The 57671-nt window shown below is 41.0% G+C and carries 56 protein-coding genes, 2 pseudogenes and 1 riboswitch (2 of these 59 cut by a window edge); of the genes and pseudogenes, 9 read left to right on the plus strand and 49 right to left on the minus strand.

The annotated features are described in order from the left end of the window. From scpA to NSS77_RS15370, 7 genes are all read right to left on the minus strand, one after another. Positions 1-282, minus strand: the start of a protein-coding gene (gene scpA / locus NSS77_RS15340; protein ID WP_342469518.1) for a methylmalonyl-CoA mutase. 1866 nt of this gene lie to the left of the window's left edge; 282 of the gene's 2148 nt are visible here — the first part of the coding sequence; it begins with the start codon at positions 280-282; the stop codon falls past the left edge of the window. Then, on the minus strand, positions 279-1970 hold the full coding sequence (locus tag NSS77_RS15345; RefSeq protein ID WP_342469519.1) for a methylmalonyl-CoA mutase family protein: 1692 nt from the start codon (positions 1968-1970) through the stop codon (positions 279-281). The genes scpA and NSS77_RS15345 overlap by 4 nt, the downstream gene beginning before the upstream one ends. A 132-nt stretch (positions 1971-2102) precedes the next feature. Then, positions 2103-3395, minus strand: a complete 1293-nt coding sequence (locus tag NSS77_RS15350; protein WP_342469520.1) for a dihydrolipoamide acetyltransferase family protein — start codon at positions 3393-3395, stop codon at positions 2103-2105. Between the two features lie 15 nt (positions 3396-3410). Beyond that, on the minus strand, positions 3411-4394 hold the full coding sequence (locus NSS77_RS15355) for an alpha-ketoacid dehydrogenase subunit beta (RefSeq protein ID WP_342469521.1): 984 nt from the start codon (positions 4392-4394) through the stop codon (positions 3411-3413). A gap of 2 nt (positions 4395-4396) precedes the next feature. Next, positions 4397-5392, minus strand: a complete 996-nt coding sequence (locus NSS77_RS15360; protein WP_342469522.1) for a thiamine pyrophosphate-dependent dehydrogenase E1 component subunit alpha — start codon at positions 5390-5392, stop codon at positions 4397-4399. A gap of 29 nt (positions 5393-5421) precedes the next feature. Then, entirely contained in the window at positions 5422-6849 is a 1428-nt protein-coding gene (gene lpdA / locus NSS77_RS15365) for a dihydrolipoyl dehydrogenase (protein WP_342469523.1), read from the minus strand. Positions 6850-6889: 40 nt separating this feature from the next. Continuing rightward, positions 6890-7990, minus strand: coding sequence for a Glu/Leu/Phe/Val dehydrogenase dimerization domain-containing protein (locus tag NSS77_RS15370; protein ID WP_342469524.1), 1101 nt, complete (start codon positions 7988-7990; stop codon positions 6890-6892). Positions 7991-8280: 290 nt separating this feature from the next. Here NSS77_RS15370 and NSS77_RS15375 point away from each other — a divergent pair, with 290 nt between their 5' ends. After that, complete coding sequence (locus tag NSS77_RS15375; RefSeq protein ID WP_342469525.1) at positions 8281-8541, plus strand: DUF2627 domain-containing protein; 261 nt, start codon at positions 8281-8283, stop codon at positions 8539-8541. Positions 8542-8605: 64 nt separating this feature from the next. Here the strand turns inward: NSS77_RS15375 and NSS77_RS15380 are convergent, their stop codons facing one another. The 28 genes from NSS77_RS15380 to NSS77_RS15515 form a co-directional block, all read right to left on the minus strand. Beyond that, positions 8606-10171 carry a FapA family protein gene (locus NSS77_RS15380; protein ID WP_342471306.1) on the minus strand — a complete coding sequence of 522 codons (1566 nt, stop codon included), beginning with the start codon at positions 10169-10171 and terminating at the stop codon, positions 8606-8608. Positions 10172-10388: 217 nt separating this feature from the next. Then, positions 10389-11180, minus strand: coding sequence for a sporulation transcription factor Spo0A (gene spo0A, locus NSS77_RS15385; protein ID WP_342469526.1), 792 nt, complete (start codon positions 11178-11180; stop codon positions 10389-10391). Between the two features lie 268 nt (positions 11181-11448). Further along, positions 11449-12399 (minus strand): SpoIVB peptidase S55 domain-containing protein, encoded by a 951-nt coding sequence (locus tag NSS77_RS15390; RefSeq protein ID WP_342469527.1) that lies wholly within the window; start codon positions 12397-12399, stop codon positions 11449-11451. Between the two features lie 128 nt (positions 12400-12527). Continuing rightward, positions 12528-14246 carry a DNA repair protein RecN gene (recN, locus tag NSS77_RS15395; RefSeq protein WP_342469528.1) on the minus strand — a complete coding sequence of 573 codons (1719 nt, stop codon included), beginning with the start codon at positions 14244-14246 and terminating at the stop codon, positions 12528-12530. Positions 14247-14261: 15 nt separating this feature from the next. Beyond that, positions 14262-14711, minus strand: coding sequence for a transcriptional regulator ArgR (gene argR, locus NSS77_RS15400; protein WP_342469529.1), 450 nt, complete (start codon positions 14709-14711; stop codon positions 14262-14264). A 105-nt stretch (positions 14712-14816) separates the two neighbouring features. Further along, positions 14817-15635 (minus strand): TlyA family RNA methyltransferase, encoded by an 819-nt coding sequence (locus NSS77_RS15405; protein ID WP_342469530.1) that lies wholly within the window; start codon positions 15633-15635, stop codon positions 14817-14819. Further along, positions 15632-17539 (minus strand): 1-deoxy-D-xylulose-5-phosphate synthase, encoded by a 1908-nt coding sequence (dxs, locus tag NSS77_RS15410; protein ID WP_342469531.1) that lies wholly within the window; start codon positions 17537-17539, stop codon positions 15632-15634. Before dxs ends, NSS77_RS15405 begins: the two co-directional genes overlap by 4 nt. Before the next feature lie 92 nt (positions 17540-17631). Continuing rightward, positions 17632-18516, minus strand: a complete 885-nt coding sequence (locus NSS77_RS15415) for a polyprenyl synthetase family protein (RefSeq protein ID WP_342469532.1) — start codon at positions 18514-18516, stop codon at positions 17632-17634. A gap of 4 nt (positions 18517-18520) precedes the next feature. Continuing rightward, entirely contained in the window at positions 18521-18748 is a 228-nt protein-coding gene (locus NSS77_RS15420) for an exodeoxyribonuclease VII small subunit (RefSeq protein WP_342469533.1), read from the minus strand. Then, the gene (gene xseA / locus NSS77_RS15425; protein WP_342469534.1) at positions 18741-20099 is read right to left on the minus strand and encodes an exodeoxyribonuclease VII large subunit; all 1359 of its coding nucleotides are present in this window, start codon (positions 20097-20099) and stop codon (positions 18741-18743) included. Before xseA ends, NSS77_RS15420 begins: the two co-directional genes overlap by 8 nt. A 102-nt stretch (positions 20100-20201) precedes the next feature. Further along, complete coding sequence (folD, locus tag NSS77_RS15430; protein ID WP_342469535.1) at positions 20202-21056, minus strand: bifunctional methylenetetrahydrofolate dehydrogenase/methenyltetrahydrofolate cyclohydrolase FolD; 855 nt, start codon at positions 21054-21056, stop codon at positions 20202-20204. A 66-nt stretch (positions 21057-21122) separates the two neighbouring features. Further along, positions 21123-21512 carry a transcription antitermination factor NusB gene (nusB, locus tag NSS77_RS15435; RefSeq protein WP_342469536.1) on the minus strand — a complete coding sequence of 130 codons (390 nt, stop codon included), beginning with the start codon at positions 21510-21512 and terminating at the stop codon, positions 21123-21125. Between the two features lie 204 nt (positions 21513-21716). Next, a complete protein-coding gene (locus NSS77_RS15440; protein WP_342469537.1) occupies positions 21717-21857 on the minus strand; it encodes a YfhE family protein in 141 nt (46 codons plus the stop codon). A gap of 56 nt (positions 21858-21913) precedes the next feature. Next, entirely contained in the window at positions 21914-23404 is a 1491-nt protein-coding gene (gene glpK, locus NSS77_RS15445) for a glycerol kinase GlpK (RefSeq protein ID WP_342469538.1), read from the minus strand. A gap of 179 nt (positions 23405-23583) precedes the next feature. Further along, complete coding sequence (locus tag NSS77_RS15450; RefSeq protein WP_342469539.1) at positions 23584-23997, minus strand: Asp23/Gls24 family envelope stress response protein; 414 nt, start codon at positions 23995-23997, stop codon at positions 23584-23586. 120 nt (positions 23998-24117) lie between these two features. Beyond that, positions 24118-25107 (minus strand): LLM class flavin-dependent oxidoreductase, encoded by a 990-nt coding sequence (locus NSS77_RS15455; RefSeq protein ID WP_342469540.1) that lies wholly within the window; start codon positions 25105-25107, stop codon positions 24118-24120. A 232-nt stretch (positions 25108-25339) separates the two neighbouring features. After that, entirely contained in the window at positions 25340-26716 is a 1377-nt protein-coding gene (gene accC, locus NSS77_RS15460; protein WP_342469541.1) for an acetyl-CoA carboxylase biotin carboxylase subunit, read from the minus strand. A gap of 11 nt (positions 26717-26727) precedes the next feature. After that, positions 26728-27252, minus strand: coding sequence for an acetyl-CoA carboxylase biotin carboxyl carrier protein (accB, locus tag NSS77_RS15465; protein ID WP_342469542.1), 525 nt, complete (start codon positions 27250-27252; stop codon positions 26728-26730). A 177-nt stretch (positions 27253-27429) separates the two neighbouring features. After that, positions 27430-27969 carry a SpoIIIAH-like family protein gene (locus NSS77_RS15470; protein ID WP_342469543.1) on the minus strand — a complete coding sequence of 180 codons (540 nt, stop codon included), beginning with the start codon at positions 27967-27969 and terminating at the stop codon, positions 27430-27432. Further along, positions 27966-28367 (minus strand): hypothetical protein, encoded by a 402-nt coding sequence (locus NSS77_RS15475; protein WP_342469544.1) that lies wholly within the window; start codon positions 28365-28367, stop codon positions 27966-27968. The genes NSS77_RS15470 and NSS77_RS15475 overlap by 4 nt, the downstream gene beginning before the upstream one ends. A 70-nt stretch (positions 28368-28437) precedes the next feature. Continuing rightward, positions 28438-28575, minus strand: a complete 138-nt coding sequence (locus tag NSS77_RS15480) for a hypothetical protein (RefSeq protein WP_342469545.1) — start codon at positions 28573-28575, stop codon at positions 28438-28440. Then, positions 28572-29483, minus strand: coding sequence for a stage III sporulation protein AE (locus NSS77_RS15485; protein WP_342469546.1), 912 nt, complete (start codon positions 29481-29483; stop codon positions 28572-28574). Before NSS77_RS15485 ends, NSS77_RS15480 begins: the two co-directional genes overlap by 4 nt. An 11-nt stretch (positions 29484-29494) precedes the next feature. Continuing rightward, positions 29495-29872: a hypothetical protein gene (locus NSS77_RS15490; RefSeq protein WP_342469547.1), complete on the minus strand. Its 378-nt coding sequence runs from the start codon at positions 29870-29872 to the stop codon at positions 29495-29497. Between the two features lie 3 nt (positions 29873-29875). Beyond that, entirely contained in the window at positions 29876-30079 is a 204-nt protein-coding gene (locus NSS77_RS15495; RefSeq protein WP_016837737.1) for a hypothetical protein, read from the minus strand. A 157-nt stretch (positions 30080-30236) separates the two neighbouring features. Next, positions 30237-30797, minus strand: a complete 561-nt coding sequence (gene efp, locus NSS77_RS15500) for an elongation factor P (RefSeq protein ID WP_342469548.1) — start codon at positions 30795-30797, stop codon at positions 30237-30239. Positions 30798-30813: 16 nt separating this feature from the next. After that, positions 30814-31875, minus strand: coding sequence for a Xaa-Pro peptidase family protein (locus NSS77_RS15505; protein WP_342469549.1), 1062 nt, complete (start codon positions 31873-31875; stop codon positions 30814-30816). A 14-nt stretch (positions 31876-31889) separates the two neighbouring features. Further along, the gene (aroQ, locus tag NSS77_RS15510; protein ID WP_342469550.1) at positions 31890-32318 is read right to left on the minus strand and encodes a type II 3-dehydroquinate dehydratase; all 429 of its coding nucleotides are present in this window, start codon (positions 32316-32318) and stop codon (positions 31890-31892) included. Between the two features lie 35 nt (positions 32319-32353). Beyond that, entirely contained in the window at positions 32354-32806 is a 453-nt protein-coding gene (locus NSS77_RS15515) for a hypothetical protein (RefSeq protein WP_342469551.1), read from the minus strand. Positions 32807-32938: 132 nt separating this feature from the next. Here NSS77_RS15515 and NSS77_RS15520 point away from each other — a divergent pair, with 132 nt between their 5' ends. Then, entirely contained in the window at positions 32939-33871 is a 933-nt protein-coding gene (locus tag NSS77_RS15520; protein ID WP_342469552.1) for a DUF1385 domain-containing protein, read from the plus strand. An 84-nt stretch (positions 33872-33955) separates the two neighbouring features. On the opposite strand, the gene NSS77_RS15525 is transcribed toward NSS77_RS15520, so the two are convergent. After that, positions 33956-35326, minus strand: coding sequence for an FAD-linked oxidase C-terminal domain-containing protein (locus NSS77_RS15525; protein WP_342469553.1), 1371 nt, complete (start codon positions 35324-35326; stop codon positions 33956-33958). Positions 35327-36073: 747 nt separating this feature from the next. Here NSS77_RS15525 and NSS77_RS15530 point away from each other — a divergent pair. Next, positions 36074-37348, plus strand: a complete 1275-nt coding sequence (locus NSS77_RS15530) for an ISL3 family transposase (RefSeq protein WP_342469554.1) — start codon at positions 36074-36076, stop codon at positions 37346-37348. A gap of 127 nt (positions 37349-37475) precedes the next feature. Here NSS77_RS15530 and NSS77_RS15535 read toward each other — a convergent pair. From NSS77_RS15535 to NSS77_RS15545, 3 genes and pseudogenes are all read right to left on the minus strand, one after another. Then, a pseudogene (locus NSS77_RS15535) lies at positions 37476-39260 on the minus strand (vitamin B12-dependent ribonucleotide reductase); the annotation flags it as partial. A gap of 530 nt (positions 39261-39790) precedes the next feature. After that, positions 39791-40576, minus strand: a pseudogene (locus tag NSS77_RS15540) (ribonucleotide reductase N-terminal alpha domain-containing protein); the annotation flags it as partial. 254 nt (positions 40577-40830) lie between these two features. Next, on the minus strand, positions 40831-41661 hold the full coding sequence (locus tag NSS77_RS15545) for a biotin/lipoate A/B protein ligase family protein (RefSeq protein WP_342469555.1): 831 nt from the start codon (positions 41659-41661) through the stop codon (positions 40831-40833). Positions 41662-41763: 102 nt separating this feature from the next. Here NSS77_RS15545 and NSS77_RS15550 point away from each other — a divergent pair, with 102 nt between their 5' ends. Together NSS77_RS15550 and NSS77_RS15555 are read left to right on the plus strand one after the other, a co-directional pair. Then, on the plus strand, positions 41764-42150 hold the full coding sequence (locus tag NSS77_RS15550; protein WP_342469556.1) for a rhodanese-like domain-containing protein: 387 nt from the start codon (positions 41764-41766) through the stop codon (positions 42148-42150). Between the two features lie 418 nt (positions 42151-42568). Further along, on the plus strand, positions 42569-43849 hold the full coding sequence (locus NSS77_RS15555; protein WP_340715701.1) for an IS4 family transposase: 1281 nt from the start codon (positions 42569-42571) through the stop codon (positions 43847-43849). A gap of 622 nt (positions 43850-44471) precedes the next feature. Here NSS77_RS15555 and gcvPB read toward each other — a convergent pair. The 10 genes from gcvPB to comGA all read right to left on the minus strand — a co-directional run bounded on the left by gcvPB (position 44472) and on the right by comGA (position 53036). Beyond that, entirely contained in the window at positions 44472-45935 is a 1464-nt protein-coding gene (gene gcvPB / locus NSS77_RS15560) for an aminomethyl-transferring glycine dehydrogenase subunit GcvPB (RefSeq protein ID WP_342469557.1), read from the minus strand. Further along, complete coding sequence (gene gcvPA / locus NSS77_RS15565) at positions 45928-47274, minus strand: aminomethyl-transferring glycine dehydrogenase subunit GcvPA (RefSeq protein ID WP_342469558.1); 1347 nt, start codon at positions 47272-47274, stop codon at positions 45928-45930. Before gcvPA ends, gcvPB begins: the two co-directional genes overlap by 8 nt. A gap of 17 nt (positions 47275-47291) precedes the next feature. Further along, positions 47292-48395 (minus strand): glycine cleavage system aminomethyltransferase GcvT, encoded by a 1104-nt coding sequence (gene gcvT, locus NSS77_RS15570; RefSeq protein ID WP_342469559.1) that lies wholly within the window; start codon positions 48393-48395, stop codon positions 47292-47294. A 172-nt stretch (positions 48396-48567) separates the two neighbouring features. After that, positions 48568-48658: riboswitch (glycine riboswitch) on the minus strand. Positions 48659-48782: 124 nt separating this feature from the next. Further along, the gene (locus NSS77_RS15575) at positions 48783-49295 is read right to left on the minus strand and encodes a shikimate kinase (RefSeq protein ID WP_342469560.1); all 513 of its coding nucleotides are present in this window, start codon (positions 49293-49295) and stop codon (positions 48783-48785) included. Between the two features lie 184 nt (positions 49296-49479). Then, positions 49480-49929 (minus strand): competence type IV pilus minor pilin ComGF, encoded by a 450-nt coding sequence (gene comGF / locus NSS77_RS15580; protein ID WP_342469561.1) that lies wholly within the window; start codon positions 49927-49929, stop codon positions 49480-49482. After that, a complete protein-coding gene (locus NSS77_RS15585; protein ID WP_342469562.1) occupies positions 49878-50213 on the minus strand; it encodes a hypothetical protein in 336 nt (111 codons plus the stop codon). The genes comGF and NSS77_RS15585 overlap by 52 nt, the downstream gene beginning before the upstream one ends. After that, positions 50203-50631 (minus strand): competence type IV pilus minor pilin ComGD, encoded by a 429-nt coding sequence (comGD, locus tag NSS77_RS15590; RefSeq protein ID WP_342469563.1) that lies wholly within the window; start codon positions 50629-50631, stop codon positions 50203-50205. Before comGD ends, NSS77_RS15585 begins: the two co-directional genes overlap by 11 nt. A gap of 15 nt (positions 50632-50646) precedes the next feature. Next, a complete protein-coding gene (comGC, locus tag NSS77_RS15595; RefSeq protein WP_342469564.1) occupies positions 50647-50952 on the minus strand; it encodes a competence type IV pilus major pilin ComGC in 306 nt (101 codons plus the stop codon). 13 nt (positions 50953-50965) lie between these two features. Then, complete coding sequence (comGB, locus tag NSS77_RS15600) at positions 50966-52033, minus strand: competence type IV pilus assembly protein ComGB (RefSeq protein WP_342469565.1); 1068 nt, start codon at positions 52031-52033, stop codon at positions 50966-50968. Beyond that, entirely contained in the window at positions 52014-53036 is a 1023-nt protein-coding gene (gene comGA, locus NSS77_RS15605) for a competence type IV pilus ATPase ComGA (protein WP_342469566.1), read from the minus strand. The genes comGB and comGA overlap by 20 nt, the downstream gene beginning before the upstream one ends. A 265-nt stretch (positions 53037-53301) precedes the next feature. Between comGA and NSS77_RS15610 the strand changes: the two genes are divergently transcribed. From NSS77_RS15610 to NSS77_RS15625, 4 genes are all read left to right on the plus strand, one after another. Next, the gene (locus tag NSS77_RS15610) at positions 53302-54003 is read left to right on the plus strand and encodes a helix-turn-helix domain-containing protein (RefSeq protein WP_342469567.1); all 702 of its coding nucleotides are present in this window, start codon (positions 53302-53304) and stop codon (positions 54001-54003) included. A 114-nt stretch (positions 54004-54117) separates the two neighbouring features. After that, complete coding sequence (locus NSS77_RS15615; RefSeq protein ID WP_342469568.1) at positions 54118-54360, plus strand: DUF2626 family protein; 243 nt, start codon at positions 54118-54120, stop codon at positions 54358-54360. Positions 54361-54589: 229 nt separating this feature from the next. Beyond that, positions 54590-55864, plus strand: a complete 1275-nt coding sequence (locus NSS77_RS15620; protein ID WP_342469082.1) for an ISL3 family transposase — start codon at positions 54590-54592, stop codon at positions 55862-55864. A 171-nt stretch (positions 55865-56035) separates the two neighbouring features. Further along, positions 56036-57671: the 5' portion of an IS1182 family transposase gene (locus NSS77_RS15625; RefSeq protein ID WP_232019826.1), read on the plus strand. 17 nt of this gene lie beyond the right edge of the window; the window shows 1636 of its 1653 coding nt (coding positions 1-1636); the start codon lies at positions 56036-56038; the stop codon falls past the right edge of the window.

Raw genomic sequence — 57671 nt, forward strand, 5'->3', positions numbered from 1 at the left:
CGCCAGATTTCTGCGATAGAAAGCATTGGATTCTTCCGCTGTAGAGAATCCGGCATATTGGCGGACTGTCCAAGGACGGGCTACATACATTGTCGGATATGGTCCGCGCGTATTCGGAGCGATACCAGGGAAATCTTTCAAATGTTTCGCTTCTTTGATGTCATCATTAGAATAAAATTCTTTCACTTCAATTCCTTCGTTTGTTGTGAAGGTATGGGAAGGTTGAAGTTGTTCATTGTCCAATATTTCATGTATATTCACTGATTCAAAGTTGGCTTTCATCGTTGTACCTCCTTCAAGCTTTCAAGAAGTGCAGTGAGCTTCTCCACAATATTTTGGCCGAGATAGATAAATCCGTTTAATCCTTTAGATAGCCATTCTTGTTCCTCTTCAGGGAATTTGCCTGCAACATCCAAAATGACACTTTCTTTTTTGCCTTCCAATAAAGCAGGCACGATTTCTTTTGTTTGGTCATTTGTTGCGGCGATGACTACATAATCAGCATCCGTTTGTTGCAACCAATTTTTTGCTTCTTCAATGGATTCGATTTCTCCGGATTCCACTGGCACAACTCCGGCAGTCGCAAAGAATCCTTCCACAAAATCGGCACGCGGTTTGAAGTCTTTTAATTTTCCGAAAGTTAAGATGCCGATTTTTGGATTGGCTTTTGCGTATTGTTCACGGAGTGTTTCAAACGGCACAGCAAGTCGTTTAATGTCGGCATAAAGCGGATTTGTTTCCGTTTGCAGTTCATCCGCAGGGTTTGCATAAATGTTTGTACCAATTAATGAATGTTTTCTCGTTTCCACTTGTTGGATACGTGTTTTGTAAACTTCTTCTAATGCTGATTGAAGTTTTCCGGATTTTTCGAACTCGTCGATGCCGCCTGCTTCTTGAATTTGAAGGAATAATTCCCAAGCTTTTTCCACATATTCTCTTGTCAATGTTTCAATGAAATAAGAACCGCCTGCAGGATCCAATACATCATCCACAAAAGATTCTTCTTTTAACACCAATACAACGTTTCTGGCAATACGGATGGATTGATCCGTAGGTTTAGTCAATACATCATATGGGTAAACAGTAATTGCATCCGCACCGCCAATCAATGCGGCAAATGCCTCGTTGCCGGCACGCAATAAATTCACGTAAATATCGTATTTTGAGAAACTGCGTAGAGACGTTTCAGCAAGTACCGGAACCGGAACCGCCTCTGCGTTGTAAGCCTTTGCAAAAGCTTTCCATAAAACTTTAAATGCTCTCAATTTTGCGATTTCTTGGAAAAAGTGCGTATCAATGGCGAAATGAACGAAAAATTTATTGACAAAGGATTCAAAGGATTCAGACTTCTCCGCATACTTTGCAGCATGAGCTAAACTAAGAGCCAATTCCTGCACAACATGCGCGCCCTCATAATGGTATGGAACCGTGTCAGCCGCAAATGTGCGCACATTCGGATAACCTTCAAGTTCAACTGCATCTTTTGCAATAACATAACCTTTTACTTTTTCCCGATCCGCTTCAGGAATTTTTGAGAATACATCTAAAATGCGGTCACTTTCGACAAGCAATTTAAATGGAGTTTCCACCAAGTATTTCGCAAGTTCGTTTAAATTTTCATCATTCCACTCAAGCACTCTGCTATCGATTGTAATGATGCCGTTTCCTCTTTCGACACTGTCTTTCAAACGGTCAAAAAATTGTTCTTCATTATCCCCGTAAATAGTTTGAGCCGCTTGTACAGAATCGGATGCTTTTAAAGAACGGATTGTGGAAACTTGTTTTTCCAATTCATCCCTCAATTTTTCTATTAACATTTCTTGTGTATACAACGGTTGTAAAGTGATTCCCTCGATTGTCTTCGTGAAAAGTGATTCAAATGGCTTCCCCTTTAATGACTTTATTGCTGTTTCTTTCCACTCGTCATAACTAACAGTAGGAAATTCAATTTCATTCATGTTGTTTGACATAGTTGTCGCTAAACAGCTTCCCCCTTTTTTCTTTTATTATAATTTTTATAATTCTTATAATACATTAGAAACCTTGTCCAATAAAGTACAAAAATAAAAGAAAGCCTTGATTTGCAAGGCTTCCAAGAATTATTAATAAACTGTTTTTTCAAAATAATTCGTTTTTTCAAGAATATTTTTTACTCTATTAAGAAATTTGCCACAAACGTATCCATCTAAAATTCGATGGTCGATCGATAAGCATAAATTCACCATATCCCGGATGGCTATCATATTATCGATGATGACCGGCCTTTTTACAATGGCTTCCACTTGCAAAATGGCGGCTTGCGGATAGTTGATAATGCCCATGGATTGGACAGAACCGAAAGACCCTGTATTATTGACCGTAAAAGTTCCGCCTTGGATATGTTCGCTCTTTAATGTGCCATTCCGCACGTGTTGGGATAGTTCATGGATTTCCTTGGCAATTCCTTTGATGGATTTATCGTCCGCATTTTTAATGACCGGCACATAAAGGGCATCTTCAGTTGCAACGGCAATGGAAATATTAATATCCTTCTTCTGGATAATTTTATCTCCGGCCCAAACGGAATTGAGCATCGGAAACTCTTTTAACGCTTGTGCAACGGCATTGACAAAAAAGGCGAAATAAGTAAGATTGAAACCTTCTTTTTCTTTGAATTGCTGCTTGATGGAGTCACGGTACCGGACTAAATTTGTCACGTCCACTTCCATCATCAACCAGGCGTGTGGAATTTCCTGTTTGCTTCTCACCATGTTATTGGCAATGGAGCGTCGAATGGCTGAGACAGGAATTTCCACATCTCCGGCATTCTTTTCAATTTGAATTGGTTTTGATGCCGCTTCCGCTTTGGCCGGAATCGTTTTATGGGACTCTGCAGCTGCCGCTTCCGTTTCCTTTGCGACGGAAAATTGGCTTCCATCTTTCCGGGACTCGATAAACTTGAGTATATCTTTTCTCGTAATGCGGCCGTTTAATCCGGTTCCCGTCACTTGTTCCAAATCAATGTTATATTCGCCCGCCAGTTTCAATACTGCTGGAGAATAACGGTTTTTCTGCTTCGGAATGAGTTCGCCATAATCCGGCTCATTGATTTTCACTTTTGCATCGGAATTCGTCGCATTGCGAATGGCCTGGCTGATGTTTGATTGTTTTTCTTCCACAACTTCAATCGTACAGATGACGGTTCCGACAGGATATGTTTCCCCTTCGTTTCCGATCAGTTCTTTCACAATACCGGTGAATGAGGAAGGCACTTCCGCATTCACTTTATCTGTCAATACTTCCGCCAATGGGTCGTATTTTTTTACAAAATCTCCTGGCTTCACTAGCCATTTTTCAATTGTTCCTTCTGTAACACTTTCCCCCAATTGGGGCATGATGACTTTTTCTACAGACATATGGATTCCCCCCCTTTAAAAAGCGGCCAATTCCCGCATCGCCCGTTCGATTTTTTCAGGACTGATCATGAAATATCTTTCCATGGTTGGTGCATAAGGCATTGCTGGAACATCCGGCCCAGCGAGTCTCATAATAGGTGCATCCAAATCAAATAAACAATGTTCCGCAATGATGGCTGCCACTTCGCTCATGACGCTGCCTTCTTTATTGTCTTCCGTCACAAGGAGCACTTTCCCGGTTCTGGTTGCCGCTTCAATAATCGCTTCCTTATCTAAAGGATAGACAGTCCGCAAATCCAAAAGATGGACGCTGATTCCGTCATCCTGCAGTCGTTCGGCTGCCTGGAGGGCATAATTGACGCAAAGGCCATACGTTATAACGGTAATATCGTCCCCCTCCCTTTTTACATCCGCCTTCCCGATCGGAATCACGTAGTCATCGAGCGGCACTTCCCCTTTAATTAACCGGTAGGCCCGCTTATGTTCAAAGAATAAAACCGGATCTTCATCCCGGATGCTTGCTTTTAGCAATCCTTTTGCGTCATAAGGAGTCGAAGGGATGACAATTTTCAGACCGGGTGTATTGGCAAATAATGCTTCCACAGATTGGGAATGATATAATGCGCCGTGGATCCCTCCACCGTACGGGGCGCGAACGACAATCGGGCAATTCCAATCATTATTGGAACGATAACGGATTTTCGCCGCTTCCGATACAATCTGGTTTACCGCCGGAAGGATGAAATCGGCAAATTGCATTTCCGCAATCGGGCGCATTCCCACCATTGCAGCCCCAATCGCCACACCGGCGATGGCACTCTCAGAAAGGGGAGTATCCAACACCCGCCATTCACCAAATTGTTCGTACAATCCCTGGGTCGCTTTAAACACTCCGCCTTTTTTTCCGACATCTTCGCCCAAAATGAAAACTTTCTCATCTCTTTCCATTTCTTCCTTCATCGCCAAGTGTATCGCTTCAATGAAAGATAATACCGCCATCTTTATTCATCCCCTTCCCAATAAACATATTTCAACGCATGTTCCGGGGGAGCATACGGTGCTTTTTCCGCATATTCTGTGGCATCATTGACAATTTCCATCACCTTGCCGTTCATTTCCTCAAGGGTTTCTTTTGTCGCCACATTGGCATCCACTAAGTATTTCCCGAAGAGCAACAATGGATCATTCGCTTTTCCTTGGGCAACTTCTTCACTGGAACGATATTTGTCATCATCATCGGAGGAATGGCTCGTCAAGCGGTAAGTCACCGCTTCAATCAGGCTCGGACCTTCTCCCCGTAACGCCCTGTCCACTGCCTCCTTCATTACTTTATAAACGGCTAAAGGATTTTTTCCATCAACCGATTCTCCATGCATTCCGTAACCGAGGGCCCTGTCAGCCACATTTCCCCCCAACTGCTTATCGATCGGCACTGAAATGGCATATTGATTGTTTTCTACCATTATAATGACAGGCAATTTATGAACGCCGGCAAAGTTGGCTCCTTCATGGAAATCTCCCTGGTTGGTCGAACCTTCTCCCAAGGTCACAAAGGAAACATAATGTTGATTTTGCAATCGACCCGCAAGCGCCACCCCGACTGCATGGGGAACTTGGGTTGCAACCGGCGATGAACCCGTCAAAATCCGTTTCTTTTTATACCCAAAATGCCCCGGCATCTGTCTGCCGCCTGAATTCGGATCTTCAGCCTTTGCAAAGGCTGACAGCATCAATTCCCTCGGTGTCATGCCAAAGTGCAACACAACCCCCATATCCCGGTAATACGGGGCAATATAATCCCTTGTCGGATCTAATGCAAATGCCGCCCCAACCTGAGCCGCTTCGTGGCCCTGGCAAGAAATGACGAAGGGAATTTTTCCTGCGCGGTTTAATAGCCACATCCGCTCATCCAATCTTCTGGCAAGCAGCATTGTTTCGTACATTTTCAACACATCGCTGTCAGATAAGCCGAGCTCTGCATGATGTAAATCTGTCATTGAAACTCTCCCCTTTCTTAGAACACAAGTTAAAAGTGAATCGCTTTCCCATCCACCGCTAAGGCCGCTTCATATAAAACTTCACTTAAGGATGGATGCGGGTGAATCGTTTCCCCCATCTCCCATGGAGTTGCGTCTAACAAGAATGCCAATGAGGCTTCCGAAATCAAATTCGTCACTTGAGGTCCAATCATGTGCACGCCAAGCAAATCATCCGTTTGGCTGTCGGCAATGATTTTCACAAACCCTTCTGTTTCCCCATGAACAACAGCCTTTCCGATCCCTTTGAACGGAAAAGTCCCTATCTTCACATCGTAATCCATTGATTTTGCCTCTTCTTCCGTCAATCCAATGCTTGCGACTTCCGGGAAGGAATAGACACAGCGTGGAATGTTTCGATAATTCACCGTTTTCTTCTTCCCATTGGCGATATGTTCCACCGCTAAAAGCGCCTCGCTCGTGGCGACATGGGCAAGCTGCGCGCCACCAATACAATCCCCTATTGCGTAAATATGCTTTTCTTTTGTCTGATAAACATCGTTGACTTTGATGAAGGAAGATTCAATTTCAATTTCCGTATTTTCAATCCCCAGATTATCAATATTTCCCATCCGGCCGATTGAAATTAACATTTTCTCTCCTTCGTATTGCTTTTCTTCGCCATTTACTTTCGCTTTCAGCTTTACGGCCTTTTCATTCCTTTCAATTGTTGAAGGGAGTACCTCCGCATTCGTCACGATCTTAATGCCTCGTTTCTCCAGCTGCTTCGTCATTTCCCTCGATATGGAAACATCTTCTTGAGGCAAAATGCGTTCCCCATATTCCAACACTGTGACGTCCACGCCAAAATCGTTCAAACAGGATGCCCATTCAATGCCGATGAAGCCACCACCAACAATGAGGAAAGATTTTGGAAGATGTTCTATTTCCAGCATTTGATCGGAATTCAACACGGACTTGCCGTCAAATTCAATTCCTTGGAAAGGACGCGGCTTGGCTCCGGTTGCAAGGATGATATGTTTCGGCAATAACATTTCGTTTTCTGAGCCATCATTCATTTCTACAGAGACCGTCCCTCCTGCCATAGGAGAAAAAATGGATGGCCCCAATAGCCTCGCTGTTCCGTAATAACAATCGATTTTCCCCTTTTTCATCAACCCTTTGATTCCTTGATGCAGCTGCTCCACAACTTTTCTTTTCCGATCATGCAACTGCTGAAGATTGAAATGGATGTTTGAAATTTCCACTCCAAATTGACTTGCATTTTTCGCTTCCCGAAACATTTCCGCACTTCGTAAGAAAGTTTTTGTCGGGATACATCCTTTATGAAGGCATGTTCCTCCAAGATTTTCTTTTTCCACTACGGCCGTTTTTAAACCAAGCTGGGCCGCCCTTATCGCTGCGACATATCCCCCAGTTCCTCCACCGATAACGACTAAATCATATTCTCGAGCCAATGCCATCCCTCCAATGAAAGTAAGATTCATGAGTAATAGATTAAGATTGTTTTTTGCTTAAAATGTTTTTCTCTCTTTGCATAAATTGCTTTCTTGACTTAAATACGCTGTTGATGCGTTCTTCCGCCAGGCGGTTGGCGGCCAAATAAGTCGGGATGTTCTCCTCCTTCGACATTCTAAAAATTTTCGTCAGCGAATCATAGATCATTTCCACCCTTTTCATCGCCCGTTCCCTGTTATAACCGTATAATTCATCCGCAACATTGATGACACCACCGGCATTGATGACATAATCAGGAGCATAAACGATGCCCTTCTCATGGAGAATTTGGCCATGTCGGGATTCTTTCAGCTGATTGTTGGCTGAACCGGCAATGACTTTCACCTTCAATTGCGGAATGGTTTCGTCGTTGATGATGGCCCCAAGAGCGCATGGGGAGAAGATATCCACCTCTTGTTTATAGATGTCTTCCGGTTCCACCGCTTCCGCACCAAATTCATCGACCGCCCGTTTCACCCGATCTTGATTGATATCTGTCACAATCAACTTTGCCCCTTCTTCATGTAAGTGCTTACATAAATGATAGGCAACATTCCCCAAGCCTTGCACAGCAATGCGCTTTCCTGTCAAACTATCATCACCGAATGCTTCCTTCGCACTGGCTTTCATTCCTAAATAGACACCGTAAGCAGTTACAGGGGAAGGGTTTCCGGATGAACCATAAGTCGGTGAAATCCCAGTAACGTAGTCGGTTTCTTCATAAATGAGATCCATATCCTCCACCGTTGTTCCTACATCTTCCGCTGTAATATAGCGGCCGTTCAAACTTTGAATAAAACGGCCCAAAGCACGGAACATTTCTTCGTTTTTATCCTTTGCCGGATCCCCGATGATGACCGTTTTTCCGCCGCCAAGATTCAAGCCGCTGATCGCATTTTTATATGTCATGCCTCTTGCAAGGCGCAAAGCATCTTCAATCGCTTCTTCTTCTGATTTGTAAGGCCACATGCGTGCCCCGCCCAAAGCAGGACCCAATGTTGTATCATGAATGGCTATGATCGCTTTCAATCCTGAATTTTTATCATGGCAAAAAATCAATTGTTCATAATCGTATTTTTCCATGTACTTGAAGATTTCCATCGTTTTTCCCTCCTAATCGGAAATGAATAAATTCTCTCACTTAATTAAAAATTTTCTATTTAAAAACACTATTTTACTTTACAATACTTTTTATTTTTACATTTATCAACTAGAAACATTGAGAAAACTTGAATTCCCAATTTTCTGATTTTTCATTCTTTTCGAAAAAAATATATTATTAATATAATTTATATGAAAGTATTCCCTGAAATATTGGCATTTCTTTGTCGAATCTTGACATGTTTTTTTTACAATGTACAATTGAATTAATTGCGAAGGAGGTAAATGGTATGGCCCGAATAATTGCATTTATCGTATTACTGATCCCCGCATTGATTGCCGGCGCCGGAATCAAATTTATGAGGGATACGCTGTACGGGAATTTAATTTCCCCTTTTCCGTGGCTATGGCTTCAATTTTTGATAGGGCTTATTTTCAGCATCATAGGAATCGGCTTTTTCGCCGGCTATTTATTGCATAGAGATCGAAAAAGAGGAAGAGTGGCCCCAAGGTTTCAAAAAAATGGGGATACAAAGGAAATGAAACAATGAAATATTTATTATAGAAATTATAGAAAAAAGCGTTCAATGAAAGGATCATCCTTCAATGAACGCTTTATACATTCAGTTCGCCCAATTCCATGACAAACCGCCCTTTTGTCAAATTCGTTAACAATGATGATTTATTGCCGATTTGAATAAAAGTACCCGGATACGCTTCTTTCCTTACAATAATTTCCCCTTTGCCCATCGACTTCAGGTTTTCCATCAGTTCCTGGATTTCATGATCAATTTGGATCATCTGCTGCTTCTTGTCTTCCAACACTTCTTTCAATTCCTTGACGGATTGTAATTGGGCCGGGTTCATTCTGTCCCTGAGCGCCGAAAGCTTTTCGACTTTTTCCGTTAACTTTAAAATTTCTTCCTGCATCGATTTTAATAATGCCGCTTTTTGTTGGATGGTTTTATAGCCTTCTTGACGGTCGAGTGACTGTATGATCAACTCGGTACGCCGTTCAACCCGGTTTCCGGATATGGCCGTCACAATTTTGTTCCGCGCAATCGCTTTTCCTCCAATAATTTTCCCTTTGCGTTCGTCCAATAAAATTGAATCCGCTTGCAAAAAAGAGTTCAACGAATAAAACCCGATGACAATTTCCTTCTTTGCAAATAAATTGGCTTCATTGACATGCTTGACGTAGATGCTGCCACCCGCTTTTACCGTCGTTTGGCCTAAGCCGAAGATGCCTCCTTTGATATAAATATCTCCCTCTCGCGATTGGATGAGTTTTGCCCCCGTCACTCCTTCCAACCCCTCAATGGAAATGTCTCCGGTGGCAATGACCGTAAAACCTTTTTGGATGGTGCCGGAAATGGTGATCGAACCGTCAAAATCGATATTTCCCGTTTCCAATCCCACATCCCCATTGATCGGCAAATGATTATTAATAATCAATATGCCTTGCCTTTCTTCAACGACACCTTTGCTTAAAGCGCGAATGACGATCTTTCCGTCTTCTTCCCTTTCGTAAGCCGACTTTCGATCATATTTCAATGGCTTGTCCATTCCCGGTGGAGCAGGAACTTCTTCACCAAAAATATTTTTCCCGTCAATGCCGGGTTTTGGTGGAATTTTTTCCCCCAACCAATCATTTTCATTGATTTCAAAAATGAAATTCATATCAAAGTAATCGGCCCGCCCATCTTCACGGATTACCGGTTTCCTCTCAGGCAGTTGCAAATAGGTCACCTTGGCATCTTCGCCTTTGATCGGCGCCGTCCCTTCAGCTACAACTGTCGGTTTCCCGATTCTTATTGTATGTATATCAACCGGCTTGATCCCGTGAACGATTTTCTTTTTTTCCAATAAGTCTTTCAGTTCCTTATAAAAAAGAACCATATCTTCCAATATTGATGAATCGTGCACTATCAGTTGGGCCGTCATTTTATCTTTCGAAACATCGATTTCCATCGGGGGAAGCCAAAGGCCAATTTCGACCGGTACAGGAGTTTCTTCTTCCAGAGCATTCTTTAAATTTACAAAATTTGTTAGTTTTAGACGATTAATGGCCAGAACAATTTTATCAAGTTCCTTCAACGGGAATCCTTTTTTAAACGTTTTTATGAACACTTTTTCATTTTCCAAAATTAGTTCGAAATAATCATTGGAAAAAATTCGCACCAATATTCACCTCTATTCCTTGATTCTAGTATAATATAAATTTCTCATTTTTTCTTTATTATCCTTTGAAAAATAAAAAGTCACCCCATAAAGAGGTGACCCGTTAAAAAGGAATGATTCTATTATATAAATATAAAAAATTTACTATAAATCCGTTTATTGAAAATCTTTCTTTAGTCGGATGCAAAGACATCCAAAACCTTGATCAAAACTTTCGTTATGACGCCACAAGCTCAATACGGATTTTGTCCGCAATCATGGCGATGAATTCGCTGTTCGTCGGTTTTGATTTTAAATGATGCACTGTGTATCCGAACATTTGTGAAATCGATTCGTAATTTCCCCGGTTCCATGCCACTTCAATTGCATGGCGGATTGCCCTCTCCACCCGGGAAGGAGTAGTGCCAAACTTCTTCGCAATTTCAGGATACAAAATTTTTGTCACAGAACCGAGCAAATCTATATCGTGATATACCATTTGAATAGCTTCCCTCAAATATGCATACCCCTTGATATGTGCAGGAACTCCAATTTCCTTGATAATGGATGTGATGGTTGTATCCAATTGACGCTGATTGACTTTACTGCTTGTTTCAGGCTGCAGTACGCTATGTCTTTTGATGGATTCCCTTTTTTGACCTGCACAATGCATAATTTTCTGAACAAGTTGATCAAATTCGAACGGTTTTAACATGAAGTAGGAAGCTCCGTATGTAACGGCCTGTTTCATCACATCTTCTTGTCCAAATGCCGTCAACATGATGACTTGTGTATCGCGGAAACGATCGTCCTTATGCATCTCCTGAAGCACGCCCAACCCATCCAAATGAGGCATGATGATATCCAGCAACAATATATCCGGTTTGCATTCTTCTAACATATTCAGACACAATTTTCCATTAGAAGCAGTAGCAACTATTTCAATATCCGAATGATTTTCGAAGTATTGTTCCATTGTTTTCACTAAATCTCGATTATCATCGGCAATCGCCACTTTAATTTTTGACATTGAACCAATTCCCCCTTAATAACCTTTTCCCAAAAACCATTTTCCATTTTATATTACAATAAATATGTCATAGTTTTCGTTTACTTGACAATATTCTTTTCGACATTTTTTTAGAAAAACCTTTCATATCAAGAAAAATAAGCATGTGGTCGTAATGTTTCTATTGGATTTGACAAATTCTGAGCCAAGTAAAATTATCGGAATACAATTTATTAATTAAAAAATCAAAAAAAGACTACACCGACTCCATCGGCATAGTCTTTTCGTATCAGTCCGGCTTCTTTTTTAACATTTCAGATAGGGTGATGGCCGCACCACGGTCCGGTTGTTCGACAAACATATGCGTTACAGCGCCGACAAATTTGCCTTTCTGTATAATCGGGCTTCCGCTCATTCCTTGTAGAATGCCGCCGGTTTTTGATAACAGTTTCTCGTCCGTTATTTTAAATTGCAAAAAGTTGTCTTCGATTTTCACGATTTCAATTGCAAATGATTCGACTTTTGAACCTTCAATGGCCGTAAGAAGTTCCGCCTTCCCCAATTGAATTTCATCATCATGCATAATTTCAATCGGTTTACGCATATTTTGTTTTATGTCAGATTCCCAATGTCCAAAAATGCCGTATATGTCATTGGAGGAAATATCCCCCAACCGGATATCATCCGTATTGATGACAGATATTTTATATCCGGGATTCCCGGGACTGGACTTTTTTATTTGCTCAATGGAGGCTAAAAAAATAGAACCATCTGTAAATTCAGGTGGTCTGTTTAAAACCCCGTCAATGATTTGATGCCCCAATGCCCCATATTCTTTCGACTCGGGATCCAAAAAGGTCAATGTGCCAATGCCGTCCGTTTCATCCTTTAAAAAGGGGAGAATATTATTGGCCTGTTCATTGGTCAACGTAATGCTTCTTTTTTGATTCGACCCTTTTTCAATGGAAAGAGTGATTTCCCCTTCTGTAAACGATTCCTTCAACTCTTCGATGGAATCAACCGGCTTTCCATTGACTTCCGTTATCATATCCCCTTTTTTCAACCATTGACCATTCGGTAACAATACATCATGAGCGACATATATAAAAGGCAGCTCCAACTGAATTCCGATCGATTCGCCCATCGGTATCAATTTTTTCGCTTCGGCTACAGCAGAAGGTGATAAAAGGGCGATGATGAGCACAAGATACGCCAGCAAATTACGCAAACGGCATTTCATAATCCACCTCCTAAAATGTTTGTAACATTACTATGTGTAGCTGCCCTTTTAATAATGTGAGGTAAATATTTGTCGCATAGGTACTTTCAAAATTTGCAAATGCAGCATTCCCGCTTTTTTCGTCATTTTCAGGTGGATATTGGATTTTTTGATGCGGATTTACGGATTTCGTTTTTCTTTTCATTGGCCAATTTTAATAATTCCCGGGCATGTTGGAGGGTCAATTCGGTAATCTCTGCGCCGCTCATCATGCGGCTGATTTCTTCCACCCGTTTTTCATCTTCAATTTTTTTGACCGTTGTATAGGTCCGGTTTTTTTCCACTTGTTTCAATATTAAATAATGTTGGTCCGCCATTGCGGCGACTTGTGGCAAATGGGAAATACATAAAACTTGGGAATTCAATGAGATATTTGAAATTTTTTCAGCGATCGCTTGTGCTACCCGACCGCTCACACCAGTATCCACTTCATCAAAAATGATGGATGTAATTTGGGATTTCGACGAAAAAATGGTTTTTAATGCAAGCATGATTCTTGACAGCTCGCCGCCAGAAGCAATTTTTGGCAAAGATTTCGGCGGTTCGCCAACATTGGTGGATATATAGAATGATATATAGTCTTTCCCATTACTGTCGAAATTATTTAAACGCTCAAACTGAACGATAAATTTTGCCTTCTCCATATGTAAATCCCGAAGTTCGTTCATGATGGCTTCACTTAATGTGGCCGCACATTTTTTTCGCACTTTTGTCAATTCATTGCATAAATGTTCCAATTCCGCTTCCATTTTTCTCAACTGCTGCTCTTTTTGTTGGATGGCTTCATCCCGATTCAAAAGGGTGTTTAATTCTTCCTTAATTTTCTCATAATATGTAATAATCTCTTCCACTGTGCTTCCATATTTTCTTTTCAGCATTTGATATTGGGCAAGCCGCGATTCCACTTCATTCAAACGCTCGGGGTCAAATTCGAGCTCGTCGATGATATTTTTGATTTGGTAAGAAGCGTCTTGGAGCGAATAAAAGGAAGAGGATACAGCTTCAAAGGAATCATTGAATTGCTCGTCCAGCGGAACAATATCTTCCAATGCCCCCATCGCTTCACCGATGCAATCCAGTCCTTTCATTTCGCCTGAAATCGCTTCATAAGCTTGGACGGCATGTTCGTAAATTTTATGGAAGTTTTGCAATCGCTTTCGTTCTTCAAGCAATTCTTCTTCTTCCTTGACGGACAATTTGGCCTCTTCTAATTCCTGGATTTGGAATTGATATAAATCGATGCGTTGGGCGATTTGCTGTTCATTGATATTAATTGCATCCACTTCTCTTTTTAATGACCGGTATTTATCATACATTTGCTGATATTTTTGTTTGATCGGCCGCAATTGCTTTTCTGCAAATTGATCGAGCAAATCAATATGGCGCTTCTCGTCCATCAATTCCTGGTTTTCATGTTGGCCATGAATATCCACCAAAGTGGAACCGATCTCCCGCAAAACGGATAGAGGCACAAGTTTTCCGTTCACCCGGCAGATGCTTTTTCCATTTTCATTAATATCCCGACGCAAAATGATTATCCCGTCCTCTTGATCAATGCCCGCTTCCATCAATTTATCAAATGCGGGATGCCGGTCTGGTACAAAGAAGAGTCCCGTCAATTCCGCTTTCTTTGCGCCATGGCGGACAAATTCCTGGCTTGCCCGGCCGCCGCAGAGCAAATGGACGGCATCGATGATGATCGATTTCCCCGCACCTGTTTCACCAGTCAAGACTGTCAGCCCATTTTCGAAATTTACGGATAGTTCTTCGATAATGGCGAAATTTCGTATATTCAGCTCTTTTAACAAACGGACCACCTCGAATTACAGTAAATCTAAAATTCGTTTTTTAATTATTTCCCGATAACCCGTTTCCCGCACAATGATCAAAATCGTGTCATCCCCGGATAGTGTGCCCAATACTTCAGGCCATTCCAAATGATCGATCAATACTGCGACAGCATTCCCATTTCCCGGAAGTGTTTTCAGCATTAAAAAATGGTCCACTCCATCAATGCTGACAAAAGAGTCTGTCAGCGCTCTTTGCAGTTTTTGCAGCGGGTTGAAACGTTGATCTGCAGGTAAACTGTATTTATAACGTCCGTCCGGAAGTGGAACCTTCACCAAATGAAGTTCTTTAATATCTCTTGAAACCGTTGCCTGAGTCACATTGAAACCTGCTTCCTTTAAAGCGGCCACCAGTTCATCCTGTGTTTCGATTTCATTATTCGCAATGATTTCCCGAATTTTCATATGCCTTTGACCTTTACTCATGTATAGCACCTCTTAATGAATATAAATGTATATTTATACTATCATTATAAGTTATTATTCATCAAGTAAAAATAGGGAATGACCTTTGCCATTCCCTGATTTTTCTTAATCAAGTTCTTGATGGGCCGATTCCACAACCTTCTTAAAATCGGTAAATGGAGTCGCTTCCTGTCCTTCCTGCGGTTTATGCAGATGGAATAAAAATTCAATATTTCCTTCCCCACCGGTAATCGGAGAGTAGGTCGCATTTTTTACAATAAAACCGACCTCCGTTGCCATCTTCGCCGTGTTTTCCAACACTTCCAGATGGGTTTTCGGATCGCGGACAATCCCTTTCTTGCCCACTTTTTCTTTGCCTGCCTCAAATTGCGGTTTTACAAGGGCCACCACATCCCCATTTGGAATCAGAATATTAAATAAAACCGGCAAGATGAGTGAAAGGGAAATAAAGGATACGTCAATTGTCGCAAATTCCGGCAATCCTTTTGTAAAATCCTCAGGCTTGGAATAACGGAAATTCGTTTTTTCCATCACAATGACCCGTTCATCCTTGCGCAACTTCCAAGCCAACTGATTGGAACCGACATCCAACGCATAGCAATGTTTTGCCCCGTTTTGGAGGGCACAGTCGGTAAAGCCGCCGGTGGAAGCGCCGATGTCCAACACCAATTTCCCTTCCACGTTTAAATCGAATTCCTTTAAAGCTTTCTCCAATTTTAATCCGCCGCGGCTTACGTATTTTAGCTGTTCACCTTTGATTTCCAACGGCGCATCCACCGGGATTTTTTCCCCCGGCTTATCGATCCGCACTTCTTTTGAATAAACAATGCCCGCCATAATTGCCCTTTTTGCTTTTTCCCGGGTTTCGAACAATCCCCGTTCCACGAGCAGAACATCCGCCCGTTCTTTCGGCGTTTTCGTCATACGGTTTTTTTACCTAATCGTTTTTGATTTTTCACTAATGATTCAATGCGGGCAATTGTTTCTTCTTTCGTGATGTGCAATTCTTCCAACAATAAATCTACACTGCCGTGATCGACAAAACGATCCGGAATGCCCATCCGTTCGATTTCAATATGGTTATATTTATTGTCGCTGGCGAATTCCAAAATGGCGCTTCCAAAACCGCCTTTTAATACCCCTTCTTCAATGGTCAAGATTGGCATATTTTTGCTCATGATTTCATGCAACATTTCATCGTCCAACGGCTTAATGAAACGGGCATTGACCACTTTTACATGGATATTCCGTTTCGCAAGTTCCTCTGCCGCCTCCATTGCCATTGGAATCGTCGTACCGAAAGTTAAGATCGCCGCATCTTTTCCATCTCTGAGCACTTCCCATGTACCGATTGGAACCGAGTGCAGTTCTTCATCGAGCGGCACTCCAAGACCATTTCCGCGAGGGTAGCGAAGTACAATCGGACCGTCGTTATATTCAACCGCCGTTTTGACCATATGTTGTCCTTCATTTTCATCTTTCGGCATCATGATGACCAAATTCGGGATGTGGCGCAGGAAGGCAATATCAAAGACCCCTTGATGGGTATCCCCGTCCGCACCGACAAGCCCGGCACGGTCAATGCCGATGAAAACGTTCAATTTTTGTCTCGCAATATCGTGCAGTACTTGATCATAAGCCCTTTGCAAGAAAGTTGAATAAATCGCCAAAAACGGTTTCATATTTTGCGTTGCCAGTCCTGCCGCCATTGTTGCGGCATGCTGTTCCGCAATCCCTACATCGAAGAATCGTTCAGGGAAATCTTTTTGTATGCCTTCCATTTTTGAACCCACTGGCATTGCAGGTGTAATGGCAACAATCTGCTTATCCTCTTTCATTAATTTCCGGACCGTTTCGGAAACCAAGCTGGACCAGGAAGGACCTTTTGCATTGTTTTTTACAAAAGCTCCGGTTTCAATTTTATAAGGACCTGTACCATGCCAAGTTCCAATCCGGTCTTCTTCCGCCGGTTTATATCCTTTTCCTTTTTTTGTCACCACATGGACGAGAACCGGACGATCTTCCACTTTTTTTGCATACTCCAACGTTTTTTCCAAAGCGTCGAAGTCGTGGCCATCAATCGGTCCTAAATATTTAAAGCCCATTTCCTCAAAGAATACGCCGGAAATCACCAAATATTTTAAGCTGTCTTTCACGCGGTCAGCAGCTTGGGCCAGTTTTCCTCCAAACACCGGCACCCGTTTCATCAATGATTCCAATTCTTCTTTCGCTTTGGAATATTCCTTCGCCGTTCTCAGGCGGCCCAAAATATTGTGCAATGCACCTACATTGGGCGCGATGGACATTTCATTGTCATTCAGAATGACGATCATTCTTCTTTTTTCATGTCCAATATGGTTCAATGCCTCAAGCGCCATCCCGCCAGTCAAAGCACCGTCGCCGATGATCGGTACAATATAATTATTTTCCTTTTTTATATCCCGTGCGATGGCCATCCCCATTGCCGCGGAGAGGGAAGTGGAGCTATGGCCCGTTTCCCATTCATCGTGGACGCTTTCCGCCCGTTTCGGGAAACCGCTCAACCCTTTATATTGACGAAGGGTATCAAATTGACCGGCACGCCCTGTCAATATTTTGTGCACATAAGCCTGGTGCCCCACATCCCATAAAAATTTATCAAAAGGACTGTTAAAAGAACGATGCAAAGCAATGGTCAATTCTACAACACCTAAATTTGGTCCAATATGTCCACCGGTTTTTGAGCATTTTTCGATTAAAAAATCCCGGATATCTTGGGCAAGTTCTTCCAATTGCTGTTTATTCAGCTTTTTTAAAAAGGATGGACCGGTAATTTTCGTTAAATCCATCTCTCACACACCTTTTCTTCAGTTTATTCACTTTGGAAGTTTCCATCATTATAGCAAGGCAAATTCACAGGCAAAAGCAAATTGAATTTCTTCTAATTATTCCGTGAAACAATATAATTTGCGAATTCTTTAAGTAGAGTCGTATCTTCTGATAGGTTGTCCAAAGCCTTCAATGCGGACTGATAATGTTCCTGCAATTTCTGTTTCGCACCTTCCAATGTTAGCAATGCCGGATATGTGCTTTTGTTGCTTTCCTCATCCTTTCCGGCCGTTTTTCCCAACTGTTCGGATGTGCCTTCCACATCAAGAATATCATCCTGAATCTGGAAGGCGAGGCCGATATGATGTGCATATTCTATTAACGCTTTTCTCGCATCCATTGTTGCATCGGACAACACCGCTCCCGATTCGATGCTGAATCTCAGAATGGCACCCGTTTTATTCCGATGGACGTGTTCAAGTTCCGATAAATTCAGTCGGCGGTTCTCCCCGTCCAAATCCAAAACTTGTCCACCCACCATGCCTTCCGCACCGCTTGCAATGCTTAATAAATTGATCAGTTCCACCTTTTTCTCGGGAGAAACATTTTCCATCCGCGCCAAAACGCCAAATGCCAGCGTATTTAATGCATCTCCTGCTAGAGTGGCCATAGCTTCGCCAAATACGACATGATTTGTCGGTTTGCCGCGTCTTAATTCATCATTATCCATGCTTGGAAGATCGTCATGGATCAGGGAATATGTATGAATCATTTCCACGGCTGCCCCGACCGTATAGACTTCCTTCTGTTTGTTCTGAAACATTTCGGAAACCGCTACGACAAACAGGGGACGTATTCTTTTTCCTCCCGCTTTTAATGAGTATAACATAGAATCTTTCAAAGCTTGCGGTGCTTCGAGCCGCTCCACTTGATAGACGATCTCGCGGTTAATATTCTCCAGATGTTCATTGATAAAATCTTTTAATCGATTGCTCATCAGATTATTCCTCTCCATTTGTTGGTTCGAAAGGCTTTTTGTCACCGTTTTCATTCACAATTGAAATCAATTGTTCCTCCGCATTTTGCAATTTTTCATGACAAAATTTCGATAACTCCATGCCCTTTTTGTATAAATCAATCGCTTCTTCCAAAGGCACATCTCCCTGTTCTAATTTTCGCACAATCTCTTCTAATTCAGTCATTGCCTCGGCAAAAGTCTGTTTAGTCATTATTTTCACCAACTTTTTTTCGAATTTCCATCACTTTGGCTTCCACGAACCCGTCATGGAATTGAATTGAAACATGATCTTCCATCTTTACTTGAGAGATCGATTTAACGACCCTTCCGTCTTTGTATGTTACGCTAAACCCTCTCTCCATAATTGTCAATGGATTTAAAGCCTGAAGGGTTCTAACCGTAAATAAGAAATTGTCCTTTTTCCGGTTCAATACTTGAAAAACCGTCCGGGTCAGTATATTGGAAAGCTGTTCCACCTGCTTTTTATAATAGACGATGGAATTTTGCGGTGAATGGACTTTTAGCGCGCCTTCCATCTGGGATAATTCATTTTTCTTTTTCATCAAATACATTTGGCTGGCCCTTTGCAAATTCAGATCCGCCTGAATCAGCCGTTCCGTAAATGGCCGATATAATCTCTCCGGATGGGATAAAGGATAGGATTGTTGCAACTTCGTCAGCCGGTTCCGCTCATAAACGACTCTGCTTCTGACAATTTGATGCATTTGGGATTGATAGCTCAAAATCCTTTGATACAGCTCTTGAATGTTCGGAACAGCCAGCTCCGCAGCGGCTGTTGGTGTCGGGGCACGAAGATCCGCCACATAATCCGCAATCGTCGTATCCGTTTCATGGCCGACCGCACTGATGATCGGAATCCGGCTTTCAAAAATGGCCCTGGCGACAATCTCCTCATTAAAGGCCCATAAATCTTCGATGGAGCCTCCACCACGGCCGACAATCAAAACATCCGCAAATCCATGGCTGTTCGCCAGCTGAATATTCTTCGCAATGGATTCCGCCGCACCAATCCCCTGAACGAGGGTTGGATAAATGATGATTTCCGCCAGGGGATATCTTCTTTTGATCGTTGTACAAATATCGCGTATCGCTGCTCCCGATGTGGCTGTACAAACTCCGATGGTCTTTGGGAATTTCGGAATCGGCTGTTTGAATTTCGGGTCAAACAACCCTTCTTTATATAGTTTTTCTTTTAATTGGTTAAAGGCGATGAAAAGGCTTCCAATACCATCCGGTTCCATCGATTGCACGTACAATTGATAGGAACCCTGGGCTTCGTAAACATTGACATCTCCGCGTATAAACACTTGCATGCCATCTTCCGGTTTAAACTTTAATAGACTTGCCTGGGAACGAAACATGAGCGCGTTGATCCGTGCGGCATCATCTTTCAGCGTAAAATAAATATGTCCGGATGGATGTATTTTGACATTCGATAATTCGCCTTTCACATAAACATCCCGCAAATGCGGATCTGCATCGAATTTTCTTTTGATATATTTCGTTAAAGCTTTCACCGTCAAATAGGAAGATGGCATCAAGAATCTCTCCTCTGTCCAGCTGTTATAGTACAAACAATGCAACCATTAGAAAAGCTGTTTTCCTAGAAAAACAGCTTCACATTTATTGTACCTGTTTCGTCGTTATTTGTCGCCTAATGTTTTTTCAGCTGATTTTACAGTATTATACAATAACATTGTAATGGTCATTGGCCCTACTCCGCCAGGTACAGGCGTGATATAGGAACAAATCGGTTCCACCGCTTCAAAATCCACATCTCCAACCAATTTGTTGTTTTCATCGCGGTTGATTCCCACGTCGATCACCACTGTCCCTGGTTTCACATGGTCTTTCGTAATAAATTTTGGACGGCCGACAGCGGCAACCAAAATGTCCGCTTGTTTTGTTATAGAAGGCAAGTCTTTCGTTTTTGAATGGGTATAAGTAACCGTTGCATCTTTTTGCAAAAGCAATTGTCCCATCGGTTTGCCGACGATGTGGCTGCGTCCGACAACCACCGCATGTTTTCCGGCAATATCAATTCCTGAATATTCTAACAGCTTCATTACCCCAAAAGGCGTGCATGGCAAGAAAGTGTCTTGTCCCAACATCATTTTCCCAACACTGATCGGTGAAAAACCGTCCACATCCTTTTCCGGTGAAATTGCGGCGATGACATTGTCTTCATTGATATGTTTTGGCAATGGCAATTGCACTAAAATCCCGTGGATATCTTGACGTTCATTTAATGCATGGATTTTTTCCAACAATTCATCTTCCGTTGTACTTTCAGGCAATTTAATGACTTCAGAATAAATGCCGATCGCTTCACAAGAACGGTGTTTGTTGCGGACATAAGTTTGGGATGCAGGGTCTTCGCCGACCAAAATCACTGCCAATCCTGGTGTTACTCCCTTCTCTTTCAACTGAGACACCTGTTCTGCAATCTCTTTACGTATTTTTTCTCCGATTTCTTTCCCGTTGATTAGTTGAGCCATTCTATTTTCCTCCCCAAAATCGATATATGCTTTCGTCATTTCAGCAAGAAAATTTTTATGTTTATCTCATGATTGTTCTACAAATTTAGAGAGCACACCATTGACAAATTTGTTTGATTTTTCTTCCCCAAAGGTTTTCGCAAGTTCAATGGCTTCATCCAGCACAACCGCTGGAGGTGTTTCATCCATATATAACAATTCAAATAATGCCATCCGTAAAACGGTCCGTTCGATTTTTGGCAAACGATATAACGACCAATTCTCCAATTTTTCCTTCAGCTTTTCATCAAGTTCTCGCAGATTTTCATGAACCCCAAAAACCAGCTTTTTGAAAAAAGGATCCAATTCCTGATTTTCTTCAAAAACATGGCTGATGGCTTCTTCCAATGTCAAATCCGTATTATCCAATTGAAATAAAACTTGCAACGCTTTCTCACGAATTTCGTGCCGCTTCATAAAATAACTCCTTTATTTCTAACATTCGTACATATTATAACTATTGTTTGCAAAAAATACATTAGCAAATCGTAATTTCTTATAAATACAACATTTTCTATTATAACATTACTTCAAAAAAAGGGCTCAACAGGTTTTGAAATTTTATTATTTGGAAGTTTAAAGCTCCATCCGTCTCTAACGACAAATGGAGCTTCATCAACATTACATATTGACTTTGTTTTCATTTTCTATATTTTTCGCCGTCTCTTTTGCCTGTTTAAAATCCCTTCTGTAAAGCACTTCCTGGGTTTTCGTCAGCCCGTTGTTTTTCTCGGTGAGTCTTTCGTGGATCGGTTTTTTCATCGTCTCTCTCCTCTCAAATGTTTTCTTTCATAGTTTGAGCTTTATTCGGAGAGATATTATTTAAAACTTCTTGCTGCATTTACAGCTTTTTTCCATCCATCATACAACGCTTCCCGTTTTTCATCGCTCATATTGGGTTCAAATCTCTGTTCCAAATTCCAGTGATTGGAAATCCCTTCTTTGTTTTTCCAGAAACCGACAGCCAAACCGGCAAGATAAGCCGCGCCCAAAGCGGTTGTTTCATTCACGGACGGGCGTTCAACAGGCACATTTAAGATGTCGGACTGGAACTGCATGAGCAGGTTGTTTTTCACCGCTCCGCCATCCACCCGCAATGATTTTAACTGGATTTCCGAATCCGTTTCCATGGCACTGCAGACATCTTTCGTTTGATAGGCCAACGATTCAAGAGTGGCGCGAATAAAATGTTCCTTCGTCGTGCCCCGCGTCAAGCCAAAAATCGCCCCCCTCACTTCACTATCCCAATAAGGGGTTCCCAATCCGACAAATGCCGGGACAACATATACCCCTTCCGTGGAATCGACCTTTTCCGCATACCGTTCGCTTTCACTGGAATGCTGGAACATGCGGAGTCCATCCCTGAGCCACTGGATCGCCGAACCTGCAACGAAAACGCTGCCTTCCAATGCGTATTCCACTTTTCCATCGATGCCCCAAGCAATGGTTGTCAAAAGGCCATGCTTTGATTTGACAGCTTTTTCGCCGGTATTCATCAACATAAAGCAGCCTGTTCCATATGTATTTTTCACCATTCCCGGCATGAAACATGCTTGGCCAAAAAGTGCTGCCTGTTGGTCACCGGCAATGCCTGATATCGGCACCTCCACACCAAAGAAATTCTTTTTCGAAACATATCCATAGATTTCCGAAGACGGGCGGACCTCCGGAAGCATGGAGAGAGGAACATCCAATATGTCAAGCAATTGTTCATCCCATTTTAATTCGTAAATATTATACATCAATGTCCTGGAGGCATTGGAATAGTCCGTTACATGTACAAGGCCTTCCGTCAATTTCCAGATTACCCAAGTATCAATGGTTCCGAACAGCAATTCACCTTTTTCCGCCTTATCCCTTGCCCCATCCACATGATCCAATATCCATTTCACTTTCGTTCCTGAAAAATATGGATCAATCAATAATCCGGTTTTATCGCGGAACAACTCTCCATATCCTTTTTCATTCAACTCGTCGCAAATATCCGCCGTTTGTCTGGATTGCCAGACGATGGCGTTATAGATCGGATTTCCGCTTTTTTTATCCCAAACGACCGTCGTTTCCCGTTGATTGGTAATCCCGATGGATGCAATTTGCTCAGGCTGGATGTTTTTTTCCGTCAATACTTGTGCAATGACCGATAAAATGGAACTCCAGATTTCATTCGCATCATGTTCCACCCATCCAGGATTCGGAAAATATTGGTTAAATTCTTTTTGGGCAATATGGACAACTTCCCCATTTTGATTGAATAAAATGGCTCTTGTGCTGGTCGTTCCCTGGTCAAGAGCCAGTATATATTTCTCCATACAAGTCTACTCCTTCCGCATTTCCCTCTTTCATTTACTAATTTATTCTCGATGAACTTCCATAATCCTTTCAACAGCGGAAATTTTACTTCCATTGGCGAAAATCATTCAAAAAAGACAATAAAAAAACATCAAAGGATTCCAAAACCGGCCATCCTTGATGTTGTTTGATATTGATTCTATAAGGAAGATTCCTCATCGGCATTGCTTTCGAATTGAATGGCAGTGATGTGCACATTGACTTCGCTTGTTTCAATGGATGTCATATTATAAATTGCCTGGCGAATGGCTGTTTGAATATCTTTTGCCACTTTTGGAATCGAAAAGCCGAATTTCACCGAGCAATAGACGTCGATAATGATTTCACCTTCATCCGTAATCGTTGCTTTCACACCTTTGGAATGCACTTTTTTTCCAAAGCGTTCAGCGACTCCGGAAGCGAAATTTCCACGGGTTGATGCAACGCCTTCCACTTCATTTGTCGCAATACCTGCAATTACTTCGATCACTTCAGGGGCAACCTCAATCGTTCCAAGTTCCTCTTTTCCGGAAGGAGCTGGTTGTACAAACGCTTTTGCAGTCTTCTCAGCCATCTTCTTCATCCTCTCTTTTCATTTCAAAACTGTCCATGCAAGTTTCATAAACCGATGTATTTATTATTATACAAAATTTTTTTATTCTCCTGTACTTAAACAAAGGAATTCCGAAAGATTCTATGAATGTTCTTTGAAAATTTGGGCGAGCAGCTCATAAGATTTTCTTCTTTTTCCCTGGTCGTATATCGAACTGTTCACCATGATTTCGTCAACGGGTTTGTTCCGCTGGGATAAAAATTCCCCTATTTGACGAAATACGGTTTCTTTGGATCCGGCAAAGGTATACTTCAATGTTTGCATTACATGTTTTTTCTCATCCTCGCTCCATAAGCTTTCCATATCCGTTGGAGGCGGCGTTTTCCCTCTTTTCCCCCGGATCATGCCTAAAAATTGTTGATATAGGGTGCTTGCCAAAAATTCCCCTTCTTCATCAGATTCTCCTACAAATGCATTGATGCTGACCATGGTATATGGAGATTCCAAATGTTCGGAAGGTGTAAAGTGGCGATGATATGTATCGATGGCATCGTCCAATAGATCCGGGGCAAAGTGGCTGGCAAAGGCGAAAGGAAGACCTAAAATTCCTGCAAGTCTTGCACTGTACAAACTTGATCCCAATAGCCAAACAGGAATTTGTATTCCTTTGCCCGGAACGGCGATGACTGCACGATGTTCATCGTCGAAATAGCTCATGAGTTCATCGACCAACTGATCAAATTGGTAGGCACCCGCTTCATCCCTTCTTAATGCTCTTGCGGTCAACATGTCCGTTCCGGGTGCCCGGCCCAACCCCAAATCAATTCTTCCGGGAAACATGGATTCCAATGTTCCGAATTGTTCTGCAATGACTAACGGCGCATGGTTGGGTAACATGATCCCCCCGGCACCGACGCGTATTTTATTCGTTGCGCTTGCCAAATAACAGATCAGTACGGCCGTTGCAGAACTGGCAATCCCTTCCATATTATGATGCTCCGCAACCCAATAACGATGATATCCGCTTTTTTCCGCAACCTGAATCAAATCGCGACTATGGCGAAATGCATCGGCCGGCGTTTCCCCTTCCAATACGGGGGCCAAATCAAGGACAGATAGTTTTGGCAGCATGTTTCCACTCCTTTCTCACTAAACTAAGTATAGTACGAAAAAAAGGGAAAAACCTAATAGAAAATCTTGAACAAGGAATCGAAAATCATGCATGATGGCGAGGGAATCCAAATCATTTACGCGGGCGGAACCGGAATACTCGGGATTGTGGGGATAATAAACGAAGAATTTTGTCGAAATAATATTTCAAATAATAAAAAGAGCCTTCGCGATGGAAGGCTCCACTAATCAATTAATTTTTCACAGTTTCTTTTTTAGCATTCAATACATCGTTCTCTTCAAGGAATTTTGTATTGAATTTTCCTGATTTGAATACTTCGTTATCCATAAGTGCTAAATGGAAAGGAATTGTTGTGTTGATACCAGGACCTTCTACAACAAATTCGCTTAATGCGCGTTTCATGCGGGCAATCGCTTCTTCACGTGTATCCGCATGCACGATCAATTTTGCCACCATTGAATCATAATATGGCGGAATTGTATATCCAGGATAAACCGCAGAGTCAATGCGAACTCCAGGGCCGCCAGGAGTGATATAAGTTTCAACCGTCCCTGCAGATGGCATGAAGTTTTTATAAGCATTTTCCGCGTTGATGCGGCATTCAATTGCCCATCCTTTTAATTGAATATCCTCTTGTTTTAATGCCAATTTTTCGCCGGAAGCGATTTTTAATTGTTGTTGTACTAAATCGACGCCAGTAACCCATTCAGTAACCGGGTGTTCTACTTGGATACGCGTATTCATTTCCATGAAGTAGAACTTGTCCTCTTTATAATCGTAAATAAATTCGATTGTTCCGGCACCTTCATAGTTGCAGGCAATTGCCGCTTTTACAGCCGCTTCACCCATCTCAGCGCGTCTTTCCGCAGATAGGGCAGGTGATGGCGCTTCCTCAACCAATTTTTGCATGCGGCGTTGTACCGTACAGTCACGTTCACCAAGATGGATCACGTTTCCATAGGCATCCGCCAACACTTGGATTTCGCAGTGACGGAAGAACTCGATGTATTTTTCCAAATATACACCAGGGTTTCCGAAAGCTGCTTGCGCTTCTTTTTGAGTGATTTCAATACCTTTTACAAGCTCTTCTTCCGTACGGGCAACGCGGATACCTTTACCGCCACCGCCGGCAGTCGCTTTAATGATGACTGGATAGCCGATTTCAGCTGCCCATTTTTTACCTGTTTCAATATCAGGCACAATGCCTGTACCAGGAACGAGCGGCACTCCGGCTTTTTGCATTTCCGCACGGGCAACGTCTTTAATACCCATGATGCGGATGGATTTGGATGAAGGTCCGATGAATTTAATTCCCGCATTTTCACAGGCTTCCGCAAAGTCAGCGTTTTCAGCAAGGAATCCATAACCTGGGTGAATTCCATCGGCACCTGTTTTTTCAGCAACACTTAAAATGGCCGGGAAACTTAAATAAGAATCTTTTGATAGTTTTGGACCGATGCAATATGCTTCATCCGCAAGTTTTACGTGTAAAGCGTCACGATCGGCTTCGGAATAAACAGCTACTGTTTGAATCCCTAATTCTTTACAAGCGCGAATAACCCGAACCGCGATCTCACCACGGTTAGCGATTAATACTTTTTTTAACATTTGGGCACCCCTTACTTAGCAGGTTTCACTAGGAATAGTGGTTGACCGAATTCAACAAGTTGTTCGTTTTCCGCTAAAATTTCAACGATTTCACCTTTGATTTCGGCTTCGATTTCGTTGAATAGTTTCATGGCTTCAACGATACATACCACTGTATCCGGCTCTACTTTGTCACCTACTTGAACATATGGAGGTGAATCCGGAGATGGAGCGCGGTAGAATGTACCTACCATTGGAGATGTGATTTTAACAAGAGTTGGATCATCTAAATTGCTTGATTTTGCTGCTGGAGCAGAAGCTTTTTCTTCTTCTTTTTTAGGTTCCATTTTTGCTTCAGCTTTTGGTTCTTCTTTTGGTTGTGGTGCTGCTTGAGCTTGTTGTACAACAGCCGGCGCTTGTGGAGCGATGACTTCTGTCACAACACCTTTATTTTTCTTTAATTTCAATTTTGCACCATCTACTTCATAAGTGAATTCGTCAAGAGATGATGAGTCAACTAGTTTAATAATCTCACGAAGTTCTTGTACCTTAAACAAGATAGACACCCCTTCTTTTTTTTCAGTACAATAAACATTTTATATCCTTTCGACAAAATTTGAAACAATATTTTTAATTTTTCTATAAAATGCGCAAAAAACAGTGCTTTCGTTACGTAAACGAAGCACTGTGCGCCTTCTGTTATACAACATTAATTCTATTAACATTATTTTCTTTTAATAATAATTGGATTGGACACTTACGGAAACATTGTCAATATCATCCACTTTTTGTCGAACGAGATAAATAATTTCATCTGCTTGCGCTTTTGAGATTTCATCGGATAATACCGTCACTTGCACTTTATCGTCTTTTACATGCACCAATGCATCGGAATAGCCGAGGGATTCAATCAACATTTCAAGCATCGCTTCCGCGGATTCTTTTTTGATCAGTTCGTTCATTTCGTTAAAGGCTTCATTTTTCTCCTCCGCACTTAAATCATCAGAGGCGATTTTTTGTGTCAACTGCTCTCTTAATTGGCTCCGTTCATTGGCGATTTCCATTCTTAAATCTTCAAACAAATGACTTTCTGATACTGTAGGCGTTGTTAATTCTTCATCTACACTTGTTAATGTCGTTTCTTCAAGGGTGTCGTCAGTGAAGATTGTCAATAAATCCACATTACGATTTGGTTCAAATACGTAGTACACTGAAATCACAGCAGCTAAACTTAATAATGTCAATAGCCATACAGTTCTTCTTTTTACCTTCATTTTTCATCTCCTTTACTTTCCATCGGTACAATCATAATTCTGTGGGCAGGCATTTCCATGACTTTACTGATCGTTTCAAGAAGCTGCCTTTGGACCTTTGGATCCTTTGCTCCTTCCGAAACAATGAGCAATCCTGATACAGTATTGGTATTGTTACTTGAACGGAAATAGTTGCTTAATGTCTCCTCCGAATTTGAAGGGTTTTCATCGTAATGAAAATACACTTTTACTTTTCCAACGCCTTCTATCTCACTTAAAGCTTGTTCAAGTCTACCTTCTGCGGTTACAGTATCATATCGCTCGCTGGATGCATCACTCGTTACAGAAATGTACGCAATGAACGCCAGAACTGCAATGGGAATCAGTATGATGTTTAACTTTGTCCATTTCTTTTCCACCTCACGTTCTTAGCGCCCCCTTTCCCTAACGTCTCAAAACATTGTATGAACGAAGTACAAGCTCTATGCTTTACAGCTTCAGAAATTCCAACAAAGTTGTGATGACTATTAAGAAGGTTGCCAGTTTGACATAAACCATAAACTCACTTTCTTCAGCGAGTAACAGCAAACATTTTCCGATTAATATAATGGAGATTATTTTGATCAAAAGTTTTTACCCACCCCTAGCTGCAAGATGATCATTAAGATGAGCCACATGAAGACGAAAGCAATCCCCAACAGAATCGCTGTCGCGCACAAGACAAGCAGCGACTTTCCAATGTCATCGAGAAACCCGCTGATGGTGCCTCCTGAAAACGGCTCAACAATGGCAGCCAAAATTTTAAAAGTCATCGCGTGAATCAAAAGCTTCCCGGCAGGATAGAAAGCGGCGATCCAAAAGGCCGTCATGGCACTGAATCCAGCGAAAGTTGTAGCAGCAGATTGATATTTTTGGAATATCGAAAAACCTTCCACAATCAATGACCCGACAATTGGAATCGTCTGTTCTATGACTTTTTTCACAGGACTCGCAATCGCTTTATCCACTGTAAAAAAGGCAACTCCTGCAAAGGATAAAAAGGCGACCATCAACAATAACGATGCGGTGATCAATGTCATGACCGTGCCCCGGATTAAATCGGAAGCTTTGGAGAAAGACATTTCCCCGATAAATCTCGTACAAAAATCAAGCAGCATGGCGATGACGATTCCTGGAATCAACACTTTTTGACATAACACAATCAAAAAATCAAAAATCGCAACGACAATGGGACTCCAGGCTATGAAGGAAAAGACCGCATTCAACACAACGATGATGGACATAAGAATTGGAGTGATTGACAAAAAGAAGTCACTCGCAATATTCACAATATCTCCCATTAAACTGAACGCTTCCATCACAGTTTGTCCAAGTGTCAACACGAGGACGACAATGAATAATGTATCTCCCCATTTTTTAAATTGCGGTACAAAAGCTTCTAAAATCAGAAATAAGATGGTATAAGTGATGACAAGTATGATGGATTTACCTGCAATTTTTAATGGATCGATAAAAATATTTAATAGTTCATCCATGTGAAAGCCCCTTATTGAAGCTTATCTAATATTGAGGAAAAGCTTGACAACACTTTGGCAAATTCACTGACCCAATATGTGAGCAGTACGATCCGGACCGAAAACATCACAAATTCCCCCATCGTCTCATGCTCTTGTTCATCAAAGAGCATTTTAAAAAAGATCCCTAATTGATAAAACAAGGCGGAATAGACGAGTTGAGGAACGTAGGGCACTGAATTCACATATGACAGGATTTGTCCAATTAATGGAAGTACAGATTTGGATATTAGAAAATGCAAGATGATAAAAAAGAAAATGATGGCAACGAGCGAATGAAGTTTCGGAACCGTTTCTTTGATCAGTAGCAAAATCAGTAGCAGAATTACGGCATATATGAGAATCGTCATATGTCAATTTGTCAACCACTGGAAGAATAACATGATTTCGCCAAAGAAAAGCCGTAAGAATCTGATCAGTTCTGCAGCCATATATAAATATGCGATGAAAAATATATAGAATGTAAATTCCTTCTTCCCTACCTGGTCAAAAAAAACATGCAACAGTGCGATGATGAGTCCTACTCCTGCCACCCTTAATACATCCTGTAATTCCATTTGACTCCTCCTTGTGAAAGCAATATATGAGCTTGTTCAATCAAATAGACCAATGAACATAAAAAAATGGACGTGCATTTAACACGTCCAAAAATCGTTCACCCATTTATAAAAAAAGGACGCAAACAACGCGTCCATTCAGAAGATTGAATTCCAATTAGTTGGCACGGGATACATAAGAGCCATCAGAAGTGTTGATCACTAAAATATCGCCTTCGTTCACGAAGAATGGCACTTGCACCACAAGACCCGTTTCAAGAGTCGCAGGTTTAGAACCGCCTGAAGCAGTGTCGCCTTTGATGCCCGGTTCTGTTTCAACCACTTTTAATTCAACTGTATTTGGAAGTTCAACCCCAAGGACTTCACCTTGATAAGTCATAATGAACACTTCCATGTTTTCTTTCAAGAATTTTAATTCATAATCGATTTGTTTTGCATTTAATTCAATTTGCTCATAGGACTCCATATCCATGAATACATGGGCATCCCCATTGGCATATAGATATTGCATTTTGCGGTTTTCAATCATCGCTTTTTCCACTTTTTCACCAGCGCGGAATGTTTTTTCCACTACGTTACCATTACGTAAGTTGCGCAATTTGGAGCGAACAAAAGCGGCACCTTTACCAGGTTTTACGTGTTGGAAGTCAAGTACACGGTATAATTCTCCATCTACAATGATTGTTAATCCTGTACGAAAATCGTTCACTGAAATCATGAATATTCCTCCATCATTATAAAATAATTAGTTCTTTGTCCGAATGAGTCAATCTTTCATTACCAGTCCCGGTGATGACAATGTCGTCTTCAATTCTTACTCCACCAATTTCCGGCAAGTAAACGCCTGGTTCGACCGTCACTACCATATTCGGCTCTAAAACTTGCTCGGAACGATAAGACAAGTTCGGGCCTTCATGGACTTCTAAACCAATTCCATGGCCTGTAGAATGGCCGAAAGCCTCGACATAGCCTCTTTCTGCCAAATAATCCCTTGCAATTTTGTCCGCTTCAATTCCGGTCATACCCGGCCCAATTTTTTCCAGTGCCAGCAACTGTGCTTCCAATACAACATTATACATTTCTACTAATTTCGCACTTGGTTGACCAACGGCAATGGTCCGGGTGATGTCTGAAACATATCCATTATATACGGCACCGAAATCCAGCGTGACAAAATCACCTTTCTCAATGACTTTGTCCGTCGCTACTCCATGAGGCAAAGCGCTTCGAAGACCACTCGCCACGATGGTATCGAAAGAGGAAGATGTTGCACCCTGTTTGCGCATGAAAAATTCCAACTCATTCGATACTTCCAGCTCGGTTACGCCAGGTTTAATGAATGTTAAAATGTGTGAAAATGCGGCATCGGCAATTTCACATGCAACCTTTATAATCTTAATCTCTTCATCGGTCTTAATCAAGCGGATTTTTTCAATTAAACCGGATAATGGAACAAGTTCCACATTCAGCTGTTTTTGATATGCTTCATATTCTCCGTAAGTGACGTGATCTTTTTCAAAAGCTAATGTTTTGATTTTCCACTCATCCACAATTTTCGCTACTTCCTTTAGTATGGAAGCTTCCTGTTGAATAATGCGGAAATTTTTCACTTGTTTTTTTGCCTGTTCCGTATAGCGGAAATCCGTAATGAACACCGCATCATTTTTAGATACGATGGCTGCTCCGCTCGTTCCGGTAAACCCCGTCATATAACGCCGGTTGTACGGATTGGTGATAAGCAATGCATCCACTTGATGGTTTTCCAGTTCTTTTCTCAATTTTTCGAGCCTGTTCATAACATTATCCTTCCTTATCCTTGTAGAAACTTGCGCAATGCGAGTTCATATCCGAATGTTCCAAGTCCACAGATTTGGCCGACACATTCGGCCGCAAGCAGGGATTTGTGACGAAATTCTTCCCTTTTATGTATATTGGAAATATGAACTTCAATAACCGGAACCTTCACGCTTGCAATGGCATCCCGCAATGCGATGCTCGTATGGGTGTAAGCGCCCGGGTTAAACACGATTCCTTCGATGCCTGTATCTTCTGCTTCATGAATCCAATCAATCAGATCCCCTTCATGATTGGACTGTTTGAACTCAATCTCCGCATCAAATTCTTTTGCCAATTTCACACAACGCTCTTTTACATCATCCAATGTTTCAGTTCCGTATATTTCAGGCTCCCTTTTGCCCAAACGGTTCAGATTTGGTCCGTTTAACACTAATAGTTTCATGTACACTTCCCCTTTTTTAGAGAAAAATCCCACTTTTATTTTATCATAGACTCCTTGTACGGCAACCTATTTCGTTCCAATTGGGCTTGATGGTGGAAAGAAGCTGTTTCAAATAAAAACCTTGCTGTCATTACGACCATTACAATGAAAGGAATGGACAATTTTTTAAACGAATATAATTCAGCCGGCAAATCGTATATGATCCATTCCACAATGATGGCAAAAAGGCTGCCAATGACAAGGGAAGTGATAAACGGTGGCACATTATGAACATATTGCATAATCAAATACAGGATGAAATTGACGACGAAAATAACCACCGCCAGAAAAAGCCAGCTGATGAACGGGTGGCTTTCTTCAAAAAGTTGATACTTTTTCGAAAAACCGATCGGGTTCCATTCAATGAATTTGAATAAGGATAACATCTTTAAACTCAATGTCAGAAAGATCGATCCGAATAAACTTGTAATGAATGCTAAAAACAGCACGTTATCCACTCCTTTTTTTATACATTTTTGCCAATATGAAATTAACATATGCGTAACCGTAGTACATTTGCTGAAAATTTAGTACAATAAAAAAGTTAGTAGAAGAAATATTGTTAGAGAGTGGTGTCAGCATTGAGCAATCAAACACCTGTTTATGGAGGACAAGCACTCTTGGAGGGTGTCATGTTCGGGGGAAAAGAACATACCGTTTCCGCCATTCGCCGGAACGATCAATCCATTGAATATTATTATGCGAAAAAAGTGTCAAAACCTTGGATGCAAAAATTGAAAAAAATCCCGTTAATTCGGGGGAATATCGCCATCATTGAATCGGCAGGAATCGGTTCGAAACATTTGCAATTCTCCAGTGACCGTTATGATGTGGAACCGGGGGAAGAGCAGGAAGGCCAGGAATTTTCAAAACTGGAAATGATTTTTGGCGTAGCCATTGTCGGAGTTCTCTCATTTTTATTCGGCAAATTTGTTTTTACATTAGTTCCAGTATTTCTGGCTGAATTGTTTTCGCCATGGATTTCGGGAAAATATCCGCAAATCTTTTTGGAAACGGGCATTAAACTCGTTTTGCTTCTCCTTTATTTATATTTGATCTCATTAACGCCGATTATTCGCCGGGTGTTCCAATACCATGGAGCGGAACACAAAGTCATCAATTGTTATGAAAACGGGCTTGAATTGACGGTTGAAAACGTCCAAAAACAATCCAGACTGCATTACCGTTGCGGCTCCAGCTTCATTTTATTTACGGTCATTATCGGGATGTTCATTTATTTATTCTTCCCTGTCGACCCATTATGGTTCCGGGTGGTCATCCGAATCTTGTTGATCCCTGTCGTTTTGGGCGTTTCTTATGAAGTATTGCAATTTACGAATTCTTTAAGGGGAATTCCGGTATTGCGCTATTTGGGCTACCCTGGATTATGGTTGCAGTTATTGACGACGAAAGAACCGGAAGATGAAATGGTGGAAGTATCCATCGCTTCATTCAAAAAACTCCACGAAATAGAAAAAAATCCGGAAATCGCGATGCAGTTGCATCATGATTGATAAAAAAGGCTTAGAAGCTGAAATTCCTCCGCTTCTAAGCCTTTTAATATATCAAGTGATTTGCTGCTTATCAGATGAAAAACTTTATAAAAGTTTTCCTGGATTCAAAATGCCTTTCGGATCGAGCGCCTGTTTGATCGCGCGCATCACTTGCAACGCATTTTTATGTTCCATCTCCTGATAAATTTTTTTGCCAACCCCAACACCATGTTCCCCCGTGCATGTACCGCCGCGTTTGATGGCATCCGTTACAATCAATTCATTGAATTGTTTCGCCCGGGCTACTTCTTCTTCATCATCAAGATCAATCATAATGCATGCATGATAGTTGCCATCGCCCACATGGCCCAATAAACCGCCGTGAATGTTCAACTCTTTTAATAAAGAACGGGCGTAATCGATGCTGTTTGCGAGTTCATTGATCGGCACGCAAACGTCCGTCGTCATGAGCTTGCGGCCAGGAAAGGCATGTTTGTAAGCATAAGCCAAATTATGCCGTGCATGCCACAACGTGTTCCGTGCCGCCGTATCCTTTTCAAATTGAATCTCTTCGCAGTCATATTCTTTCAACACTTCTTTGGCAAATTCGATATCGCTTTGAAGGCCCGCTTCATTACCTTGGAACTCTAAAAATAGAGTCGGCGCTTCTACATAATTGGTTTCGCTGTGTTTATTCACCACTTGGATGGATTCCGCATCGACGAATTCCACCCGTCCAATTGGAATGCCTGCCTGTTTGAGAGCTGTCACTGCTTGCACCGCTTCATGAGTGGATTTGAACACCGCCCGTCCAGCCACTTCAAACTCAGGGATGCCGTACACTTTCAATGTAAGTTCCGTAATGCAACCCAAAGTTCCTTCCGAGCCCACAAAGAGACCATTCAAATGTAAGCCGGAAGAGGATTTTCTCGCTTTGCTGCCTGTGTGGATGATGTCGCCGTTTGCCAGCACCACCTCCAAATCCAAGACTTGGTCACGCATGACCCCGTATTTTACGGCCGTTGTTCCGCTGGCATTCGTTGCGGCCATTCCGCCCAATGTTGCATCCGCACCCGGATCCACGGAGAAAAATAAACCGTACTTTTTCAATTCCTTATTCAATTGCAAACGCCGAACACCTGGTTGCACCCGGATAATGAAGCTCTCCGGATCAATTTCAAGTATTTGGTTCATTTCATTGAAGTCGATGGAAATGCCGCCTTCATACGGAATCACATGTCCTTCCAAACTGGAACCTGCCCCAAAAGGTGTCACAGGCACCTCGTATGCATTGGCGATTTTTAAAATTTTGCTCACTTCTTCCGTCGTATGAGGAAACACGACAATGTCAGGCAAAGCCGGGGTGTGGTAAGACTCATCTTGACCATGGAGTTGCCGAACCGTTTCATTGGTCGTCACTTGTTCTTTCGATAAAAAGGTGAGCAGTTGCCGTTCGATTTCTTTATAATCTTTCATATTATTTCCTCCCTTGTAAACTAGTTTTATCACAAATAAACTTTTTGTGGAAATAAAATGATATGAAAAAATTAAAAACTTTTTTAAAAAAAATTTTTGCCGAAAAACCCCTTATGATCAGCAAATAATTGGAGGATAAGGAAGAAAAATATACTCAATCAGTACACTTGGATTCCTGCAAACGATAAACCAGGTAAAAGCTATTACAAAACCGGACCAAGTCGTGATGATTGGAGAAGTTTTCAATAAAAAAAGCAGAAAGAAGTTCTCTTCCTGCCTTTTTATATAGGAGTTGTTAATAACCACAAAACGGTTAAAACGGCCATTATTCCTAAAACAACAAATAAAATTTTTTTCACAACATCCCCTCCGGATTCACTGATTATTGTCATCTATTTCCATGATCAATTTTTACGATTAAAACGTACCAAAGTTTCATTTTGGGAATATTTTATTGTCATTTTTGATTTCTGAATTCAACACCACCATCTCTCCTATTCCGGAATCATTAAAGTTTAATCGCAAATCCTCTCTATAAGGAGTTGCATCTTTGCTTTTGTTTTTTAAACATAAAAATCCCCCTTTAGACCATTGAAATCTAAAGGGGGATTTATATCGGCTCTATAATATTTGGTGTTGGTGAGTATAAACCAGCACCAATTTTTTTGAACAAAAAAAAATGAGACAGTGACAAAACTCTGGTAAAATGTAATCGCCAAAACACATTTTCCAAAGGAGTTGTGTCACATGTCTCACCATCATTCTATACGAAACCTACTCAATATAAAAGACAAAAATATCACATTTGATGAAAATTTTTGTGCAGAAGAACTCATTAAAGGGGTCCAATCAAAAGTCTTTTATGGCCAATTAACTTACCAACCAAAAGCGTGCTATGCTTGTGGACATGTCTTTGATGATCAAATCATTAAACACGGTTTTAAAACGTCTCTCATTAAAATGCCTAGTGTTTCAGGTTTTCATACCTACTTAAAATTGCGTAAACAGCGTTATTTCTGTAAACATTGTCATTCCACGTTTACTTTAAAAACGAGCGTCGTGGCTAAAAACTGTTGTATTTCCAACAATACCAAAGTATCGATTGCTTTAAACGCCAAAGATAAAATCTCCGAAAAAGATATTGCCATCAAACACAATGTATCTCATGCCACTGTCAGTAGAGTCATTGACAGCTTTTATAGCTACTATCAACCAAATGTTCACTACCTTCCAAAGCATTTGTGTTTTGATGAGTTTAAATCAGTGAAATCCGCAGCTGGAGCGATGTCCTTTATTTTCTGTGACTCTGAAACGGGGGAGATGGTGGATATCGTGGAGGACCGGAGATTACATGTCCTCAAAGAGTATTTCTTACGGTATTCCAAGAAGGCGAGAGATGCGGTAAAAACGATTGTCATCGATATGTACAGCCCTTATATTTCCTTAATCCAAGAAGTTTTCCCTAAAGCGGAAATCATACTCGACAAATTCCATATCCTCCAACTATTTAGCAGAGCTTTAAACAAAACGCGCATCAACGTCATGAATCGGGATAAAAAGAATTACAATAAATTGAAAAAATACTGGAAGCTCCTTCTGAAAGATCAAACAAAACTTGATTATAAGAACTATAAATATCATCGTTGCTTTAAAAAGCATATGTGTGAGGTGGAGATTCTCCACTATCTCATTGATTTAGATTCTGAATTAAAAGCGTCCTATGAGTTATACCAATACGTTCGCCATTGCATCAAAACCAAAGACTTTGAGCTCCTAAAGAAAACATTAGAGAATAAACAAAATATCGTTTCCAGCTATATGAAAACCGCCATCAAGACAATCAACAAATACATCAATTACATGGAGAATACGTTGAAATATGATTATAGCAACGGCATTTTAGAGGGGATTAATAACAAAATCAAAGTGATTAAACGCATTTCTTTCGGTTATCGATCCTTCTATCACTTTAGAAACCGAATATTCATTACCCAAAACTTAGCGAAAATAAAAACAGCTTAGGGGAACCTCGAATTTCCCCTAAGCCATCCGATTACATATTACCAAATAATGTCACTAAAATTTATTCACCAACACCATTTGACAAAGAACCTTTATATCTTGGAGTTTTTTCTAATGATTCAAGTTATTACAATCCACATTTCAATTGGGCGCCACAAACGGTACATGTGTTGCATCCACCAATTTCTTCCACCGTACCTTGACGGCAGACAGGGCATGTATCGCCCACTTCCGAACCGATATTCACATTTGTTTGTTGAAGCGGCGCAATCGTTTCAACTAGCACAACCGGTTTTTCAATTTTTTCGTCTTCCAATTCCTCAAATGTTAACTGTTCTTCATGCGTCATTTCCGCTTTTAATGTCAATACTTGGGAATCACGGCTGCCATCCACGTAAACCGTTCCGCCTTTGGCTCCACCTTTGTATAGGCGTTCGTACACTTTTTGCACTTGTTCCACCGTATATCCTTTTGGCGCGTTCACCGTTTTGGAGATGGACGAATCCACCCAACGTTGGATGATGCATTGCACATCCGCGTGAGCTTCCGGTGTCAAATCCATTGCCGTCACAAACCAATGCGGCAAATTGTGTTCATCTACTTCAGGATGCGCTCTCAAGTATTCTTGGACGATTTCCGCCTTCACTTCGATGAATTTTCCTAAACGGCCGGAACGATAGTAAGTGAAGGAGAAGTAAGGTTCCAAACCGGTTGCCACTCCCACCATTGTACCTGTTGATCCGGTTGGCGCAACCGTAAGCAGGTGGGAATTGCGGATGCCGTGTTCGAGCACCCCTTGACGAATATGTTCAGGCATGCGTTTCATGTAGCCTGTATTGATGAAAGCTTCTCGTAAACGTTTTGTTTCTTCTTCCGTCTCTCCTACCAAGAATGGGAAGCTGCCACGTTCTTTTGCCAGTTCAATGGAGGTTTCATAAGCGGTTGTTGCAATCGTTTCGAACACTTTATCAACCAGCTCATTTCCTTCTTTTGAACCGTATTCTTTTTCACAGTAAATGAGCAAATCAGCGAGTCCCATTACACCCAGACCGACACGTCGCTCTCCAAGAGCCTGTTTGCGGTTTTCTTCAAGGAAATACGGCGTTGCATCGATGACGTTGTCTTGCATGCGGACGCCGATACGCACCGTTTCTTTCAACGCTTCAAAATCGACTGTTTTTTGGTCTTTCAATGCAAAGTTCGCCAAATTGATGGCCGCCAAGTTACATACGGAATATGGCGCCAGTGGCTGTTCACCGCATGGATTTGTTGCCACCACTTTTTGGCCGTAAGCGCGGGCATTCGTCATTTCATTTGCATTATCAATGAAGAAAATGCCAGGCTCAGCTGCATAAGTCGCACAAATGTTGATGAGTTTCCAAAGCTCTCTCGCGCGGATTTTCCGGTAAGTGCGCACCCGGTAACCGAGAGCTTCCCACTCTCTCACGTCCCCGATTTTATGCCATTTTTCATTGTAGATGGCCATTTCTTCCGGCGTATATGTTTCCACATCCGGGAATCGAAGCGGATATTCTTCGTCTTTTTCCACCGCTTCCATAAAATCATTGGTAATTGTGACGGAGATGTTCGCTCCTGTTAAGAAGTCCGGATTGTGTACGCTGTATGTTCCGCCATCGCGCAATTTCGCTTCCGCTTCTTTGATGACCGCCTCGCTGAATCCTCCCAAGCCGGGGATGTTTTTGTAGTTGACAATTCCTTGGTACATCGCTTCTTCAAGAGGAGTCAATGGCGTGAATTTCAATTTTTCTTTTGCATGGCGAATGATGGATTCATCTTCCATGTTTTCAATCAAATAACGCAAAATGCGCGGATTTTGCATTTTGGAAATGATGAATTCCACAATATCCGGATGCCAGTCGGCAAGCATAATCATTTGGGCTCCACGCTGGTTGTTACTCGTTCATCATGAACGGGGATGGTCATTTCTGCCATCCTCTCATGCTTTCGCATGAGATCAGACTATATCATCAAAGAGGAAAATTCTTCATATTTACGATAAAGTTTCAGGTCTCCATATTCATAAAGTTTTTTATAAATTGCTTTGAGATCCTTGATACTACTAATTCATAACAACCTTGTTTTGGTGTTATTGCATTGACATTTTTAGCATAGCCGTATGATTTTTTCCTCTTTGTCTCGTGCCCCATAACCACGTTGCCTTCGATTATGGTTTACTCTTTCCATAGCACCCGTTATAAGTACCACCTTGTATTAGATACTTTTTATTATTGTTTGGAGTGCCGTAGGAAATTTCAATAGTCGTTGAACGTTCATCTCCGTTTCCAGAGATGCTTCGCTGCTGATTGCCCAATCCTTGCCCTTTTCAAACCATCACGCTTGCCGTTGCCAGCTACGTTGTGGTGTGCAAGGCTCTAAGGGTGTTCCAGCAATTCACGAGATTTTAATCCCGCCATGGTCTTAACGGGATCCACCTTGTTCAACAAGATGGGTCAATTTCGCAATGTCATCAAGCCATGATACAGAACCGCTCGATCTTCCGTTAACCCCTCTTGCAAGTGTGTTGCGCGGTCTTAGTGTTGAACCGTTCGTACCGACACCGCCGCCCCGGCTCATAATTTCCATAACTTTTTTGCGATGTTCGCTGATTCCTTCACGGCTGTCAGGAACGAAAGGCATCACATAGCAGTTGAAATATGTAACTTGTTTTCCGGATCCTGCACCGTAAAGAACACGTCCAGCTGGCACAAATTTTAAAGAAGCCAATTGCTCATAAAATTTTTGGAACCATTCGCTGCGTTTTTCTTCTGTTTCCTCAACGGCAGCCAAACCGGTTGCGTTTCGTTTCGCGATTTGTTCATAAAAAATTTCAAGCGGTTTTTCTATGATATCAAGGGATCGAACAATGATGCCCGTTTCTTGTTCTTTCGGATCGTCGAGCACATTTCGGTACTCTTCTTCAATCAAAATTTCCGCTTTATTTTCTTTCCAATCGATTGATTGGATATAACCTAAACCGCGGGCTGGAAATTTTGGATCTTCCTTAATGGTTAATACAACAAAATCGCCTGGTTTTAACGTCTTTTTTTCCGTATCCTTGAAGGAATATCGGTCAATCATGACAAGTCTCGAAACACCTTTATGCGTCACATGCATGTCCGGCGTAATCGGGTGAACTTGCGGGAATTGTTCAATATCTTTGTTCAATTGATCAATGAGGATGGTCGTATACGAATCTATCATTACCATCTGCCAGCCTCCCTTAGCACATATATAATTTAACTATCATTACCCTATACAAAAACAATAAAACACAATATATTGTATGTCCAACAAAACGAACATACAATATATTGTTTCGTTCTGCTACTTAGAAAAGATTACCTCATAACCAAAATCGATTCAAGGGGTTGACAAATAATAATTTCTATGAATCCTAGAAATTTCTATGTTTGTAGCGGAATATTAAATTTTAGTCACATTTTTTGAAGGATAATTTTTGATTACTTTCTAAAATTCCATTCATCATTTGCATACTTTTCTTCTTCCAATTTTCTCACATATCCCTTTTGTTCTTCAGTCAGTTCATATGGGATCAATTCTATTTGCAAAGCTTCTTCAAAACCTTTTTTGAAGGCATGGATGCATTCCTCAATGGTGATGCGCCGTGTTGTTAAACGGTTGATTGCAACGGCTCTTTCCGGCAATTGTTTGCGCATCCGCTCTTTTGCCTCTTCGGAAGGGAAATTGAACAGAGACAACAGCTTGTCCTCATCGAGATCCAATAAAATCGCACCGTGCTGCAAAACGACGCCCTTTTGTCTAGTTTGCGCACTTCCAGCGACTTTTTTCCCTTCCACAACAAGTTCATACCAACTAGGCGCATCGAAACAAACGGCACTTTTCGGCTTTTTCAATGCATCTTGTTTTTCTTCCGTATCAGGGATGCTGAAATAAGCATCCAATCCCAAATTGTGGAACCCTTTCAACAAACCTTCGCTCAAAAAACGGTAAGCTTCTGTTACGGTTTCAGGCAGGTTCGGATATTGCTCCGTCACGATGATGCTGTACGTCAATTCGCTGTCGTGCAATACGGCCCGTCCGCCAGTCGGTCTTCGGACAAACCCGATATTCTGTTCTTCCAACGCTTCCAAATTGATGTCCTTCGCTTTTTGGAAATAACCGATGGAAAGTGTCGGCGGATTCCATTGATAAAACCGGATCACCGGCGGGATTTCATTTTTGCTGTGAAAATCAAGCAACGCTTCGTCCAATGCCATATTATAAGACGGACTGCATGGTCCTGAATTAATAAAATACCATTTCGTTTTCATTCGTTTCCCACCTCACAACTTTCTCATTGTATCAAACTGAATGGACGAATGCCACTTTCTTATTTATAATGTTCTATGTAAATAGAAAGGAGAAATTTTGAAGTGGCGACAGTATTATATACAATTGCAATCATTCTAGGAGTCATCATTATCTATGTGGTTGTCAGCTCATTCCGTTTGAAAAAGGCTGTCACAAATTTGACGCAGGAGGAATTCATCAAAGGATACCGCAAAGCCCAACTGATTGATGTTCGGGAAGCGAAGGAATTCGAATCGGGACATATCCTGGGAGCACGCAACATTCCTTTCACCCAATTGCGTCAACGTTACAAAGAAATTCGTCCGGATCTTCCTGTATATTTATATTGCCAAAATATGACGAGAAGTTCACGGGCAGCGCTTTTCCTGAAGAAAAAGGGCTATAACCAGCTTTATCAACTTCAAGGCGGTTTTAAAACTTGGACAGGAAAAGTGAAAACGAAAAATTAAAATTTTGTACTTAATTTCTATTTCGTTTAACTTTTAAAAATTTTTAATGATAACTTTTTGCCATTTTTATTTTTCAAAATCTCTCAATAAAAAGAGGCTGGGACATAACTAATAAAATGAACGAGCTGCAAAAAGATTTTTTGTAAAAAATTGATTGGAGTGACGGGGCGAGTTTCTGTCGCGCACGCTTAGTCGCAAAGCAAAAGCTTTCCTGCGACGAGCCCTCTCGAGACCCCGCAGGAGCGAAGGATTGAGCTCCGAGGAGGCTCGAGCCCAATGTCATCAACTTAACGTTACATTTAATGGAAAATAATATTTAATTTAACTTTTATAAAATTAGGTAATAAGCCTCTTGTAATTTTAAAAAGGCCACCAAAATCGTTTTAGAATCCAATTTTTGGTTAATAAAACGAGGATGGTGGTTTTTTTGAAAACAAAAAGTACTTTTTTAGGGGCAATTGAGATTACTCGAAAGTTGCTGAATGATGTGATGTTTATGCTTGAATCTCGGACAAAAGAAACGTATTTTACACGAAAAGAAAAGAAGTTAAATTTTAAAAATACTATTCTATTTAGCTTAAACTTTGTTAAAAAGAGCCTCCAAATTGAACTTGACGACTTTTTCGACAAATTTAATTTATCAGAAATTAGTATTTCCAAACAAGGCTATTCAGCCGCACGAAAAAAGATTTCTCCTCTCGCTTTTGTAAAACTTACAAAAGCGATTGTGAATTGGTATTATGAAGAAAATTCCTTTAAAACTTATCGTGGATTTAGACTTTGCGCAATCGATGGAAGTGTGCTCCAAATTCCTGATACTGAGGAGCTTCGAAATTATTTTGGGTATGGAAAAAATCATAAGACAAGTTATGCAAGAGCTAGTGCCTCTTGTATTTACGATCTTGAGAATGGAATCATTATTACTTCTAGAATCAATCCATATAAGGTAGCTGAGCGAGATAGTGCAAAGGATATGATTGAAGAACTCGTACAAATTGGATTAAAAAATGATCTTTTTTTATTTGATCGAGGGTATCCATCGAGAGATTTTATTGCCTATTTAGATGCCCTTGGTATCAAATATGTGATGCGATGTCAAAAAAATACGATAAAGGAAATTGTCGAAGCGAAAGATGCTGATCAAAACATTCATATAATACATAGGAAACAAGTGATTACTGCTCGTGTAGTTAGATTCCCACTGGATTCTGGCACGGAAGAAATACTTGTCACAAATTTAACCGAGGAAGAGTTTGATATCTCTGAGTTTAAATCTCTTTATTTTAAACGCTGGGGAATTGAAACAGAATATAATGATGTGAAAAATAAAATCGAAATAGAAAATTTCACGGGTAGTTCGAAAATCGCAATTGAACAAGATTTCTATGCATCAATATATTTATCGAATATGGTCAGTTTATTGAGAAATGATGCCAATGAAACAATTAATGAGGAGAGTAAGAAAAAAAGACGAAAACATGATTATCAAGTAAACACAAATATCTTAATAGGAAAATTAAAAGATAGGATGGTTCACTTATTATTAGAAGATTGTCCAATCAAAAGAGAGAGAATGTTTACAAAAATCATGAAAGTGATTATAAGAAATAAGACACCTATTCGGTTTGGGAGAAGCTACCCACGAAGGAATGGTCTGTCCTCAACAAAGTATCCCCTAAACCAAAAAAGGTGTCTATAAACAATACGTAGGATAAATATAACCTATTTGTTTATTAAATGTAAATAAATTAGGGGCTTAAAAAAATAAAAATTTAAGCCCCGGGCATCCTATTGCCTTTTTTAGCCGATTTTAGAAAATTATCAACACTTTGTAGGTTGAATAGTATTTTTAAAAGTAGACAACCAGATGGTTGCCTACTAACTGTAAATTATTGGTTGTATAAGTTTCTGACATTGGGCTCGAGCCGGGCCCGCGGAAAGCGTCCCCGGAACGGAAATCAATTTTCTTCAATTATCAAAAAAGAGGCTGGGACATAACTAATAAAATGAACGAGCTGCAAAAAGAATTTTTTGTAAAAAATTGATATCGTAGAAAATTGATAGGAGTGACGGGGCGAGTTTCTGTCGCGCACGCTTAGTCGCAAAGCAAAAGCTTTCCAGCGACGAGCCCTCTCGAGACCCCGCAGGAGCGAAGGTGTGAGCTCCGAGGAGGCTCGAGCCGGGCCCGCGGAAAGCGTCCCCGGAACGGAAATCAATTTTCTTCAATTATCAAAAAAACACCATTTTCTCACGGGAGAAAATGGTGTTTTTTATCTTTTGTCCCAGCCTCTTTTTATCTTTTGTCCCAGCCTCTTTTTTTATTATTGCTTTTGATAACGCAAAACCGGATGTCTTGCAGCCTGCGTTTCATCCAGGCGGCTTACAACCGTTGTATGCGGTGCTTCTTGAACGATCGAAGGATTCTCCTCCGCTTCTTTTGCAATTTGAATCAGCGCATCACAGAAAGCATCCAACGTTTCCTTTGATTCGGTTTCCGTCGGCTCAATCATCATTCCTTCTTCCACAATCAACGGGAAGTAGATTGTCGGTGGATGGTAGCCGAAATCAAGAAGACGTTTCGCAATATCCAACGTGCGGACACCCAGTTTTTTCTGACGGCGTCCGGATAGAACGAATTCATGTTTGCAATGGCGATCATATGGCAGGTCGAAATATGGCGAAAGTCTTCTCATCATGTAATTCGCATTTAATACGGCATACTCTGTCACCAATTTTAATCCTTCCGGACCCATGGAGCGAATATACGCATAGGCACGCACATTGATGCCGAAGTTGCCGTAGAATGGTTTAACCCGGCCGATGGATTGCGGACGGTCGTAATCGAAATGGAACGTGCCATCTTCTTTTTTCACAAGCACCGGTTTTGGCAAGAATGGGATTAGATCTTTTTTCACGCCAACCGGACCGGAGCCTGGACCTCCCCCACCGTGCGGGCCAGTAAAGGTTTTATGCAAGTTCAAGTGAACGCAGTCAAATCCCATATCGCCAGGGCGCGCTTTGGACATAACCGCATTCAAGTTGGCTCCATCATAGTATACTTTCCCGCCGACGCTATGAACAATTTCGGCAATCTCGACAATATGTTCTTCAAACAAACCGAGCGTGTTCGGATTTGTCAACATGAGAGCCGCTGTATCTTCCCTGACGACACGGCGCAAATCTTCCAAGTCGACCAATCCGTTTTCATCGGATTTCACCGTAATGATTTCGAATCCGGCAACTGCAGCGCTGGCAGGGTTCGTACCATGAGCAGAGTCCGGTACAATCACTTTGTTCCGGTGCCCTTCCCCATTCGCTTCATGATAGGCACGGATCAACATCAACGCCGTCCATTCACCATGGGCGCCGGCAGCAGGTTGCAATGTCACTTCATCCATGCCGGTAATTTCTTTTAAAGCCGTTTGCAGTTCATACATCAATTCCATTGCCCCTTGCACTGTAGATTCATCCTGCAATGGATGAATGTTTGCAAATCCGGAGAAACGGGCAACTTCTTCATTTATTTTCGGATTGTATTTCATTGTGCATGAGCCCAGCGGATAAAACCCGGAATCCACACCATGATTGCGGCGGGACAGCGCAGTGTAGTGGCGCATAATATCCAATTCAGACACTTCCGGAAGCTCGGCCGGCTCTTCACGCAAATATTCTTGCGGAATCAATTCGGATAATTCCACTTCGGGCACATCCAATTCCGGCAAGCTGTAACCGATGCGGCCTTCTTTTGATAATTCAAAAATGAGCGGTTGATTTTCGTTATGCATTGTAAGCCCCCATTTCTTGCACGAGTTGGTCAATTTCTTCTTTCGTACGCAATTCTGTTACGGCAATCAGTACATGGTTCTCAAGATGCGGATAGTCGCGGCCCAAATCATAGCCGCCAATGATGCCTTTTTCCAATAATTTTTGATTGATCTCACTCACCGGCTTATTCACTTTCACAACGATTTCGTTAAAATGAGCCCCTTGGAACGGAACCGTGAATCCTGCTTTCTCAAATGCCGTTTTTGCATAACGAGTTTTTACAATATTTTGCTTCGCCATCTCTTGGATGCCGCGTTTGCCTAAAGCCGTCATGGCAACAGAAGCGGCAAGGGCAAGCAAGGCTTGGTTGGAACAGATATTTGAAGTCGCTTTTTCCCGGCGAATATGTTGTTCACGGGCTTGCAACGTCAACACGAAACCGCGCCGTCCGTCCTGGTCCACCGTTTGTCCGACCAAACGTCCAGGAACTTTGCGCATTAATTTTGACGTTGTGGCAAAATAACCGCAATGCGGCCCTCCGAAACTTTCAGGAATTCCGAACGGTTGCACATCTCCAACCGTAATATCCGCACCCAATTTTCCAGGAGGTGTTAAAACGCCTAATGCCAGCGGGTTGGCTGATACAATGAATAATCCTTTCGCTTCATGGGCCATTTCGCCAATTTTTTTAATGTCTTCAATTTGGCCGAAGAAGTTTGGATATTGCACCATAATCGCGGCTGTTTGTTCATCGATCAATTCTTTCAACGCTTCAATATCTGTGACGCCATCCTTGGTTGGCACTGTCACCACTTCAATGGATTGGCCATAGGCATAAGTTTTCACGACTTCACGGTATTCCGGATGAATAGCTTCAGACACTAAAAGTTTTTTCCGTCTAGTGGAACCGGCGGCAAGCATTCCCGCCTCTGCAAGAGCCGTTCCCCCATCATACATGGACGAGTTGGCCAAATCCATTCCCGTCAATTCCGCAATCATTGTCTGGAATTCAAAAATTGCCTGTAATTCCCCTTGTGAAATTTCCGGTTGATATGGCGTATAAGCGGTATAGAATTCCGAACGGGAAATGACATGATCAACAATGGCAGGTTTATAGTGATTGTATACACCTGCGCCCAAAAATGAAACAGCTGATTCCGTATTCGTATTTTTATCTGCTAATGCTTTCAGTTCTTTCAATAATTCAGATTCAGATACTGCCTCTTTAATATTGTAAAGCCCTTTAAAACGCACCTCTTCTGGAATGTCCGCAAATAAATCGTCAATGCTTTCCACTCCAATGGTAGCGAGCATTTCCTGTTTGTCCTGTTCCGTCATTGGAAGATATCGATGCTTCATTTTTTGACCTCCATTAATTATTTTTCCCGTTTATAAAAAGGTTTCGGCACCACTTGCGCTTTTACCTTCTTATTCCGGATTTCCACATCCACTTCTGTGCCCAAATCAGCATATTGGCTATCCAACAGGGCTAATCCCAAATTCCGTTTTGTGGAAGGTACTTGTGTTCCGGTTGTTACAACGCCGATTTCTGCGTCACCTTTAAAGACTTTATAGCCATGGCGAGGAATACCTTTTTCAATCATTTCAATGCCGACAAGTTTTCTTGAAAGCCCTTGTTCCTTTTGTTTGATCAGCGCTTCCTTGCCGATAAAATCCGACTCTTTTTGAAGTTTCACCGCAAATCCGATGCCTGCTTCAAGAGGTGAGATGGATTCAGATAATTCTTGCCCATAAAGCGGCAGACATGCTTCAAAGCGCAATGTGTCACGGGCGCCAAGACCACACGGAATGAGTCCATCCTCTTTTCCGGCCCCTAAAATTTTATGCCACAGTGCCACAATCGCTTTCGGCTCCCCATATAGTTCAAACCCGTCTTCTCCTGTATAACCGCTGCGGGAAAGCAATACCGGATAGCCGCCAATCGTTGCGGAAGCTTTGAAATGGAATGGTTTTATTTCTTTCAACTCTTCCTCCGTCAGTGTTTGCAATATTTTTTCTGAAAGCGGCCCTTGAAGAGCAATCATGGCATATTCATCGGATTTGTTTGTAATATCCACTTCGCCTTGGGCATGCTTTTTCAGCCATTCAAAATCTTTCTCAATATTCGCAGCATTCACTACAAGCAGATACTGATCATTTCCAAGGTTGTATACGATTAAATCATCAACAACCCCGCCATTTTCATAGCACATTACATTGTATTGTGCGCCACCTACAGGGATTTTTGAGATGTCATTGGATAATATTTTTTGCAGGAACCCGAGCGCATCTTTCCCTTCGACAATGATTTCTCCCATATGGGATACGTCAAATAGTCCTGCTCGTTTTCTTACAGCTTCATGTTCTTCTTTGATCGATGAAAATTGGACAGGCAGTTCCCATCCTCCAAAGTCAATGGTTTTCGCACCATATTTGGCATACTCGTCAAATAATGGTGTTCTTTTTAATTCTCCCATCAAGAAACCTCCCTTTACTGGATCCTCTTTAAAAGCTCATTAATTAATATAGGTAAAAAAGGACAGAAAATCCCCTTGTTTTAGGAATTCTCTGTCCTTTCACCTGAAAGTTACACCTACTGTAAAAGCAGGCTTTCCCCTTGGGTGGCTGAAAAATCAGCGCTCTCCAGAGTTGCGTCCCGTACGAGTCTTTTTGCCTGAGAGATTCATAGTTCCCCTACTTGCTCCTTCGGCGACGTAAACACGTTCTCTCCCCGCACAATCATCCGCCATTATCAAGTTGAACAATCATTATATCTTTGCCAATATCCTAACATTGAACAGGATGTAAGGCAACATTTTTTTAAAATCCTGTATAAAAAGCGAACATTTTTCAAATATAATTTATGTTCATTCGCCTTTCAAACGGTTCACTTGGAATGCCATGTAATTTACCACTTGACGGATTGTTCGATTATGCGTAAAGACGCGGATATGGGCTGCTCTTTTATAAAATTTTCTTCTGTAATAAAATAGTCGTTCCAGCTCTTTTTTTGTCGAACGTTGGGCGATCGGGCGATTTTTATCATTTTTGATCCGGTTGTAAATATCTTCAAAAGGAGCATCCAGAAAGAAAACGAGGCCTGTCCTTCTCATGATTTCCCGGTTTTCCGGTCTCATCGCAACCCCGCCGCCAGTGGCAATAATACAAGCTTCATCCCGGAAATTTCTCAAAAATTCCGTTTCGAGATTCCGAAAATGCTCCTCTCCGTATTTTTCTAAAATTTCAGGAATCGGCATCCCCTGTTGCCTTACAATCTCTTTATCCATATCATAAAAGGGCATCCGCAATACATAGCTTAATTGGCGTCCAATTGCACTCTTTCCGCATCCCATGAATCCTACCAAATATATTTTTCTCATTTTTGACACCTTTCTACACAAAACTCCCAGTTATCGATTCAATAAGTTAATCGTAGCACGAACATTGACGTTTTCCAATGAATTAATGATTGAAAATTGCGTTAAATAGGATGTGCTGTAAAACATTACAAAAGACATTACAAAAAATAGCAGCAGGATGGCGATGGGATACATAACTCCTTTTTCATTTTTTATATTGGACAAATAACGTTCTCTCCTTCTCTATTCCATTCAAAAACCTGACTTTCACTGTCAACAGGTTGTCCGAGATGACAAACTCGGCATTTTGAATTCCAATAAGCAACGGCACATATCCCTGCCCGTTTACTTGCAGCCGGATGACATCTGAAATCTTGTTAATTTTGAGGGTTTTCGATGGTGATTCGACTATGTATAAAGAATTTGCCATCCAATAAACATCCTCGATATCAATCAAATATTGTTGAAAATCCTGTATAAAAATTTCCCATTTTATCTGTTCGTCCGCAAGAAAGGTATCGTTCCATTGTTGTATCAATAAATATATGGCCAATATGAGCTGGGCGAGCAGGGTGAAAGTCAGCAGATGAAAAAGCGCCTCAATCAGTGTAAAGCCGTTTCTATTGTTTCGTACTCTCCATTGGCATCGATGCATTTCAATCGTTCCTTATCCAGATTGGTGAAATGAACACAAATCGTATCTTTTTGGAAAGTCCAACGAAATTCCACATGATCAATCCATTTTGTCCCTTCACTAATCCCGGTTGTCTTTGCAATACGCACTCCCTCATAAGCCACTTCGGAAGCGTGCAATTCCAGGGTCTTATTGTAAAGGGAATGTTGGAGCTGATATACAAAAGGAAGAAAACCCATCAAAACAAAGAGGATGCTGATGACAAACAGCGATTCAATCAGGGAGGCCCCTTTTTCATTCCACATAACGGATTCTTCCTTTATCGATGTTGATGATGATGCTTTTTTCTCCGTACGGGGTCTGAAAAGTGATCGTCCCGAAGTTTTTTACCCCGCCCCTTGTATTGATGGATAGAGTGGACAAATTGCTGAAATCATTAATCGAAATCATATCCGGAATTTTTCTCTCGATGAGGACGTCATTCATTTGATGATATATCCGGTAACTGTTCGAGGATGAAAAAGAAACATAACAGCCCTTCTCATTTTCGAGCGCCCACATTTGAGCCATTTGGATGTCCAGTTTCAATTGGTGGAAGAACTGTTCCACAATCATTTTTTCCGTCATTTTGACCGGGATTGTCACACCGATCATGCCAATCAATGACACAATCATCAACACTAACAGCATTTCCAGCAAAGTAAAGCCTTTCTCATCTTTCATTCCCATTCTTCCCCGTCAATTTTTGGCCACATTAACCGTTCCGTCCGATTGAATTTCAATATCCATTCCATTTGGACATTTCTCCATCCCTTCTTTCAAATATTCTTTTTCTACCAAATCGTCCAATGTGGGAATGGTTTTGTGTTCCATTCGGTAAGATTCCACCTGGCCCTGCACCATCTGCACGTACGCCTTGCAACCTTTGTCATCAATCGTATTCATGTGTTTCATGATGTTTGGAACAGTGATCAAAATCAGGATGGAAATGATAAACAGCACGATCAGCATCTCGATCAATGTGAAACCTTTCTGATTTTTCATTCCAGCACCCCTTTCACATGATTTCCACCAGGTCGTATACCGGAAGCAGCATGCTGATATAAGCCGCAACAATGCAAAGGGCGATCAGTATGAAGAAAAGCGGCTGAATGGTTGCCATGCAAGTTTTGAGCATCGATTGGATTTTCCCATCAAGCAATTCGCTGAAAATGAGCATTTCACGTCCCAGGTGGCCGCTTCTTTCACCATGCTTTATAAATTCATCAAACTTGGGTGTAAACAATCCGAGGATTTTCACCGCTTCCCCCAATGAATCGCCGAAAATAACCCTATGTTTCAATAATGCGGCGACATAAGACACATGCCGGCTCATTTCTTGTTCTTCTAGGATCGACAATGCATGTTGAAGAGAAATACCGGATAACAATAAACTTCCAAGCAAATGGGAAAATTGTCTTGTCAAATGCAATTTATAAACATAATTGACAACAGGGATTTTAAGCAGCATGTTCAACTGCTCTGCAATATCACGTTTACGTATATAGTGAATCATGCCAATTGTTGACACCACGCCGACAACTGTGGCCGCAATCAGAAAATCCGGAAAATGAAGCAATACCATGGCCAATTTTAAGCTGGCAATCCCCGCTGAATTGGTGGACGTTGCAATTTGTTGCATATTCGGCAAAAAATAGTTCCGAAATATAACAAAAACGATTGCCAATATCGTTATCAAAAAAACCGGATATGCCAACAGCTTGGCCACTTTTCTTGCCATCTCCCGCTGAAATTCCATTTGTCCGCTGATGTGGTGCAACGATTCCGCCAACTCCCCTTTCTCTTCCGCAATATTTGTTAATAGCAGAAAATGTTTGGGGATGGGAAAATATTTCAATATATCCGAAACCCGTGAACCACTGTTGAATTGTTGCTGCATCATGCCATTCCATTTTTCCGGATCATCCACGTGATACGGAAGCAGCATGAACAAAGCATCCGAAAAGGTGTACCCTTCTTTCATTAATGTCCCAATCCGTTTTAAAAGGGATGGAACGTTGCGCACTTTGTCCTTCCTGTTTTTGAAAAAAGGGAAATCGACACTTTTACCTATTTGATGTAGCATGGTGTTCTCCTGAATCAATCCACGTAATTTGATACTCCAGCGTTTGTTCAACAGGCAATCGGTACTCCTTTCCCTCCATGGCGGCTTTAATCGCTTCATTTAAATAATCACCGGCCAAAATTTCATATATGGCTTTTCGGCCATCGCTATCTTGAGTTGGTATTAAACATTGCGCAATAATCGCTATCACGGCTTGCCGAATTTCTTCCAAAGAAACATTCAAATCCCGTAGCCGGTAGATGCAATTCACCGTATCTTTTGCATGGATGGTGGACAACACCAAATGACCCGACAATGAGGCGCGGACGGCAATTTGAGCGGTCTCTTCATCCCTGATTTCACCTATCAGGATCACATCGGGGGAATGCCGCAGAATCGCTTTCAATCCGCTGGCATAGGTAATTCCCGCCCGTTCATTCACCTGAATTTGAAGCATATGGGACTGGCTGTTTTCCACCGGATCTTCCAGCGAAATCACATGCCTGCCCAATGTTTCGCTGCAATATTTGGCCAAAGAATACAGAGTGGTCGTTTTGCCGGTTCCGGTCGCCCCGCAAAACAAAATCAGCCCTTGATGATTTGAAACCAATCGTAATAAGTTTTCTGCTGAATGGCGAAAATAACATAAAGAAGAAATGGGATATGAGGCATTTTGAAGAAATAATCGAATCACGAGGCTTTCTCTTTTATAAACGGAAGGCAATGTGGATACCCGAAAGGCATACAAATGGTCACTCAACGATTCTTCAAAGGAACCGCTTTGGGGTTTTCTTTTTTCACTGATATCCAAAGAAGATTTGAATTTGAAATAGGAGATGATTCGTTCACCTAAATGGATGGGGTAATGGCCTGCAGGGAACAGCTTTCCATATTTCCGAAAATGAATGATGTATTGGTTTGGAGCCGGTTCAATATAAATGTCGCTGGCTCCAAAATGCAAAGCCTTCAACAAAAGCTGGTTGGATTTTGTCTCAACGACAGACTCTACATCCAAACAGATCACCTGCTTCCCGCACCTAAATTGTGACCGCTGTTTTTAATATAGTATAAAATGAAGACTCCATTCCGAAAAGTCTTTTTCAGAAAATTTTTATTTCAGACCAATTTCCTGCTGAAATCTTTGTTTTCGAAAAGTTTTTGACAAATTTTATTACAAATTTTGAATATTTTCCTACTCTTCCTCATTGGACATGCATTTTCACTATCATTTCATTAAAAATAAAGATACAATTGTAGTAGCATAATATTACTAAAGGTGGGATAACAGAATGTTGCATCCATTAAAAATTGCGAGTACTTTGGCAGATGAAACTCGTTTCCAAATATATGAATACATGTTGCAACAAAAAAGATCTTTTACCGTTCAAGATATTGCAGATAAATTCAACATCCACCCGAACGTGGCAAGATTGCATTTAACAAAACTCGCGGAAATCAACCTGATCACCGCTGATTTTCTAAAATCAGGGAAAGGCGGAAGACCCGGCCGTATTTACAAAGTGTCTGAACAAGGAGTCGACTTGAGTTTTCCAAAACGGGAAGACAAACATTTGATCAAATGGGCGATTGAACTTGTTTATGAATTTGGCCAAGAAGGGTTGGAAAAAGCGAAGAAAATCAGTTATGAAGATGGATACAGCGAAATGCGGTCCCGTCTTGTAAAAATGAATTCGCCAATCAATTTTGAAGACAGAGTGGAAATGTTGTCCGAAGCGGCTTTACTTGTCGGGTACATTCCGAAAATCGTGGATACTGAAAAAGGAAAAAAAGTCATTTTGACAATCTACAATTGCCCTTTCAGAAGCCAGCTCACAGAACATAGCGATATTATATGCGATCTTCATAAATCCTATATTAAAGGGCAAATCGATGCGTTATTTGAAGAAAACAGTTTTGTTCAATTTGAAAGCATGATTCATGATTGCGAGTTTTGCAAGTATGAAATCAATGTGCCAAATATAGCGTTGTAAAATTTTACACTTGATTGTCACAAATCTATTGAAGTATTCAGTTTACAATATTGTCAATTATCATTTATAATAAACATTGAAATATTGTGTCGCTACAAAAAGGAGGGAATCGACATGGCTAATATGTATAAAGTTTTAGCATTCTGGACAGGTATTTTCGCCGTAATGTTCTACCTTGGCGATATGGTCGAGGTTTCGCTATTATTTGTTGGTAATTCGGTATTATTCTTATTATTAGGCTTCTTAAACCTTTCAGAACGCATGTACATGTACATTTTCGGAGCATATTTGACAATATTCTTTGCTGGTTTCACTTATTACACGACATTTATACACGTACCTGGTGCGGGACATTAATAATGGACAGCAAAAAAGAGGCTGGGACAAAACCCCCTCTAAAATGGAAACAGCCCATGAAATTTTGGAATGAAATTTCATGGGCTGTTTTTCATTTTTGGCTCTATAATATTTGGTGTTGGTGAGTATAAACCAGCACCAATTTTTTTGAACAAAAAAAAATGAGACAGTGACAAAACTCTGGTAAAATGTAATCGCCAAAACACATTTTCCAAAGGAGTTGTGTCACATGTCTCACCATCATTCTATACGAAACCTACTCAATATAAAAGATAAAAATATCACATTTGATGAAAATTTTTGTGCAGAAGAACTCATTAAAGGGGTCCAATCAAAAGTCTTTTATGGCCAATTAACTTACCAACCAAAAGCGTGCTATGCTTGTGGACATGTCTTTGATGATCAAATCATTAAACACGGTTTTAAAACGTCTCTCATTAAAATGCCTAGTGTTTCAGGTTTTCATACCTACTTAAAATTGCGTAAACAGCGTTATTTCTGTAAACATTGTCATTCCACGTTTACTTTAAAAACGAGCGTCGTGGCTAAAAACTGTTGTATTTCCAACAATACTAAAGTATCGATTGCTTTAAACGCCAAAGATAAAATATCCGAAAAAGATATTGCGATGAAACATAATGTTTCTCATGCCACTGTCAGTCGAGTCATTGACAGCTTTTATATCTACTATCAACCAAATGTTCACTACCTTCCAAAGCATTTGTGTTTTGATGAGTTTAAATCAGTGAAATCCGCAGCTGGAGCGATGTCCTTTATTTTCTGTGACTCTGAAACGGGGGAGATGGTGGATATCGTGGAGGACCGAAGATTACATGTCCTCAAAGAGTATTTCTTACGGTATTCCAAGAAGGCGAGAGATGCGGTAAAAACGATTGTCATCGATATGTACAGCCCTTATATTTCCTTAATCCAAGAAGTTTTCCCTAAAGCGGAAATCATACTCGACAAATTCCATATCCTCCAACTATTTAGCAGAGCTTTAAACAAAACGCGCATCAACGTCATGAATCGGGATAAAAAGAATTACAATAAATTGAAAAAATACTGGAAGCTCCTTCTGAAAGATCAAACAAAACTTGATTATAAGAACTATAAATATCATCGTTGCTTTAAAAAGCATATGTGTGAGGTGGAGATTCTCCACTATCTCATTGATTTAGATTCTGAATTAAAAGCGTCCTATGAGTTATACCAATACGTTCGCCATTGCATCAAAACCAAAGACTTTGAGCTCCTAAAGAAAACATTAGAGAATAAACAAAATATCGTTTCCAGCTATATGAAAACCGCCATCAAGACAATCAACAAATACATCAATTACATGGAGAATACGTTGAAATATGATTATAGCAACGGCATTTTAGAGGGGATTAATAACAAAATCAAAGTGATTAAACGCATTTCTTTCGGTTATCGATCCTTCTATCACTTTAGAAACCGAATATTCATTACCCAAAACTTAGCGAAAATAAAAACAGCTTAGGGGAACCTCGAATTTCCCCTAAGCCATCCGATTACATATTACCAAATAATGTCACTAAAATTTATTCACCAACACCATTTGACAAAGAACCTCATTTTTTCAATAAAAAATAAGGACCTCTTCTGTTAAAATTAAGTTAGCACACAAAACCTAACAGAAAGAAGGGTCCTTATGTTCAAATATTATAACATGAATCAATTAGTTTTGCCTCTAGATTTAGAAATAAAATTACAAGAAAATGATATTGCCTTCCACATTCACCATTTAGTTGAAAGTATTCCAGATGAAGCCTTCCAGCCGTTTCTTCGAAATACAGGTTGTCCTGCTTATCATCCACGCATGATGCTAAAAATTATTTTGTGTGCCTATTCGCAGTCTGTCTTTTCAGGTCGAAAAATTGAAGCGCTATTAAAGGACAGTATACGAATGATGTGGTTGGCACAAGGATATGAACCAAGTTATCGGACGATCAATCGTTTTCGTGTGCATCCGGAAGTAAAAGAATTAATTCGTCAATGTTTTGTCCAATTCCGTTGCCAACTGGTGGAAGAAAAGTTAATCGATCAAGAAGCCATTTTTATCGATGGTACGAAGATTGAAGCGAATGCCAATAAATTTACTTTCGTATGGAAGAAATCCATTGAAAAATACAACCAAAGCTTAATTGAAAAATCCAATCAGCTCTACAACGAACTGTTAGAGAAGGAAATCATCCCTGAAATGGAGCGGGAAAATGAGGGAGAACTGTCCGTTGAAGAACTCGCTCAAATGGTGCAACAAGTCGATGAAGTGATTACGGAATATGACCAAAAGATAGAAGCATCGCCCGATGCCACAGAACGAAAAGCATTAAGAAGCGAACGGAAATATCCGAAGCGAGTGTACAAACAGTTGATTGACTTGATTTTACGTAAACAAAAGTATCAAAAAGACTTCGAAATCTTGGGTGAACGGAATAGTTATTCCAAAACAGACTTAGATGCGACGTTCATGCGAATGAAAGACGACTATATGAAAAACGGTCAATTGAAGGCTGGATACAACGTACAAATCGCAACAGAAGGTCAATACGCACTAGCTTATAGCATCTTTCCAAATCCTACTGATACACGTACATTAATTCCGTTCTTGAATAAGATAGAAAAGGATTATTTTCCGTTGCCAAAGTATATTGTCGCAGATGCTGGTTATGGTAGTGAACAAAACTATGAAGACATCCTTTCGAATCGAAAATGTGAGGCACTCATTCCATATACCATGTATGAGAAAGAACAAAAGAAGAAATATAAACAAAATCCATTTCATCCAGACAATTGGATGTACGACGAAGAAAGTGATACCTACATTTGTCCAAATCAGCAGCGAGTAACCTTCCGTTATCGTTCTGTACGTACAGATAAGACTGGTTTCAAACGAGAATTGAAAATCTATGAATGTGAAAACTGTTCAGGATGTCCATTTCGTTCATCATGCACAAAAGCAAAGGAAGGCAATCACCGAAAGGTCATGGTGAATGAAAAATGGGAACAACAAAAAGAATATGTAAGAGCGAAGCTTTCAGAAGAAAAAGCTGGTTCTATTTTCCGTCAACGTAAAATAGACGTAGAACCAGTTTTTGGATTCTTGAAGGCTAATTTGCGTTTCACTCGATTTTCCGTTCGAGGAAAATCGAAAGTGGAAAATGAAATGGGCATTGCCTTAATGGCCGTGAATTTACGAAAATACACGGCCAACAAAGATCAACTAACCAAAAATAATGGGGATAAATGGAAAAAGGAGAATTTGAGTTGGCTCAAATTCTCCTTTT

It is taken from the genome of Ureibacillus sp. FSL K6-3587 (assembly GCF_038593165.1).
GTDB classification, from domain to species: Bacteria; Bacillota; Bacilli; order Bacillales_A; family Planococcaceae; genus Ureibacillus; species Ureibacillus suwonensis.

Coding starts and splice junctions, on each gene's coding strand:
- spo0A (WP_342469526.1), bottom strand. CDS start 11,180: ATGTCAAAAATTAAAGTGGCGATTGCCGATGATAATCGAGATTTAGTG.
- comGC (WP_342469564.1), bottom strand. CDS start 50,952: ATGAAAAATCAGAAAGGTTTCACATTGATCGAGATGCTGATCGTGCTG.
- NSS77_RS15450 (WP_342469539.1), bottom strand. CDS start 23,997: ATGGCTGAGAAGACTGCAAAAGCGTTTGTACAACCAGCTCCTTCCGGA.
- NSS77_RS15485 (WP_342469546.1), bottom strand. CDS start 29,483: ATGGATGAACTATTAAATATTTTTATCGATCCATTAAAAATTGCAGGT.
- glpK (WP_342469538.1), bottom strand. CDS start 23,404: ATGGAGAAATATATACTGGCTCTTGACCAGGGAACGACCAGCACAAGA.
- NSS77_RS15495 (WP_016837737.1), bottom strand. CDS start 30,079: ATGGAATTACAGGATGTATTAAGGGTGGCAGGAGTAGGACTCATCATC.
- NSS77_RS15530 (WP_342469554.1), top strand. CDS start 36,074: ATGTCTCACCATCATTCTATACGAAACCTACTCAATATAAAAGACAAA.
- NSS77_RS15490 (WP_342469547.1), bottom strand. CDS start 29,872: ATGACGATTCTCATATATGCCGTAATTCTGCTACTGATTTTGCTACTG.
- gcvPA (WP_342469558.1), bottom strand. CDS start 47,274: ATGAAGCATCGATATCTTCCAATGACGGAACAGGACAAACAGGAAATG.
- NSS77_RS15545 (WP_342469555.1), bottom strand. CDS start 41,661: ATGAAAACGAAATGGTATTTTATTAATTCAGGACCATGCAGTCCGTCT.
- NSS77_RS15360 (WP_342469522.1), bottom strand. CDS start 5,392: ATGACAGATTTACATCATGCAGAGCTCGGCTTATCTGACAGCGATGTG.
- NSS77_RS15350 (WP_342469520.1), bottom strand. CDS start 3,395: ATGTCTGTAGAAAAAGTCATCATGCCCCAATTGGGGGAAAGTGTTACA.
- dxs (WP_342469531.1), bottom strand. CDS start 17,539: ATGGATTTAACGAAAATTACCGGTCCATCCTTTTTAAAAAAGCTGAAT.
- NSS77_RS15505 (WP_342469549.1), bottom strand. CDS start 31,875: ATGAACAGGCTCGAAAAATTGAGAAAAGAACTGGAAAACCATCAAGTG.
- NSS77_RS15470 (WP_342469543.1), bottom strand. CDS start 27,969: ATGAAGGTAAAAAGAAGAACTGTATGGCTATTGACATTATTAAGTTTA.
- NSS77_RS15345 (WP_342469519.1), bottom strand. CDS start 1,970: ATGTCAAACAACATGAATGAAATTGAATTTCCTACTGTTAGTTATGAC.
- comGF (WP_342469561.1), bottom strand. CDS start 49,929: ATGCATCGATGCCAATGGAGAGTACGAAACAATAGAAACGGCTTTACA.
- NSS77_RS15420 (WP_342469533.1), bottom strand. CDS start 18,748: ATGACTAAACAGACTTTTGCCGAGGCAATGACTGAATTAGAAGAGATT.
- NSS77_RS15610 (WP_342469567.1), top strand. CDS start 53,302: ATGTTGCATCCATTAAAAATTGCGAGTACTTTGGCAGATGAAACTCGT.
- argR (WP_342469529.1), bottom strand. CDS start 14,711: ATGAGTAAAGGTCAAAGGCATATGAAAATTCGGGAAATCATTGCGAAT.
- NSS77_RS15375 (WP_342469525.1), top strand. CDS start 8,281: ATGGCCCGAATAATTGCATTTATCGTATTACTGATCCCCGCATTGATT.
- comGD (WP_342469563.1), bottom strand. CDS start 50,631: ATGAAAGATGAGAAAGGCTTTACTTTGCTGGAAATGCTGTTAGTGTTG.
- NSS77_RS15585 (WP_342469562.1), bottom strand. CDS start 50,213: ATGTGGAATGAAAAAGGGGCCTCCCTGATTGAATCGCTGTTTGTCATC.
- aroQ (WP_342469550.1), bottom strand. CDS start 32,318: ATGAAACTATTAGTGTTAAACGGACCAAATCTGAACCGTTTGGGCAAA.
- nusB (WP_342469536.1), bottom strand. CDS start 21,512: ATGAAGCGGCACGAAATTCGTGAGAAAGCGTTGCAAGTTTTATTTCAA.
- NSS77_RS15620 (WP_342469082.1), top strand. CDS start 54,590: ATGTCTCACCATCATTCTATACGAAACCTACTCAATATAAAAGATAAA.
- NSS77_RS15615 (WP_342469568.1), top strand. CDS start 54,118: ATGGCTAATATGTATAAAGTTTTAGCATTCTGGACAGGTATTTTCGCC.
- NSS77_RS15405 (WP_342469530.1), bottom strand. CDS start 15,635: ATGACGAAAACGCCGAAAGAACGGGCGGATGTTCTGCTCGTGGAACGG.
- folD (WP_342469535.1), bottom strand. CDS start 21,056: ATGGCTCAACTAATCAACGGGAAAGAAATCGGAGAAAAAATACGTAAA.
- NSS77_RS15440 (WP_342469537.1), bottom strand. CDS start 21,857: ATGAAAAAACCGATCCACGAAAGACTCACCGAGAAAAACAACGGGCTG.
- NSS77_RS15355 (WP_342469521.1), bottom strand. CDS start 4,394: ATGGCGGTATTATCTTTCATTGAAGCGATACACTTGGCGATGAAGGAA.
- NSS77_RS15415 (WP_342469532.1), bottom strand. CDS start 18,516: ATGAGCAATCGATTAAAAGATTTTATCAATGAACATCTGGAGAATATT.
- accC (WP_342469541.1), bottom strand. CDS start 26,716: ATGTTAAAAAAAGTATTAATCGCTAACCGTGGTGAGATCGCGGTTCGG.
- NSS77_RS15390 (WP_342469527.1), bottom strand. CDS start 12,399: ATGAAATGCCGTTTGCGTAATTTGCTGGCGTATCTTGTGCTCATCATC.
- NSS77_RS15525 (WP_342469553.1), bottom strand. CDS start 35,326: ATGAAAGATTATAAAGAAATCGAACGGCAACTGCTCACCTTTTTATCG.
- NSS77_RS15455 (WP_342469540.1), bottom strand. CDS start 25,107: ATGCTGCCAAAACTATCTGTCCTTGATTTGGCCCCCGTATTGGAAGGG.
- NSS77_RS15370 (WP_342469524.1), bottom strand. CDS start 7,990: ATGGAAATCTTCAAGTACATGGAAAAATACGATTATGAACAATTGATT.
- comGB (WP_342469565.1), bottom strand. CDS start 52,033: ATGCTACATCAAATAGGTAAAAGTGTCGATTTCCCTTTTTTCAAAAAC.
- NSS77_RS15575 (WP_342469560.1), bottom strand. CDS start 49,295: ATGAGAAAAATATATTTGGTAGGATTCATGGGATGCGGAAAGAGTGCA.
- gcvPB (WP_342469557.1), bottom strand. CDS start 45,935: ATGCATAACGAAAATCAACCGCTCATTTTTGAATTATCAAAAGAAGGC.
- efp (WP_342469548.1), bottom strand. CDS start 30,797: ATGATTTCAGTGAACGATTTTCGTACAGGATTAACAATCATTGTAGAT.